General features: G+C 65.4%; 27 protein-coding genes and 1 riboswitch. Of the genes, 6 read left to right on the top strand and 21 right to left on the bottom strand.

The features are described 5' to 3' along the window. Positions 1–757: 757 nt before the first annotated feature. A riboswitch (cobalamin riboswitch) is annotated at positions 758–987 on the top strand. A gap of 146 nt (positions 988–1,133) precedes the next feature. The 4 genes from metE (at position 1,134) to ACFU4Z_RS26295 (ending at position 5,424) form a co-directional block, all read left to right on the top strand. Then, positions 1,134–3,401, top strand: a complete 2,268-nt coding sequence (metE, locus tag ACFU4Z_RS26310) for a 5-methyltetrahydropteroyltriglutamate--homocysteine S-methyltransferase (RefSeq protein WP_379067542.1) — start codon at positions 1,134–1,136, stop codon at positions 3,399–3,401. 565 nt (positions 3,402–3,966) lie between these two features. After that, complete coding sequence (locus ACFU4Z_RS26305) at positions 3,967–4,254, top strand: hypothetical protein (protein ID WP_379067540.1); 288 nt, start codon at positions 3,967–3,969, stop codon at positions 4,252–4,254. 71 nt (positions 4,255–4,325) lie between these two features. Continuing rightward, positions 4,326–4,682 (top strand): hypothetical protein, encoded by a 357-nt coding sequence (locus tag ACFU4Z_RS26300; protein WP_379067538.1) that lies wholly within the window; start codon positions 4,326–4,328, stop codon positions 4,680–4,682. A 190-nt stretch (positions 4,683–4,872) separates the two neighbouring features. Next, a complete protein-coding gene (locus ACFU4Z_RS26295; protein ID WP_379067536.1) occupies positions 4,873–5,424 on the top strand; it encodes a hypothetical protein in 552 nt (183 codons plus the stop codon). A gap of 16 nt (positions 5,425–5,440) precedes the next feature. Here the strand turns inward: ACFU4Z_RS26295 and ACFU4Z_RS26290 are convergent, their stop codons facing one another. From ACFU4Z_RS26290 to ACFU4Z_RS26275, 4 genes are all read right to left on the bottom strand, one after another. Next, on the bottom strand, positions 5,441–7,984 hold the full coding sequence (locus tag ACFU4Z_RS26290; protein ID WP_379067534.1) for an ATP-binding protein: 2,544 nt from the start codon (positions 7,982–7,984) through the stop codon (positions 5,441–5,443). 42 nt (positions 7,985–8,026) lie between these two features. Next, on the bottom strand, positions 8,027–9,493 hold the full coding sequence (locus ACFU4Z_RS26285; protein ID WP_379067532.1) for a LuxR C-terminal-related transcriptional regulator: 1,467 nt from the start codon (positions 9,491–9,493) through the stop codon (positions 8,027–8,029). Between the two features lie 58 nt (positions 9,494–9,551). Next, on the bottom strand, positions 9,552–10,142 hold the full coding sequence (locus tag ACFU4Z_RS26280; RefSeq protein ID WP_379067530.1) for a dihydrofolate reductase family protein: 591 nt from the start codon (positions 10,140–10,142) through the stop codon (positions 9,552–9,554). A 365-nt stretch (positions 10,143–10,507) separates the two neighbouring features. Further along, positions 10,508–11,254, bottom strand: coding sequence for a MerR family transcriptional regulator (locus ACFU4Z_RS26275; RefSeq protein WP_379067528.1), 747 nt, complete (start codon positions 11,252–11,254; stop codon positions 10,508–10,510). Positions 11,255–11,422: 168 nt separating this feature from the next. Between ACFU4Z_RS26275 and ACFU4Z_RS26270 the strand changes: the two genes are divergently transcribed. Further along, on the top strand, positions 11,423–11,791 hold the full coding sequence (locus ACFU4Z_RS26270; protein ID WP_379067526.1) for a DUF1707 domain-containing protein: 369 nt from the start codon (positions 11,423–11,425) through the stop codon (positions 11,789–11,791). On the opposite strand, the gene ACFU4Z_RS26265 is transcribed toward ACFU4Z_RS26270, so the two are convergent. Both ACFU4Z_RS26265 and ACFU4Z_RS26260 read right to left on the bottom strand, forming a co-directional pair. Next, positions 11,788–14,091, bottom strand: a complete 2,304-nt coding sequence (locus tag ACFU4Z_RS26265; protein ID WP_379067524.1) for a tetratricopeptide repeat protein — start codon at positions 14,089–14,091, stop codon at positions 11,788–11,790. The genes ACFU4Z_RS26270 and ACFU4Z_RS26265 overlap by 4 nt on opposite strands. Before the next feature lie 270 nt (positions 14,092–14,361). After that, a complete protein-coding gene (locus ACFU4Z_RS26260; RefSeq protein WP_379067522.1) occupies positions 14,362–15,897 on the bottom strand; it encodes an amino acid permease in 1,536 nt (511 codons plus the stop codon). A gap of 210 nt (positions 15,898–16,107) precedes the next feature. On the opposite strand from ACFU4Z_RS26260, the gene ACFU4Z_RS26255 reads away from it, so the two are divergent. Continuing rightward, entirely contained in the window at positions 16,108–17,196 is a 1,089-nt protein-coding gene (locus tag ACFU4Z_RS26255; RefSeq protein ID WP_379067520.1) for an SPFH domain-containing protein, read from the top strand. A gap of 40 nt (positions 17,197–17,236) precedes the next feature. Here the strand turns inward: ACFU4Z_RS26255 and ACFU4Z_RS26250 are convergent, their stop codons facing one another. The 15 genes from ACFU4Z_RS26250 to eccB all read right to left on the bottom strand — a co-directional run bounded on the left by ACFU4Z_RS26250 (position 17,237) and on the right by eccB (position 39,907). After that, positions 17,237–22,174 (bottom strand): NAD-glutamate dehydrogenase, encoded by a 4,938-nt coding sequence (locus ACFU4Z_RS26250; RefSeq protein ID WP_379067839.1) that lies wholly within the window; start codon positions 22,172–22,174, stop codon positions 17,237–17,239. A gap of 171 nt (positions 22,175–22,345) precedes the next feature. Further along, positions 22,346–23,044 (bottom strand): hypothetical protein, encoded by a 699-nt coding sequence (locus tag ACFU4Z_RS26245; RefSeq protein WP_379067518.1) that lies wholly within the window; start codon positions 23,042–23,044, stop codon positions 22,346–22,348. A gap of 5 nt (positions 23,045–23,049) precedes the next feature. Beyond that, positions 23,050–24,114 (bottom strand): discoidin domain-containing protein, encoded by a 1,065-nt coding sequence (locus ACFU4Z_RS26240; RefSeq protein WP_379067516.1) that lies wholly within the window; start codon positions 24,112–24,114, stop codon positions 23,050–23,052. Positions 24,115–24,192: 78 nt separating this feature from the next. Then, positions 24,193–24,546 (bottom strand): helix-turn-helix transcriptional regulator, encoded by a 354-nt coding sequence (locus ACFU4Z_RS26235; RefSeq protein WP_364902661.1) that lies wholly within the window; start codon positions 24,544–24,546, stop codon positions 24,193–24,195. 12 nt (positions 24,547–24,558) lie between these two features. After that, positions 24,559–26,271: a type VII secretion protein EccE gene (gene eccE, locus ACFU4Z_RS26230; protein WP_379067513.1), complete on the bottom strand. Its 1,713-nt coding sequence runs from the start codon at positions 26,269–26,271 to the stop codon at positions 24,559–24,561. Further along, positions 26,268–27,623: a type VII secretion-associated serine protease mycosin gene (gene mycP, locus ACFU4Z_RS26225; RefSeq protein ID WP_379067511.1), complete on the bottom strand. Its 1,356-nt coding sequence runs from the start codon at positions 27,621–27,623 to the stop codon at positions 26,268–26,270. Before mycP ends, eccE begins: the two co-directional genes overlap by 4 nt. Next, positions 27,623–29,146, bottom strand: a complete 1,524-nt coding sequence (gene eccD, locus ACFU4Z_RS26220) for a type VII secretion integral membrane protein EccD (protein WP_379067509.1) — start codon at positions 29,144–29,146, stop codon at positions 27,623–27,625. The genes mycP and eccD overlap by 1 nt, the downstream gene beginning before the upstream one ends. Continuing rightward, on the bottom strand, positions 29,143–30,249 hold the full coding sequence (locus ACFU4Z_RS26215) for a MinD/ParA family protein (RefSeq protein ID WP_379067507.1): 1,107 nt from the start codon (positions 30,247–30,249) through the stop codon (positions 29,143–29,145). Before ACFU4Z_RS26215 ends, eccD begins: the two co-directional genes overlap by 4 nt. A gap of 500 nt (positions 30,250–30,749) precedes the next feature. Further along, positions 30,750–31,583 carry an ESX secretion-associated protein EspG gene (locus ACFU4Z_RS26210; RefSeq protein ID WP_379067505.1) on the bottom strand — a complete coding sequence of 278 codons (834 nt, stop codon included), beginning with the start codon at positions 31,581–31,583 and terminating at the stop codon, positions 30,750–30,752. Between the two features lie 83 nt (positions 31,584–31,666). Then, complete coding sequence (locus tag ACFU4Z_RS26205) at positions 31,667–31,975, bottom strand: hypothetical protein (protein WP_379067503.1); 309 nt, start codon at positions 31,973–31,975, stop codon at positions 31,667–31,669. Between the two features lie 48 nt (positions 31,976–32,023). Beyond that, positions 32,024–32,395, bottom strand: a complete 372-nt coding sequence (locus ACFU4Z_RS26200) for a WXG100 family type VII secretion target (RefSeq protein ID WP_379067501.1) — start codon at positions 32,393–32,395, stop codon at positions 32,024–32,026. A gap of 42 nt (positions 32,396–32,437) precedes the next feature. Further along, positions 32,438–33,856 (bottom strand): PPE family protein, encoded by a 1,419-nt coding sequence (locus tag ACFU4Z_RS26195; protein ID WP_379067499.1) that lies wholly within the window; start codon positions 33,854–33,856, stop codon positions 32,438–32,440. A gap of 69 nt (positions 33,857–33,925) precedes the next feature. Then, complete coding sequence (locus ACFU4Z_RS26190; RefSeq protein WP_379067497.1) at positions 33,926–34,252, bottom strand: hypothetical protein; 327 nt, start codon at positions 34,250–34,252, stop codon at positions 33,926–33,928. A 106-nt stretch (positions 34,253–34,358) separates the two neighbouring features. Then, positions 34,359–38,375 (bottom strand): type VII secretion protein EccCa, encoded by a 4,017-nt coding sequence (eccCa, locus tag ACFU4Z_RS26185; protein WP_379067495.1) that lies wholly within the window; start codon positions 38,373–38,375, stop codon positions 34,359–34,361. Next, positions 38,372–39,907, bottom strand: coding sequence for a type VII secretion protein EccB (gene eccB, locus ACFU4Z_RS26180; RefSeq protein ID WP_379067836.1), 1,536 nt, complete (start codon positions 39,905–39,907; stop codon positions 38,372–38,374). Before eccB ends, eccCa begins: the two co-directional genes overlap by 4 nt. Between the last annotated feature and the right edge of the window lie 503 nt (positions 39,908–40,410).

Genomic DNA, 40,410 nt, shown 5'->3' with positions numbered 1-40,410 from the left:
AGACTTGCGCCTTCGGCGCGTGCGCTTCGACGGCTCGGAAGCGAGACGGGCCGCGAACTCTAGTGCTGGGTCTCGCTTCGCTCGGAAGGCGTCATCGTGCCCAGTGGGGGCGTGGGTAGCTGAGCTTGCGACTTCGGTCGATGCGTTTCGGCTGTTGGGGAGGCGGGGCGGGCCGCGAACTCTAGGGCTCGGTCTCGCTGCGCCCGGAAGGCGTCATCGTGCCCAGTGGGGGCGTCGGTAGCTGAGCTTGCGACTTCGGTCGATGCGTTTCGGCTGTTGGGGAGGCGGGGCGGGCCGCGAACTCTAGGGCTCGGTCTCGCTGCGCTCGGAAGGTGTCATCGTGCCGAGTGGGGGCGTTGGGGGGATTGTCGCGACATGGTGGATTCACCTGGGCTGATGAGGACGCGAGGCCAGGGGCGCGAACTCCAGTACTCGGTCATGCTCCACCTGAAAGGCGTCATCGCGCCAAGTGGGAGCTTCGGGGGGATGCTCACGACTTCGGCGGGATGCACATCGGCTGATGTGGACGCGGGACCGGGGCCGCGAACTCCACCCGAAAGGCGTCATCGCGTCGACGGGCGCGGCGGTAGCGGGGCTTACGACCCTGGCGGATGCGTTGCCCCGTGCTGGGCGGGTTTCCGCGCAGTCTGTGCTGCGCGATGGCGGGGGGTGGGGGCTGCCCTATGCTGGTTGGTGCAGCTGGTTCGCTGGTGCGCAGACGAGATGGAGCCCCGACGTCGCGTGCCGGAGTCGAAGCTCGCGGATTCGAATGCCGGGTGCGCGGGTGAAGAGGGAACCCGGTGAGAATCCGGGACTGTCCCGCAGCGGTATGCAGGAACGACCGCCGTCACAGGCACTGAGTTCACGGGCGATCTGCCCCGCGACTTGGGAAGCGACGGCCAGTAGGTGAGCCCCGGCGCAGGCCGGGGTCGGCCAGAAGGCCCGTGCCCGCAAGTCCGAAGACCTGCCAGCCGTGCCGGATACGCCGTATCCGGCGGCCACCGCCTCGTGGATTGGGCGCGCGGACCACCAGTGCGACGTGTCGGGCTCTCCTGTCGGTTTTCCGGCATGTCACTTGGTTTTCCGTGTGCTCGTAGGGCGTCTGGCTCTCAACTCAGCACTGGAGAAACATCGTGACTGTTTCACATCACACACCGTTCACCGCAACGGTTCTCGGCCTGCCGCGGGTGGGGCCGCACCGTGAGCTCAAGCGCGCCACCGAGTCCTATTGGGCCGGGCGCATCGACGCCGAGCAGCTGCACACCGTCGCCCGCGATCTGCGGCGCACCCAGCTCACCGCACTACAGGCGGCCGGGCTCGACTCGATTCCTGTCGGGACATTCTCTTACTACGACCAGGTGCTCGACACCGCCGCGCTGCTCGGCGCCCTGCCACCGCGGGTGGCAGGCATCGCCGATCCGCTGGACCGCTATTTCGCCGCCGCACGCGGCACCGACACGGTCGAGCCGCTCGAGATGACCAAGTGGTTCGACACCAACTACCACTACCTGGTGCCGGAAATCGGTGCGGACACCACATTCGCACTGCATCCCGAGCAGCTGCTCGAGCAGCTGCGCGAGGCGCTCGCTCTGGGAACACCGGCGCGGCCGGTCGTCGTCGGCCCGATCACCTTCCTGAAGCTGGCCAAGACGACCGGCGGCGCCGCGCTGGATCGACTCGGCGAGCTTGTTCCCCTCTACCGTGAGCTGCTGCGGCTGCTGGCCGCGGCGGGAGCCGAGTGGGTGCAGCTCGACGAGCCCATCACAGTCACCGATCTGACCGCCGACGAAATCGAGCTGGTGCGAACCACCTACGCGGAGCTGTCGGCGGCGCGGGACCGTCCGGCGATCCTGGTGGCCACCTACTTCGGTAAGCCGGGCGCCGCGCTCAGCGCACTGGCAGACACCGAGATCGAGGGCATCGCACTCGATTTCACCGTGCCGACCGATCTCTCGGAGGTGGTCGCGGTACCGGCGCTGGCGGACAAGCTGCTCGTCGCCGGTGTGGTCGACGGCCGCAATGTCTGGCGTACCGACCTTGATCGGGCGCTGGCCACTCTCGGCACCCTGCTGGGATCCGCGGCGACGGTGGCGGTGTCCAGCTCCTGCTCACTGCTGCATGTTCCCTACACCCTCGACACCGAGACCGGCCTGGACGAGCAGCTGCGGTCGTGGCTGGCCTTCGGTGCGGAAAAGGTCGCCGAGGTGCGAGTGCTCGCCACCGCGCTGAACGAAGGCCCACAGGCCATCGCCGCCGAATTGGACACCGTCCGTGCGGCCTTGCAGGCACGGCGAGCCGATCCCCGGCTCGACAATCCGCAGGTGCGTGCCAGGCTGACCGCGCTCGGCCCCGAGGCCGTCCGGCGTGCGCCCGCCGAGCAACGTCGGGTACTGCAGGCCGAACGGTTGCAGTTGCCGTCGCTGCCGACCACCACGATCGGCTCCTACCCGCAGACCTCCGCGATCCGGCTGGCACGAGCGGCGCTGCGCACCGGCGAGATCGATCAGGCGGAGTATGTCCGCAGGATGCAGGCGGAGATCGCGGATGTCGTTGCACTGCAAGAGAAGCTGGGGTTGGACGTGCTCGTGCACGGTGAGCCCGAACGCAACGACATGGTGCAGTACTTCGCCGAACAGTTGGACGGCTTCGCCGCCACCGAAGCGGGCTGGGTGCAGTCCTACGGCACCCGCTGCGTGCGGCCGCCGATCCTGTATGGCGATGTGGCACGCCGTGCTGCGATGACCGTCGACTGGATCACCTACGCCCAATCGCTCACCGACAAGCCGGTCAAGGGCATGCTCACCGGCCCGGTGACGATCCTGGCCTGGTCTTTCGTGCGCGATGACCAACCGCTCGCCGATTCGGCACGCCAAGTGGCGCTGGCGATCCGGGACGAGACGGTGGACCTGCAGGCCGCAGGCATCCGCATCGTCCAGGTCGACGAACCCGCGCTGCGGGAGCTGCTGCCACTGCGGGCCGCCGATCAGCAGGCGTACCTCGACTGGTCGGTGCAGGCTTTCCGGTTGGCGACCTCGGGCGTTTCGGATGCGACCCAGATCCACACCCATCTCTGCTACTCGGAGTTCGGTGAGGTCATCGATGCGATCGCCGGCCTCGACGCCGACGTGACATCGATCGAGGCGGCCCGTTCCCACATGGAGGTACTCGACGATCTCAACGCCGCGGGCTTCGACCTCGGTGTCGGCCCCGGCGTCTACGACATCCACTCGCCGCGGGTGCCGAGCGTCGACGAGATCACCGCCGGTTTGCGCGCGGCACTGAAAGCTGTTCCGGCCGAACGGCTCTGGGTCAATCCGGACTGCGGATTGAAGACCAGGGGACCAGTCGAGGTCGAAGCATCGCTGCGCAATATGGTCGCCGCCGCGGCCGCCGTCCGCTGATCTATACGGCGTATCGGATGCGTTCGCAATAATGCGTTCGCACTCCACTCCTTACTCCCTCCGGAACTCCGGAGGGAGTAAGGACCCCGAATAAGAAATAGCTTTACCGAATTACCCGTGGCCTCAGCCCGATTCGGGCCCCGGCCACGGCCGCCGCCGACGCGCCGAGTAGCGCTCACATACCTCTCCGGCCCGCAGTAACGGCCGCAACCGCGACTTTGCGCCGATCCCACGCCGCCACGCGGTATGACATCCCGGGCAACGCTCCATGTGCATCCCCTCCTCGCACGATCGAAACACCTCGAATCCCCTGTGCTGTCTTCGACGCGCGCGCACCCGATCGGGTTCCCCTCTTCACGACAGGTTTCGGATCGCCGCGGCCGGACAGCCGCCGACCCCTCCTCGAAACGTCTGCGAAACCTGTTCGTAACTGCGATTTCCCGACAGAAACCTCTAGACATCTATCGGACCGTCGATTAATGTGACGTTATATAGCGGCACGATAGACAGTGAGTCGCTAGCCGGGGATTCCCGGGCGATCCAGAGATCGTGAAGGACGCAAACGATGACCAGGACCAACCCACAGCGACGGGCCACAAAGACCCTGCTTCGCCTGCTGATCGTGAGCGCAACGGTGGTGACCCCTGCGGTGCTGATGCCCGCGCAGGTTCTAGCCCAGCCCGGCCCGGCCGTTTCGACGGTGCGGACCGAATCCCCCAGCCACCACGGACGTGACAAATCGGGGCGCGAATTACAGCGCCACCGCAGGCGCGACGAGGAGCACCAACGTCGCCAGAACTGCGGAACGCAATTCATTCCCGGCCCGCTCTTCTGCGGAATCTTCACTAACTGACCAGCGAAACGCCAGTTAGCACCCAGACCTCACCAGCTTAATTGCAGCTCGAAATTGAATGGAGAAATCCAATGACCACCAATATCAACACCCGCCGCCTGCTGACCTGCGCCGCCATCGTCGGCGCGATCACCACCGCAGGTGCGGGTATGGCATCCGCAGTTCCCGGTGACCATTCCGGTGGCGGGTCGCGCGCCGGTTCCTACAGCTCCGGCGATTCGACCGGCGCGCATCACATCGACCCCATGGGTTACCACCACGTCGAAAACAATCCGCTGCGGGAGATCGAGCAAGAGGACGCCCGTACCGAATACCACCAGCGTCAGAATCAGAACCAGGTCGGCAATAACGCCCGCACCTACCAGGTTCAGGGTTCCGAAAACGGTGGCTGGAAGGTCTGCAAGCCCCAGGCGCGGTACTGCAAATAAGCCGATGCCATTGACCGCCGCCACGGAGTCGAACTCCGGCGGCGGTCAACGCTGCGGCGTCGACTATCACTATCTCCACACCCCCCCAGCGAACGTGCCGCTACTCAGCGGCACATTGCATGACGCATGAACTACCCGGATAGCCCGAGCGACGTCGGCTGATGGGACAGACGACGAAAGAGAGAAGCCGATGTTCACAAAGAGCGGACGTGAGAAGGCCACGCCGGTGTGTACTGACCGGGGCCCTTCGAAGGCCAAGACACTGGCTGTGCTCGCCATCACCGCGGTGACGGCAGGCGGCCTCGGTATCGGCGCGGGAACCGCCGCGGCCGAGCCCGCAGTGCCGTGCCGGTGGGCGGGCGACACCTACTCCCAGGGCAAGACGGTGAATGCGGGAGGCTGGAGCTTCACCTGCCGATCGGATAGCTTCGGCGGCCCCAATTGGGTTCGCGGGCATGCGGTCAACGGGCACAGCACCGTCCACAACCCCGGCGCGTACACGAACCCCGCCGGTCTGTTCAGTCCGGGCGCGCGCCAGCCGGGAACCTCGTACAACGACTACTGCGTCGGCAGTCAACTGATCGAAGGCGCCGAGGACGTGTACCAGGTCGTCGCGGACCGAAACGGCTTCGTGTACTGGAAGGCCGCGGAGTCGATCGACATGTGGAGCTTCGACGGGGGAACCGGGCCGCAGCGGTCCTGGCGGTCCGCGAGCCTCTGCTATGACGGCAACCTGGCCTAGATCCCCAGCGCCGCGTTCAGGGACGTGCCGGGGACCTCGCGGGCCGCTGCTCGGATTCGAGCCGGATCCGCTCGCTGAGGTCACCCGGCACGTGCCACATGATGTCCGCGCGGGTGGCCGCCATCAGTTTGCGACGGATGGCCACGACCTGGGCATCGACTGTTCGAATGGAACTACCGCGACGCGCGGCGATCGCGCTGTTGGCCCAGCCCGCAGCCGCGAGAACCGCGACGTCGCGTTCCGCGGGCGAGAGCTCCTGCCAGCGTGAGGCAGGCGCACGCGCCGCGGGGACATCGGTGGGCAGTTCTTCGATGGTGAACCTGCCGAGCATGAACCGTTGCAACTCATCGTGGTCCGGCCGCATACGCGCGCCACGGCGGGCGGCCGCGGTGTAATCCGTCGTGCCGAGAATCGAGGTCGCCACCGCGACCGCCTGTTCGGTGCCGCGAGCCACCAGCGTCACCCGCTCGGAGGCAATACCCATCGATCGGTGCAATGTGGCGATACCGCCTTGGAGATAGGCGATTTCGGTCGCCGCGGCACGCAGCTCGGCGCGACTGCCATCTCGTGCGCCGATCCTGGCGGACAAAATGTAGGTCAGCGCCATCATGCTGAAGTGGATGATCCAGCCGGCCGTCCATCGGTCACCCGAGATCAGTAGACGTTCCAGCGCCCCGCGGCCGATTTCCAGCGCATCGCGCGGATCGCCGTGCCTCGATACCGCGATCAACCAGGCCACCTCCCCCCAAGAAATGGCCCATTGGGAATCGCTGGCGATGGCCCGATCGAGATGCTCCCGCGCGGCGCTGAGCGCTTGCTCGGCATCACCCAGGTTCGCGCAGGACAGCGCGGCGAACAGTTCGCTGCGCTGCACCCCGCCCGCGTCGTCGACCTCGGCGAACTTCCTACTCGCCCGGGTCAATACATCAATGGCTCGCGGGTCGAGGTGCATGAGCAGCAGCTCTATGCCCCAGGTGAACTCCACGGGGGCAGGCAAGCCGATATCTTGCAGCGCGGTCTGGCGCCAGTTCTGTTGCAGTGCCGGATCGGAGAGGCATTCGATGGCGCACTCGTCCAGCAGTTGCGCGGTATAGGCATGTCTCCCCTGCCAGATCGCCACCCAGCCGACCAGCGCGGTCGCGGTGATCCGCAGCTGGGTCGGCGGCGGATCGACCTGCCTGATGGCTTCGAGGGCTTGTTCGGTGATGCCCCCGATGGCGCGGTTGGCACCGGTGATGAACGGAATGCGCAGCGCCATGAGAATGGCGGCGGTCTCCAGTCCGATGACGGCTTCCGTGGGTTCGACGAGACTGGTTTCGATGCCGAGCAGGATGTTGCACCACGCAGTACGCGCCCAGTCGAGCCAGTCCTTTTCGTGCGGGCCGTACCACGTGGCCTGGCCCGCGGCGACTTTGTCCCGGTAGTAGCGCCGATGGCGGGCAAGCAGCCGAGCTTCGTCCATGCCGTCACCACGCTGGGACAGTCGGTCCCGCACGAAAACTCCGACGCTTTCCAGGAGATAGTACCGGACCGTGGTCGGCTCGATGCGGACCGAGACCAACGACCGCTCCGCCAGGCGCTCGAGCAAGGGCTCGATCTCGGCCGCCGGTAAGGATTTGTCGCCGCACACCGCGACGATGGCCTCGGATTCCGCTCCGCTGCCGAGCAGTTCGGCCCCGTCGCTGTCGCACCCGGTCACGAACACCGACATACGGTCGAGCAAGAGTTGTTCGCCCGCGGTGCACAGTCCATATGACCAGGCGATCACATCCCGCACGCTGCGGTGACGTTCCTCGGTCCCCAGCCGGGCGCCGGTGGACCATTGCATGCGCCGGTCGTCGGTATCGCCGGTGAGTTCACGCAGCACAATGATGGGCGGCCGATGGAGCAGGCGAGCCGCCGCCAGCCGGATGAACAGCGGATTGTTGTCCACATGCCAGCAGATCTGCTTGGCGACGGCGAGTTCCTCCGGATTGCCGGAGATCGGCCGACCGGTGAGCTCCGCGCGCCGCCGGAACAGCTCGAGTGCATGACCGGACGACATCGGGGGAACCGTCACGATGTGTTCGTCGATCCACCCCACCGGTTCCCGGCTGGTCGCGATGATGGTCAGGCTCGGCACCGCTTCCAGCAGACCGACGATCAACGGGCCGACCCCCGCGAGCACATGCTCGCAGTTGTCCAGCACCAATATCGTCCGATGACTGCCCGCGATGTGACCACCGGTGAATGTCTCCACCAGGCCGTCCCAGGCCGACCTTGCGGCGATGTCCGCCGTCACCACCGACTGCACCACTTCTTCGGCCACGACGCCCGCGTCGGCGCCCGCCGCCAGCCGGGACAGCCGCGTCCAATAGACCGTGTGGTCGGGCGTCGGCCGAAATCGGCGCAGCGCTTCGGTCGCCAACGTGGTCTTGCCGATTCCACCTGGTCCGGCCAGGGTGATGAGTCGCGCGGTCGCGGCGGCCAGCAGAGTGCCGATCCGCTGCAATTCAGTGTGCCTGCCGACGAACTCATGCGCCGCGGCGGGAACTTCATCGCCGGGTCTCACTGCAGACATCCTTGCTCACCTATCGATTTCGAGGCCACATGTAGCAGTAGCCTATCGATAACGAGCAACTCTACTGGTGCGACGTGGCCTGCGTTCGGATTCGTGCCGAACGCGCTCTGCGAGTTCCTCGGGAATATAGCGGGCGATCTCGTTGCGCGAGGCGATCATCAGCTTCTGCCTGATGGTCGCGACCTGGGCGTCGACGGTCCGAACCGAGCTGTGGCGACGGACGGCAATCGCGCTGTTGGGCCAGCCGGCCGCGGCGAACACCGCCACATCACGCTCTGCCTGGGATAACTCGCTCCACAACGAGGGGTTTCGCGCCGGCACCGGCACCGGCAGCGGCCGCGAAACCTCAACGGCGCTTCGGATCTCCTGACCGACCGAGTCGATCCACGATTTGTCCGCCGGACTGTGCCACACGACATGCCCGGCAGCGACCTTGTCACGGAAGTAGCGGCGGTGCCGCGCGGACAGCAGTTCCGCCGCCGCGCGATCGCGGTGATGTAGCCGATCGCGCGCGAAGACTTGCACGCTTTCCACCAGATACCAGCTCATCGCGGTCGGGGTGAGGTGCACCGACAGCAGTGAACGTTCCGTCAGACGTTCGAGCAGGTGCTCGATCTCGCCCGCGGGGAGGATGTCGTCCGCGCACACCGCGATCACGGCGTCGAGTTCGATGCCCCGGTGCGGCGATTCGCCGTCGTCGGTCTCATGGCCCGCCGCGAAGACCGATAGCCGCTCGAGCAGTAATTGTTCCCGCACGCCACACAGCGCGAATGACCAGGCGAGAACGTCGTACACCCCGCGGTGGCGGGCTTCGGTGCCCGCCCGTGCGCCGTGCGTCCACCGTAGTCGCTTGTCGTCGGCGCCGCCGCTGAGTTCGCGCAGCACCATCGCGGGCGGCTGATGCCGCAGCCGCGCCGCGGACAACCGGATGAACAGCGGATTGTGATCGACGCGGCGGCAGATCCGCGCGGCGACGGCGAGCTGCTGGGAATCATCCGGAATCACCCACCCGACGAGTTCGGCTCGTTGTCTGAACAATTCGAGTGACTGCACCGGCGATAGCGGCGGCACCGTCACGATGTACTCGTCGACCCAGCCGATCGGTTCCCTGCTGGTGGCCAGGATCGTCAGGCCCGGCGCCGCGGCGAGCAGATCAGCGATCAGCGGGCCGACCGCGCCGAGCAGATGTTCACAGTTGTCCAGCACCAAGACCGCTCGGTCCGCGGAGTAGTCGCTGCCGCCGCCGAAGGTGCACACCGCCGACTGCACGACGTCCTGCGCCGTAGCGCGGCAATCGCCTTCCAATTCGGCGAGGCTGGCCCAGTACACCAGGTGGCTCCTGGCGCGGTGCACGCGGCGCACGAACTCCCCCGCCAACCGCGTCTTGCCGATGCCACCCGGTCCTACCAGCGTGATCAGCCGCGCCCCCCCGGCCAGCAAGCCACCTAGTCGGTCCAATTCCACATGGCGGCCGACGAATTCGCTGGTGGGTGCCTGTACCAGGGACATAGGACGAAAGTTAGCCGAATCAACGCGAACGCGCTGGAAATTTCAGGTTACCGGGGTGCTACGCCGACCGACATATCGCCGTATGAGCAGGCTGGTGGTAGTGCATCTGCACAACGGCGCTGTCGAAAGTCATCACATCGACCAGCTGCAGATCCGCCATCGCGGCAGGCGCCGGGAACAGTGGCACGCCGCCACCCAGGACGAGCGGGTGGACGAACAGCCGGTACTCATCGATCAATTCGTGCCGCATGAAGGCCGAAGCCGTCTCGGCGCCGCCGAACAGAACCATGTTGCAGTCCTGCTGGTCTCGTAGTGCGCAGATCTCGTCGACCATGCCGTCGCGCACGACTCGGGTGTTCCAGTCCGCGCTGCGCAGGCTGCGCGAGATGACGAGCTTCGGCGTCTGTTTCCAGCAGCGCGCGAAGTCGACATAGAACTCGGATATCGCCGGATCCCCGTCGGCCGTCGGCCAGAACGATGCCATGATCTCGTACGTCTTGCGTCCGTAGATGAACAGATCGGCCGCGCGAAGCTCATCGAGAAACGATTCGCACAACTCCTCGTCCACCATCGGCCAGTGGATCTCCTGATCCGGCCCCTCCGCAAAGCCGTCGAGCGACATCTGCATCCACAGTGTCACGCTTCCCATACCCAACCCATCTGCTGCCCTCGTGCCGAAGTCAGATTCTGGTGGGAAATGAGGGCAGCGCGCATCGGTAGATTAACTCACGACATACCTAAGTAGGTCGTGAGTGATCACACGACCGGGCGCGCTGGACGGCCACCGACCTGCTCGGTCGGCCCATCAGGGCGTGGCACAAAACCTCGAGGGCGATGAGGGTCCGGGGTGTTTCGCGTAGCCGAATGACATTCCGGCCCAGCGATTCTCGCTCCGCGGACGGCTCCGATGCCGTCGCTGCCTGCCAGCAAACATACCGCTGTTTAACGGCACGTTACAGGTCAGTATCTTCAGCCGTGGGAATAGTGGGCATCGAAGTGGGAATTTCGACCCGGTCAGGCCTGCGACAGCGCCTCGGAGATTTCGGCGTCCTGGTCGAGATGCCGTGCCACGAACAGCGTCACGAGCTCCGCGGTCGCCTCGCCGGACATGCTCTTGGTCGCGGCGAGGCGCTCAGAGAGCTCCGCCCGGTCGGCCGAATCCTTATCGGACTGCTGGAACTTCGCAAAGGTCGTGCGACGGAACAGGTCGACGAAACGCCGGGCGATCCGGTCGGTATCGGCCCGCAGCTTCTCGAGTTCGTCGAGCACCTCGGCGGCGGGAACGCCCGCCACGCCGAGCTTCTCGACGATCCGAACCAGCCTGCGGTCCGCCAGTCGGTAGTTTTCGGCGTCTACGGGCTCATAGAGGCCCGCTGTGACCACGCGAGCGAGCCCGTTGGGCACCTCGTGGAAGCGCTCGGCGAGCTCCGTCGCCGCGATGGTTTCGCCCGCCTCCGGAACCTCCTCGGCAACCTCCGACTTCGCCGCGCCGGGTTCGATGACGCCGAGGATGTCGCCCAGGTCGTCACCACGGTCCCAGGCGTCGAGCAATTCCCTGATGCCGTTGAGTTTGATCCCGCGATCCAGCAGCCGGCTGATCGTGCGGACGCGATTGAGATGCTCCGGTCCATAGAACCCGGTTCGCCCTTTGACCTGGGGCGGGGGCAGGACACCACGCTCGTGGTAGACCCGCAGACTCCGCACGGTCGTGCCGGCCTCGCGCGCCAGCTCGTCGATCGTGTATTCAACAGCGGCAGCCATGGTTCAAGGAAACCACACCGACTCCGCATCAACGGCCGCCACACGGGCCGTTGTGGCCGCTTACATAGCCGCCAGCGACGAATCAGCAAACGCTATTTCGGTCACAGTCTTCCCGTCCATGGAAAACGACGCCCGCGCAACATTTCCACCTGCGCATATCCTTCCGGAATGGACGACTCTGCGGGCTCTCGCGTCAGTGTCGCGGACCGTGAACGCGCGCTACTGGAACTGTCACACCATCTCGGCTCGGGCAGGCTGGACCTTGCCGAGTTCGACGAACGCAGCGCAGCGGTGACTGCGGCCACCACCAAGATTCAGCTTGCCGAGCTGTTCGCCGACCTCCCCGGCAACCTGCCGTCCGCCGCGCCGACCCCGGAGCCGCACCCGATGCGCAGGCTCGTCGCGACCGTCGCGACGATCGCCGTCCTCGCCCTGGCCCTGGCCCTCGCCACCGGCACCTGGTGGCCGCTGCTCGTGACCTTCGGCGCGCCCGCGGTGCTGGCGCTCGCCGTCCGAACAGGCGCGTTGCGGCCCTAGAAGCGGGTCTGCGGCCTGACATGGTTGGCCAGATCGACGAGCCGGTACCGATGCAGACGGTGCGGTGCGATACGCGCCAATGCTCGCAGGCTCGATTCCAGCCCGCCCTGCAGTCCCAGCTCGGTAACCGGGAAGCCGAGAATCCTCGAATCGGGCCCGGCCGGTCGCCCGCCTCCCCGTAGCCACTCCAGGGCCGCCCCGACGACGATCACCTGTAGCTGCAGCGCCCGCGGCTCATCCGGCGCCGCGTCCAGGCGGGTCGCCGCCTCGGTGAGATCGGCCTCGGTGATGTCGGCGACCGGCCGCGACACCAGCAGCAGACAACCGGTCATGCGCGCGACACTGTGATAGCGCGAGGCCTCGGGTACCTGATCGAGGACAGCAACGGCTTCGAGCAGCGCACCATCGGCCGCAAGCCTGCGAGCCAGGCCGAATGCCGCGCTGACCATTCCGTGGTTGGTCTTCCAGACCGTCGCGTAATAGTCCGACGCGAGCCGGTGCCAGCGCTTGGCCTCGGCGGGCGTATCCAGGTGCTGCAGTGCGAGTTCCGCGGTGGCGGCGAGAGCGAGGGCGGGTGCGAGCTCACCGGGCAGCATGCTGTGCACGAGGTCGAAGTACTCGAAGGCGCGCGCATGCTGGCCCTCCAGCAGCGCGGCGGCCGCGGAGTACCAGTCGAGGCGCCAGTCGGCGTTGTAGCGCGGGCGCAGGTCGGCGAGCCGATCGCTGGCCAGCCGCACATCGCCGAGGTCGAGGTGGGCACGGATCGCGGTCAGTGTGCCTTCCAGCTCGAAGGACTCCGGTTCCGGGATCGTCCCGGAAACGATGCGGTCGGCCGCACGGCGCAGCGCGTCCAGCGCCTGTCTCGGATCACCGTGCAACAGCGTGGACAGCAGCTCGGCGCTCGGGTCCTCGTTGTCCATCATCGGAACAGGCAGGGCGGCAACGACACTCGGCGCGTCGAGGGCAGGCAGTCGGTGCCTGCCGTCGGTCATGCCGTCGGTCTGGCCGATGAGCGTTTCGATGCCGAAATCGCCACGCATGGAGCCGAATTCGATCGACGCCTGCGGATGTTCGAGGCCGGTCTCCCCCGCGAGCACCATCCGGAGCACGCCGGCGAGCTGGCTGTACATCGAATAGGCAGAAGGAAAACGACGCTGCGGATCCAGATCGGTTGCGCGCTGCAGCAGCCGGTAGAGCGCTGGGTTTCGGCGCAGCAGCGGCTGATCCTCCGGCGTCGGCAGGCCGGGCAGGTAATGACCTTCTTTGTCCTTGGGCAGTTCGAGTATCAGCGCGGCCAGCGTTCGCCCGACCGTGTAGATGTCGGAGGCGACAGTGGGGCCGGTGTCGGTGATCTCGGGCGCCTGGTATCCGGGAGTTCCGTAGATGCTCCCGTAGGACTCCATCGCGGCGACCGCGCCGAGGTCGATCAGTTTGACCTCGTCCTCGCTGACCATGATGTTGTCGGGCTTGAGGTCGTTGTAGGCCAGCCCGAACGAGTGCAGATAGTCGAGCGCGGGCAGGATCTCCATCATGAAGGCGATGGCATCCGGCACCGAAATGCGTTCCGGGGCACGCAGATCGAGCATCTTCTTCAGCGAACGGCCACCGACGTATTCCATGACGATGTAGCCGTCGGCGACGTCACGCGTCGACCGGTGCTTGACGAAGTTGTGGATCTTGACGATGCCGGGATAGGCCACCTCGGAAAGGAATTGGCGTTCGGCGAGGGCGACGACATGCGCCTCGAAGTCGAGCGGGTTCTGCAGGCCCTTCAGCACCACCCATCGATCGCTCACATTGCGGTCGATGGCGAGGTAGATCCAGCCGAGGCCACCGTGTGCGAGGCTGCCCTGCACCTCGTACTGGCCCGCCACCATCTCCCCAGGCTGCAGAGCCGGTCGGAAGTTGAAGGGCGAGCCGCAGCGGTCGCATTCGCCGACCACCGCGCCCGGTCCGGCCTCGGTGGACCGGCCGACCGGCTGTTGGCACTTCCAGCAGAACCTTTTGTGCTCGGGCACTTCCGGACGCTCGAGCACCGAGGTCCGCGGATCGAGCGGGCTCACCTGCGGCATCGCGACCAGCCCGTCGCCGAGCCGTCGGACGCTCGGCCGCGATCTGGCGCTGCGACCCGAAGCGGGTTCGTCGAGCGCGGCGAGCAAAGCGCGCTCGGAATCGGTGGTGCGCTCGGCACCGGTCGTGCGGAGCGAGGTCGACGCTGCCGCAACAGTGCCGGGGGCAGTGGCATTCGAGGTCGCGCCGGGCACCGGACGGTTCGCGGGCTTCGACCAGGGGTGCGGCAACCGTGCAGGCACCTCGGTTTTGGACGGTCGCCGAGATGCCCATGGGTGCGGCATCCGCCGTGGCACTTCGGTGCCACGCATACGCCGATTCGCCCATGGGTGCGGTATCGGACGGTCGGAGGCGTTGGGGTGCTCCGGCATGCGAACCTCTCAAACCCACCGTGCAAACGGGGTTTCATTCTGGTCCGCCACCTGTCGACGCGCGCAAGCATTGTTCTCAGCATTGGGAATAAGTCCGCCCCGGGCGTGTCGCCCGGGGCGGATACTGACTCACTCTTCGTCTGGCTTTTCGAGAACTACCACGGCGTCGTTGGCCGAACGGGCGGCAGGCCGCTCCGCGAGCACCGGGAACTGACCGGTGTAACCCTCCCGGATCGCCGCGATGCGCAACACCTGCTTGCGGGCGAGGAACCAGCCGCCGACCATCGCGGGCACCACGATGACCGCCATGGCGATCACCGCGCCACGCTGCAACTCGTCATCACTGAACGCCATCAGCACGACCACGGTCACCAGGAACACCAGCGTCGCGTAGCTGGTGTAGGGCGCACCCATCAGCCGGAACTTGGGCCGCTCCACCTTGCCCTCATTCGCCCAGCGGTACAGCTTGAGCTGGCAGACGATGATCGCCGTCCACGCCACAATGGTGCCCAGCGCCGACATGTTCAGCACGATCTCGAACGCCTTCTCGGGCACCACCGCGTTCAAGCCGACACCGAACAACGCGATAGCACCGGTCGCCAGGATGCCGACATAGGGCACACCGCCGCTGGACATCCGCGACGCGATGGCGGGCGCACTGCCGTTCATCGACATCGACCGCAGGATGCGGCCGGTCGAGTACAGGCCGGCGTTCAGGCTGGAGAACGCCGCGGTCAACACGACCATATTCATGACCGAACCCGCGCCGTCGACACCGATCCGGGAGAAGAAGGTGACGAAGGGGCTCTCGCCGGACTTGAAGGCGGTGTAGGGCAGCAGCAGCCCGAGCAACACGAGCGAACCGACGTAGAACAGCGCGATGCGTGCGATGACGGAGTTGATCGCCCGCGGCATGATCTTCTCCGGGTTCTCCGCCTCACCGGCCGCCGTGCCGACCAACTCGACCGCGGCGTAGGCGAACACGACACCCGTGGTGACCAGAACCAGCGGCAGGATGCCGCTCGGGAACAGTCCGCCGTTCTCGGAGATCACGTTGAAGCCGGTGGGCTGATCCTGAATCTTGAACCGGCCACCGAGGAAGATGGTGCCGACGATCAGGAAGGCGACCAGTGCGACGACCTTGATCATCGCGGCCCAGAACTCCAGCTCACCGAACCACTTGACCGACACCATGTTGATGCTGACCACCAACGCGAGCGCGACCAGCGCGATCAGCCACTGCGGAATCGCCTCGAAGGCTCCCCAGAAGTGGACATAAGTGGCGATGGCCGTGATGTCTACGATCCCGGTCATGCACCAGTGGAAGAAGTACATCCACCCAACGGCGAAAGCCAGCTTCTCGCCGTAGAACTCACGAGCGTAGGAAACGAACGACCCCGAGGAGGGGCGATGCAGCACCAGCTCGCCGAGCGCGCGCAGGATGAAGAACACGAACACGCCACAGACCGCGTACACCAGAAACAGCCCGGGTCCCGCGTGGGCCAGCCTGCCTCCCGCGCCGAGGAACAGACCGGTGCCGATGGCGCCACCGATCGCAATCATCTGCAGCTGACGCGGGCGCAGAGACTTGTGATATCCCGCGTCCTCGTCATGGAGCGAGTCGGCCGGTGCGGCCTGCTCCGAGGGAGGTCGAACTGTGGTCATGGTGACGGCCTTTCAAGTGACGGCGATCATATCTGCGATCAATGTACCGTTAAGTAGCGGCACGTTCAATAGCGGACACCCGACGTAACATGATGGCAATCAGGAACATTCGTGGGTCATGGCCGTTAAGCAGGGAAAATCGGCATCGGCAGGATTGAGCGAGCCGCTATATATCGGTACGCTCTGTAGGAAAATCGGCTAGGAGCGGACATGGCGTGGTTCGAAAGGGAGTTCATTGCGGTCCCCGAGGACCGCAAGAACCAGATGGTCTACAAGTGGCCGGATCTCAACATCCGCCGCTACAGCCGGGTGATCGTCAACGCGGACGAGATGGCGCTGTTCGTCAAGTCCGGACAGGTGGTCACCGCCATGGGGCCCGGTCGCCACCGCGTCGACGCGGATGAGCTGCCGGTGCTCGGCGCCCTCGTCGATCGCGCCACGGGCGGGAACTTCTATCGCGCCGAGCTGTATTTCGTGTCCACCAGGGAGACCTCCGGCATCAAGTTCGGCGGGCGACTGGCCGACATCTTCGACCCGGTCAGCGAGCAGGTGGTGACCCTGCGCGCCTTCGGCGAGTTCGCGCTCTCGGTGCGCGATCCCCGCGAAATGCTCTCCACGCTGACCGGCACCACCGATCTCGCGGACCCGACCAGAGTGCAAAGCTGGAGTGGCGACCTGCTGCTGAAGTCCATGAAAGTTGCCGTCACCCAGGGTATTTCAGCGGGAAGCTGGCAGGTGCTCGGGTTGTCGGCGCAGCTGCAGCCGATCGAATCCGCCGTGATGAAGCAGACCAATATCGCGCTCTACGAATACGGCCTGCGGATTCCGAGGATGGGCAATTTCGACATCTCCCTCGATCCGGAAGACGCCGAACGCATCAAGCGACTGGCCAAAGACGTCAAGTACATTCAGCTGGCCGGCGACTTCCAGCGTTATGCCGCAGGTGAACTCGCACTCGGCGCAAGCCAAGGATTCGCGCACGGTGGGCACGGCGGTCACGGTATGGACGGCGGATTCCTCGGAGCCGCACTGGGTTTGGGCGCCATCCAGCAGCAGACGGGCGGCGGCCACCCGAGTCCGTGGCAGCGGCCGCAATCCCCCGCCGAGTTGCCTGCCGCCGACGCGCAGCCGGTGTGCGCACATTGCCACGCCACCAATCCGGCGGGTGCTCGCTTCTGCACGAACTGCGGCAATCCTTTGACCCCGCCGGCCCCGCGGCATTGCGCCAACTGCGGCGCGGAAACCGCGCCCGCGGCGAAGTTCTGCGGAAGCTGCGGAACGCAAGTGTCCGGAGGCTGACGCTCTCGCGTCGAACCTCCGGACACCCGCGGTCGATATATCAGCCGATGACGGTCGGTGCGATCGTGGTGGTCTCGCCACCGCTCACCATGCTGCGCACCTGCCGCGCCGCCACCGACAGCGTCGCAAGGTCGTAGCTGCCGACGTCGAAGATCTGTCCGAGCGACGCACTGGCCCTTGCCAAACGAGACCGGTTGGTGGATTCCCAGTAGGCGATCTTCTCTGCGGCGCTCTCGTCCGGTTCGGTGGCGCTCAAGACATCCAGCGTCAATGACCGCAGCGAATCGTACAGATCGTCGCGAACCGCGAGCCGGGCCAGCGTACGCCACCGGTCACCGCGTTCGAGGTTGCCGACCGCGGTCAGCAGCCGTTCGATCTCGAAGTGCTCGTTGAGCGCGGAGTGCAGCACCCCGACCTCCACCGAGTCACGCTCGGTGATGTCGGCGATGTCGATCACATCGAGCAGCGGGAACAGATGGATGAGCCCGAATGCCTCCTCGGCCAGGTCCTGCGGTGCACCGCGCTCGATCGAGCCGTGCGAGCGCGCGATGAGATCGTCGGCGAGGTAACCGGTCAGCCAGGCAGGCGCCTTGCTGGTGAGGGCGCGGACACCGTCACGGTAGCGGGCGATATCGGCGCCGATCGCGATCGGCTGCGGCCGGTTGGCCAGCAGCCACCTGGAAGCCCGGTCCAGGGTCCGCTTGGTCTCGAGCTCGAGCTCGTTGCGCACCGCGGTGGCCATCGGGGTCGTCCGGATCCGCTGCCACAGCGCGTGCAGATCGAAGATCTCGACGGCAGCGGTGAAGGCCCGCACCGCGTCATCGGTTGTCGCACCTGCCTCCTCGGCGAGGCGGAAGGCGTAGGTGATGCCGCCGTAGTCGACCACATCGTTGATCACCACGGTCGCGACGATCTCCCGACGCAGCGGATGGCGGCGGATGGCAGCGGCGAACCGCTCGCGAAGCGGTGACGGGAAGTAGTTCGGCAGCACCGAGGCGAACGCCGGACTGTCGGGCAGGTCGCCCGCGAGCAGATCGGCCTTCAGCGAAAGCTTGACGTGTGCCATGAGATTCGCCAATTCCGGCGAGGTCAGCCCACGGCCCTCCGCAGCGCGCTGCTCCAATTCCGCATCCGTCGGCAGCGCTTCGAGCCTGCGGTCCAGACCGCGGCGCGCCTCGAGATCGGCGAGCAACCGCCGGTGCACACCCGACATGGCCACCGCGTCGGCACGCGACATGCCCATACGGAAGTTCTGCGAAATATTGTCGCGCAGAACCAGTTCCGAGACCTCATCGGTCATGGAGGCGAGCAGTGGATTGCGCTCGGCGACCGCGAGCTCTCCGCTGGAGACCACCGCGTCCAGCAGCACCTTGATGTTGACCTCGTGGTCGGAGCAGTCCACACCCGCTGAGTTGTCCATCGCGTCGGTGTTCATCCTGCCGCCGCCACGGCTGTACTCGATGCGGCCGAGTGCGGTCGCGCCGAGGTTACCGCCCTCACCGATCACCTTGACCCGCAGTGCGTTCGCGCTGACACGGACCGCGTCGTTGGACTTGTCGCCCACCTCGGCATCGGTCTCGGAGGCAGCCTTGATGTAGGTGCCGATACCGCCGTTCCACAGCAGATCGACCGGTGCGAGCAGAATGGCCTTGATGATCTCCGGCGGCGACAGCTTGGTCACTTCGGGCCCGAGGCCGAGCGCCACGCGCACCTCCGGGGTGACCGGCACCGCCTTCGCCGACCGGTCGTATACGCCGCCGCCCTTGCTGATCAACGACCCGTCGTAATCCGCCCACGAGGAGCGTGGCAGCGCGAACATGCGCTGCCGCTCCCGGAACGACCGTGCCGCATCGGGGTTCGGGTCAAGGAAGATGTGCCGGTGGTCGAACGCCGCGACCAAGCGGATGTGCTTGGAGAGCAACATGCCGTTGCCGAACACGTCGCCGCTCATATCACCGACGCCGACGACGGTGAACTCCTGGGTCTGGGTGTCGATGTTCAGCTCGGCGAAGTGGCGCTTCACGCTCTCCCACGCGCCCTTGGCGGTGATGCCCATCGCCTTGTGGTCGTAACCCGCCGAGCCACCGGAGGCGAAGGCGTCGCCCAACCAGAAACCGTATTGCTGGGCAACGCCATTGGCGATATCGGAGAACGTCGCGGTGCCCTTGTCCGCGGCGACCACCAGGTAGGTGTCGTCGGCGTCGCGACGCACCACCCGGGCGGGCGGCAGCACAGCGCCGGTCGTGTGGTCGACATTATCGGTGACATCGAGCAGGCCCGAGATGAAGGTGCGGTAGCACGACACGCCCTCGGCGAGCATCGCCTGCCGGTCCGCGCCGGGATCACCAGTGGCGGCGGGCGGCTGCTTGACCACGAAACCGCCCTTGGCCCCGACCGGGACGATGACGGCGTTCTTCACCGCCTGCGCCTTCACCAGACCGAGGATCTCGGTGCGGAAATCCTCCAGACGGTCCGACCAGCGCAAGCCGCCGCGCGCCACCGCGCCGAAGCGCAAGTGCACGCCCTCGACCCGCGGCGAGTACACGAAGATCTCGAATTGCGGCCTCGGCTTGGGCAACTCGGCGATGGCGTGGGGGTTCAGCTTGAAGGACAGATACTCCAGCGAGTCGCCCGCGCCATCGCGACGGTAGTAGTTGGTGCGCAGCGTCGCCTTGATCAGCCCGAGCACAGCGCGCAGAATCCGGTCGGTGTCCAGGCTGACGACCGCGTCGATCTCGGCCTGCACCCGCTCCGCGATCCCCTCGGCGAGGACCTCGGCCTCCGGGCCGGTGCCCTCGGGATCGAAGTAGGCGCCGAACAATTCGGTGCAGGAGCGCGCGGTGGCCGGATGAGTCAGCAGCACGCGCGTGATATTGCCGAGGGTGTAGGCGAAACCGGCCTGCTGCAGGTACTTCGCGTAGGCCCGCAGCATCGCGATCTGACGCCAGTGCAGGCCGGCGCGCAGCACCAGCTCGTTGAGTCCGTCGACTTCGGCCTTGCCGAACCACATGGCGGCGACAGCTTCCGGAAAGCGCTTGCGCACACTGGTTTCCGGCAGTGACTCGATGTCGGCGGTCGCGGCGAGATCGGCCTCGATGTCGGCGTCGAGCGAACCGCGCAGCAGTGCGGCAGGCACCCGAAGCCCGAAGTCATAGATCCAGCGCTGCGCGCCGTCCCACAGGGTGATGCGGTAGGGCTGCTCGTCGACGACTTCCACGCCGAGACTGTGCACGACCGGAAGCACCCGGCTCAGGGACACTCCCTCGCCCGCGACGTAGAGCGTGAAACGCCACTCCCCCGAAGGAGCTTCGGGATTCCGGTAGAGATTGGTGTCGATGTCGCCGTCGCTCAGCCGCTCGAGCCGCTGCACATCCGCGAGCGCGCGGGCGGGCTGGTATTCCTGCTGGTAGCTCGCCGGGAACGCGGACGCGTAATCCTGCGCGACGGTGGGTGATATGTCTGCCACCCCGGCAGCCTCGGCCACCAGGCGATCGGACCAGGTCCGGGTCGTCGCGAACAGCAGCTCCTGCACCCGCTCGCGATTGGTATCGGAGATGTCGGCCGGTTCCGCCTCAGGCTTGCGATGCACCGTGAAGTACACGACGGCCAATTCCGATTCGGTGGCGCGGGCCGAGTAGGCGAGCTGCTCGGCGTCGAACTCCGCCCGCAGCAGCTCACCCATCTGCACCCGGACCTCGGTCGAGTAGCGATCGCGCGGCATATAGACCAGGCAGTAGACCGTGCCGCTGCGGTTGTCGCGACGCAGGAACAGCCGAACCTGCCGCCGCACACCGAGATTCATGACACCGGAGACGGTTTCGAACAGCCTGCGCGCGTCGGTGGAGAACAGCTCGACCCGGGGGAAGGACTGCATCATCTCGAGCATTGCCTGGCCGGAGAAGGAATTCAGCGCGAAGCCGGACCATTCGATGACCTGGAGCACACGCCGCGAGATGACCGGAATGTCGAGGATGTTCTCGTGCAGGCCCGTCACGGTGAACGTGCCGACGAAGACGTGCTCGCCCTTCACCATGGCTACGGTGGCCCCGGCCGGTCCCGCGCTGGTCGCGTCCCCGGTGCCGTAGTCGGCGACGCTGACGTAGTAGAGGTCGCGAGAACCGGGCAGCAGCGAATCCACCGAACCGTTGGCAAGGCGCAGCACCGGCCGCTTGGCACCCAGCACAGGGGCGCTGACGTCGGCGACCGATCCGTTGTGCAGCACGCCGAGGCCGGTTCCGGGAATCTGCCACGGCTCCATGGGCGCGTCGGGGCGCGGCGCGGAACGGCGGAAACGGTAGTAGCCGTAGCCGAGCGCGGTGAAGTGGCCGTCGGCCATCCAGCGCAAAAGGTCTGCGGCCTCGGGGATTTCGGGATCACCCGCCCATTGCGCGGCATTCTCGAGCCCGTCGGCCACGGTGTTCATCGCCCCGACGATGGTCGGCGTATCGTCCGCGACGCGACGCAGATCGTTGAGCAGCGGGTCGAGCGCCTGCTCGATCCGGTTGACCTGCTCGTCGGCGAGGCCGTGTCCGAACTGCACGTGGATCCATGATTCCGCGACGGCCGCAGGCCCCGGATCCGCCTCACCGTCGCGAGCCACGATGGTCAGCAGCTTGCCGTCGGCATCGCGGGTCACATCGAAGACCGGGTGGATGACCTCGGTGACCGTGGCACCGAGCCGACGCAGTGCGGCGGTGACCGAATCGACCAGCAGCGGCATATCGTCATTGACGATTTGGACCGCAGCGCCGAGCCCACTACTGTCGTCGGGCCGGTACACCTTGGTCGTCGCCGATCCGGGAGTGCGAACCGCCGCCAACTCCAGATGCTGCCGGAAGATCCGCTCGGCCCGATCGGTGATCGCCGACGCCGACGCCGACGCCCCGGGTTGGATCCAGCGGAAGTAGGCCGCCTCCAGATCGGTCGGATCGTTGCGGAACCGCCCCGAAGTTATCGTCTGCTGCGTGGTTGCCACCATCGAACCGCTGCCTTCCCGAGAACTGACCTCGTAACGTACGGTTTCCATACGTTACCTGAACAACGTACCGTTGTATAGCGGTACATTCAACGATGCGACAAGGATGTACGTCGCGTGTACTGCAGATTTGTCCGGATCAGGACAGGAGTGCCGAGCCGGGGTGGTGCACCGTCAACGGGTTAGACCAGCCCGCGTCAGGAAGGTCTGAGCGGCTGCCTTACCGGTGAACGTCCCGGTTTCGAGGCTCAGGCCCGATCGAGTGTCGGCGTACCACACAGTTGCCGAGGGGCCGACCGCGGCGAAAACCTGACCGTCCGACACGACGGTTCCTCCCGCGGTCCGCCATCGGCGAATGATGTCGTTCAAATGCTGCGGCGAGGACGACTGCGCGTAGAAGGTCAACTCTTTGCTACCGGCAATTCCGCCCGCCAGCAACGGACTACCGGCCACGATCACGCACTTGTCGACCTGCTGTGCGGCATCGAAATGCTCGCACGACGAGCCGGAACGCATCGACTCCGGCAACGCGCTGACGCCGGTGCCGGTGCCCGCCGGCGGTGGCGCCAACGGCATCGAAGGCAACGAGAACGAACACGAGCGGGCCACAATCACGCCGACAAAGACAAAGACCGCGATGAGTATCCCGAGAGCTCGCCACTGCCAGCGTGGATACCCAGCGACGACCTTGACCGCCGCCTCCGCTGTCTCCACTGTCTTCTCGGCGGTCTTCTCCACCACGTGAGCAGTGGATTCGACGGCAGCGGCCACCTTGTGCGCAGCCGCGCGCAGCGGGGCACCACAGTGCATACAGCGGGCGAGCGCACCGCCGATATTGTGGTGCGAACAGTACTGGCAGATCAGCTCGGACATAGCGGTCAATGTCCGGTGACCACGACCGAGGAGATCGCGGTGATGTTGATGGCGGGTTCGCCCTTCGATTCCAGCACCGTCAACACGATCTTGGAGGCGCTCACCGGTGGCTCGATCTTCGTGACCACCAAGGTGCGCTGATCCAGCGTCGGTTGGGTGTATGTGGTTGCCTTGCCATCGTCGAACAGATACGAAACCCGGCTGGCAGTACGATATTTCGCCCACTGGTCCGTACCGTCCGGACCGACATAGTCCCAGCCGGGGACGATGCCGATCGAGTCGATCTGATAGGTCTTGCCGAGTTCGATGGTCAGGACCTGACCGTCGACCTTGAACGCGCGCACACACGACCACGCTTTGCCCACTTGTCCGGCGAAGGCATCCATCGCCGATGTGCTGCCCGGTGGGCACTTCGACTGCGCGGACTTCACCTGGATGGTCGCGCCCGCCGCAGGAACCGGAGTTCCCGTCGTGGACGGCGCGGCGGACGTCGGGGGCGGGGTGATGACAAGAACGCGATCCTGCGGCGAATCGTTCCCACCGGTGGTGATCAGCACCAGCACGAGCAGCACGGCGACGACAGCGCCGACCGCCAAGGCCACCTTCGGTTTACGCAGCTCGGCAAGGGCCCCGCGGGCGTACCCCTCAACCGGTCCGAACCGGCGCGAGGGGGACGAACTCGGGCGCTCGCTGGACGAAGATTTCGGAGGGTCGGCAGACTCGACTGGACCGCTCGATACCGCCGCGCTCGGCTCGGAGTAGTCGGGCGCATAGTCCATCGACGACATGGAATCCGCGGACTGACCGTTCAGCAACGCCAGGATTCGTTCGCTGGCCTTCGGGCCGTCGGCGGAGCGCGGCCGCTGGACCGGCGCCGACAATTCCGATGCGAACTCGGGCTCACCGAAATCCGGTGCGCCCGACTCGGATCGGCTGGAATCCGGCCCGTCGAGGCCGGGCACAGCGCCGAGATCGACCTCGGAATACCCGAACTCCGGATCTGAGAGCAAGGTGGCCAGAACCGCACCTCGATGACGGAGAAAAATATCTCCCGGATCCTGGTCGGGCATGGACCGGATCGTATCCGGCCCGATGCCCCGCTCAGCTCGGCGCTATTCCCACCGGGGAGAACAGTTGGTCGAGCAGAATTAGCGCTTCTTGTCCTCGGTCACGAAATACTCAGGAGGCACGTCGAAAACCCGGGCCAACGCGATAACCAGGTCCAGCCGCGGAATCGCATCACCATGGATGAGCCGGTAAAGACCGGACTGCGAGACCGGCACATCCGGGTAGGCCAATTCGAGGTGCTGCGCAAGCGAATACAGCGTCAACGAGCGCGTCGATCCGTCCTCGGTCGAGACCACGGATTCCGCGATCAGACCGGATAGTCGACTCGAAAAAATTGATGCTGCGGCCTGTCTTGGAGAGAGTGCATCGCCACCGTCCTGATGAGACAGGTCGCCGCCATCGGAAGGAGAATCCGCTACCACGGTGATAGACATTACCGACCCCTGTCAGCTAACGCGACGGCCGCCGGGTTGCTGCGACGAAACCGCAACGCCAGAACCTGTGGCCGTTTGGCCGTCGTCGGAATCGAAATAGCGTGTTTCGCCTCTCGGCTCGATCAAATCCACCCGCACAGTGCGCATCGGGATACTGACATCTACGGCGGTCGCACTGACCTGACTGATCGTCAGGTCCACCACTCGTCGACGCGGAGCGCCCGGGTCAGAAATGGTGACCGTCGTCGGCGCGTTCGACGCCCGCGCAGGCAGGTGATCGAAGACGGCGATCGTCGCCGGCGAGTCGGCATCGTCATCCGAGGCAGGTCCCCCTGGCCCCTGCTGCGCGACCAGGCGAAACGAACCGGAATCCCCGACCGCGGTCACCAATTGTTGCCAGCTCTGTGGTCGCGCCGAGTGGATCTCCACATCCGCGCCGACCACCATGGCACGCAAGACGATCTGCTGCGCGACCGGCAGCAAGGCGTGTACGTCGATGGTGCGGCGACGTGGGTTGTAGCGAGCCGGATCGAACAGCGGAAGGGCGAGAGTATTGCGCGGTTGCCCGCTGAGGGATCCGAGAATCTGGCCGTTGGGACCGATGGCGACGACCAGCTCGTCGGCGAGTTCCGCGGGCGCTATATCGGACCCCGCCTCGTCGCCGCGGATCGTGCGGATCGACGTCGAGGTCGGCAGCGAGGCCATCAGCGCAACCGACTGGCTACCGGTGAGCAACCGCAGGTAATCGGGTGGCTCGGTCGTGACGGCAGGACCGATGAACCGAACCAACGCACGCGGACCCGACCCGGCATCGGTCAAACTGACGACCAGAGTCGTACGGCCGCGGTTCCACGTCCAGCAATCGTCCAACCCGACACCGTCAAGGCGGGTCCAGTCGATGAGGAAGCTCGTCACACAGCGACCAGGCGCCGACGATTCCAGATGCCTCCAGGTCTCACGGAGGTCCGAGAGCTCGACCCCGCCGTGCAGCAGTCGCGTCGCGTCGCGAACCGCCGACGCGGGCAGCACTTGGGCCTCGATGCCGCGTTCGCGCAGTCGACCCGCGATCCGGTGCGCCGCGGTGGCCAGAGCTTTCGGACCCGTCACAGCACACGGACCGCGGCGAGCGAGCGCGCTCAGATTGCGTTCCTGGTCCAGCCGGACCACCAACCACGTCAACCTGTCGCCGACCACCGGATGGGAGCCGATCAGCTGGTCGTACAGCATGCTGTAACTACCGTTGGGGCGGACGCGCTGTCCGGTCGTCACGATGTCGATGTCGACGGCGATGCCGTACTGATCGAGCATCGGCACCAGCATGTCGACCGACATCGTGTCCTCGGTATAGAGGCTGCGTTCCGAAATGACCGTTGGCAGATCGAGATTCGGGGCAATCTGGATCATGGCGACCAGCGTCGTACCCGACTCGTGGATGCCGCACAGCCCGGCCGCAGCCTCGACGTCCCGAATCTCCGCCAGCTGCGCACGTTCGCGCGCCCTTGCGGTGCGTTTGGTCCGGTACTCGGCCCACTCCAACAGCCACCGCGCCCCGGTGCGGCCGTTGACCCGCACCGTCACCGTCACCAGGAGGACGGTGACGACCACGGCGCCGACCCATAACGGTGTGCGGGCATATAGCGTGACCAGAAAGGGACTGCCGACGATCACGATCGCCGCGAATGGACCTCGTTCTACACCGGCGGCCCGAATACTCGGAAAGCTCACCGCCGCCTCCGGCTCACCGAACTCGCGTAGGTCCCGCCGACACCGAGCAGCACCGCCGCAAGAATGACGACCGTCGCCGTGACGGCGGGCTTCGTATCCTTGGCTCGTGGCGGGGCGGGTATCGACAGCGGTCTCGACATGAACAACCCGGCGGGCACCTTCGGCGCGGTGCGGTAGCCGAGGGCGACCATCGGGTCGATGATGCCCGCACCGATCACGTTGTCGATGCCGCGAGCTGGTCCGTGCGCGCTTGCCTGCAGGCGCGCGCTGATCTCACCGGGAGTCTCGTTGGGGAATCGCGATCGCAGCAGGGCGGCCACGCCACTGACGTAGGCCGCGGCGAACGACGACCCGCCGACCGGCACGAGTTTGTTGGGTTCGCCGATGCCGTTGATCAGCCCGTTGGCACCGGGACCGAGCGACTCGATACCCGTACCGGGTGCGCCGACCGACACCCACGGTCCGCTCATGGAATCACTCATCGGCGCACCTGTCGCGGTGGTGAAGCCGACGGTCAATACCTCGGGCGCGAACCAGCCCGGCGTGGAGATGGTCTGCACGTACTTCCAATTGCGCAGATCTTCGGGGCGGGTCCAGTCCATATCCGGATTGTTTCCGCAGCCGAGTGTGCTCGAGCCTCCCGCGCCCGCGACGATCAATGACCCTCGGATGCGAACGGCGTACCCGATGGCGGCCGACAGCGTCGATTGGTCCGGCTGCGACTGCACCGGCACACAGATCGGCAACGACACCGTGATCACCCCGGCGCCCAAGTTCGCCGCGTGCACGATGGCCCGTGCGAGCGCGCGAATATGGTGGGCTGTCGCCTCGGTCTGATCGCGACTCACCCGGTCGAAGGTGAACGCCCCGGACCGATTGCGGATGGAGAGAATCCGCGCATCGGGTGCGACACCGGTGAATCCGTCGGCGACATCGGGTTGGGCACCGATGATTCCAGCGATCAAAGTCCCATGGGCGTCGCAGTCGAAGAGACCGTCGCCGCCAGCTTCGATGTAGTCGCCCCCGCCAACCAGGTTCGGCAGGCGAGGATGCGGGCTCACGCCGGTGTCGATGACGGCAACGGTGACTCCCGCACCCCGGCTCAGTGCCCTGGCCCGCGGCAGATCCAACGCCAACTCGGCGGGCGGCGTACGCGTCAGATCGCTATCGCGCAGTACACCGGTCGACTGGCACCCCTGGTTCTGCTTCATCGGAACCTCCGGGCCCGGCGGCTCGTCGGGCGGCGTTAGCCCGACGACCACCTCTGGTGGCGCGAGTGCTGCCACCGGCGCGGCGGTAATGCCGAGTACTGCCGCGGCCAGAACCACGACAGCGGCCTTGCCAAGTTTCATCAGATCGCTCGCATCGCGGTGTACACACCCATGATCCAGAAAGCGATGACCGGGATGACGAGGATGAGCAGGTATTCCACCAGGTCAATGACCCTGCGGGTGACCGGCGACAGACGCTTGCCTGGCAACTTGAGCGCCGCAACACAGCCGGCGCATGCCGCCAGGGTGACAACCGATCCGACTACCAGGCGGGCACCGGGGGTCTCATACGCGCCGACCAAGACGAAGCCGACGCCGGCCACGGTGACGGCAGCCGCGGCGATCAGCGCGATAGCCTGCGTCCGGTCGGGATACCACCGCGCTCGCATGGCGAGCACGCCCGCCACGGCGGCGGCGATCACGATCTCCCGGATGCCGCCCGGACTCGCCGCGGCGGTGATGACGGTACCGATCGACAAGAGAGTCGACACTGCGGAGATCAATCCGCGCAGGCTGGTCACTGCCAAGCGGGCACGACCTTCGATACCGGCCTCGGCGCTGCGGCGCTGCTGTTCGCTGCTCTCGGCGTGCTCGTCGCCCTCGCGAGCGGTCTCGGCGTCGAAGAGATCGGTGAGCGTCGCCGGCGCCACTTCGTTACCGGGGTCGGGCAGGTCCGGCGGTCGAATTCGAGCAATTACCACGGCAATTCGCGGCGCCGCCGTGAGCAGTATGAGTGCGACGAACACCGTGCCCGCCGCCACCTGGCGGACCTCGAGGTCCAGGTATGTCAGTGGAAGGGTCGCGGCGGTCATACAGATACCGAGGACCGTAACCGCCATCAGGGTCGCGATCCCCAACCCGGTAAGCCGCATCATGGTGGCGGCCGCGACGGCGGCCATCACCGATCCGGCTGCAAGATTCGCCGCGGCGAACGGACCCGGCTGGCCGTAGGCGGCCGGTACCAACATGGCGGTACCCGCGAACAACAACGGCGTCGCCGACAACGAAAGGCCGAGAGTAATTCGGGGCGCGGCATCGCGTCTGCGCGCGGCCATGGCCGCCACCCAGCAGACCACGCCGAGCACAAGAGCGGGCAGCGCACACCACCAGACCGAGCCCGTCTCGGTCCATGACAACGACAACATCGTCGCGACAGCGGTCGAGCCGACGGCAAGCACTGCCAAGCCGACGACGGCGGCCGTGTCCGCATCGAATTCGGCGAACTCGCGCTGATTGATCAGTGCCAGCGCATCGGTGATGTCCTCGACGACCGGTGTGAACTGCTCCGCCGATTCGACCGCCGACAACATCAGCACGGCGCCATCGCTGATGTCGTGATCACCAAGACTGCGCCACCGTGGAATCGGCGGCTCCCCCGGCCGAGCCAGACTCCACAGCCCTTGCGGCGGAGTGAAGTCGACGCGCTCGTCGTCGATGGCCGAGGCGAGCACGCCGAGCAGATCGTCGATGAATGTCTCGATCGTGAACTTGGTCGGCACCACCACATCGACCTGGTAGGTGGAAACCATGACCGCGATCCTGGCGCGCGCAACCTCGGCGGTCGGCTGCGCGCCTGCGGGTGCCGGTGCGACAGCCGTGCTCATCGACGCCCTCCACGATCCACGGTGTCACCGGAGATGTAGCCGGGGAAGCTATCCGAAAGCCAGGCCGCGAGTTCCTCGAACGCCAACACCGTGTCCTTCTCGAGCAACCGAAGGTCTATTTCCCCGCCCTCGGCCAGGTGCTCGTCATAAGGCATCACACAGGTCGGCCGCTGCGCGGTCGCGAAGAGTTTCTCGATCGCGGCGACGTCGACGGTCGGTTTCGCAGGCTGATGGTGCACGATCGAGACGATAGATCTCGCGATCAAGTGCTGCAGCCCATGTGCGCCCAACCAGTTGAGTGTGGCCACCGCGCCGGTCACCCCACCGACGGTCGCCGGAGTGACGACGACGACCGCATCACTGGTCTGCAGAACGGTCGCGGTCGCGGAATCGAGCACACCCGTTCCGCAGTCGACGAGCAGCAAGTTGTAGTGCTTGCGCAAAACTTCGACTGCGGTGGCGTACTCGCGGCCCGACAGAGCCTCGGTGGCCTCGGTGGTCCACGGCGAGGCGATGACAGCCAGATCATCGTTGTTGATCGAGGTGAACGACTGCACGGCGGAAAACGCATCGAGGTTCGGCGCCTGCGCGAGGTCGCGCAAGGTCAAACCATAGGGATGGCGGCTCGTGCGGGTGGCGAGATCACCGAAATCCGGGTTCGCGTCGATCGCGACTACGCGATCGGGTCGCAGGCTGGCGAAGGTCGAGCCGAGTGTCGCAGCAATAGTCGTCCGGCCGACGCCGCCCTTCACGCTCACCACTGCGATCTGGTACGTCGTGGTCAGCTGACGCCGAATGCGCGAACGGCGATCTTCCGCGCGCTGTTCGGCAGGGGAAAGTCCCAGCTTGAATCCGACTTTGTTCAATGCGCCACGCACGCCGCTGTTGGCGCGCAACTGTGCGCGCCGAGCGGCGGCGATGTCGCTGAGCAGGTCGATCGAGCTCAGCGTCGCGGGCAGCACCTCGATCCGCGGGGACGGTTCATAGACCGAGTGGTCGATGCGCTCAGGGACCCACGGCGTCGCGGGGGCGGACTGCTGCCAGACTGCGCTATCGCCCGCGGCGGGAAAAGTATTGGTCGGCAAGGCTTCCGAGCGCACCACGGCCTGAGAGGGTGGCGGCGCCGCCGAGTAGTTTGGTGCCGACGTACTCACCTGTGCTTGCTGCATCTCAGCTTGCGTTGAAGTCTGAGGCTGGTTCGCCTGAGTTTGCGGCGCGACGTGAGTTTGCGGCGCGACCTGAGACTGCGGGGCGACCTGAGACTGCGGCGCGACCTGAGGCTGCTGAAGTGTCTGCGGCGGCGCTTGCGAAGCGCTTGTACCAGAGGACGGAGTACTCGCACCCTGAACCACAGCACGGTCATTCGCTGTCGCGGGCTCTCTCGGAGCGCCAGCCGCAGGGCCACCTACAGTGCGGTACATGCCCGCGTCGGTGTTTGCAGCTGCTGGGGGTGCGGGCGCGACTGTCGTGTCCGAAGGCTCACCGGTCGGCGCGAAAAAGGCGTCGTAACCACCCCGAGCCCGGGCGGACTCGGTCGAATGACCGTTGGTACTCGGTGCTCGGTTCATTTCCGTCGTCCTCTCGACAACCCACAGTGCGACGTTCAACCAATTCGACTGGTATCGAACCAACTTCGGCCGGGCAACAGTTCTATCAGAGCGCCGACACCGGTGTGCACGGCCGCATCGTCGCCCGGAGCGTACGTCGACCACATCTGCCCGTCCATCGCCTTGCTCGGTGTGACGATCAGTCGCCCCGATAGCGTGTCGAGCACGCTCACACACACCTCCGTCCGTGCCGAGCCTCCGTCCTGATGTTCGATCATCACGATCTCGGCACGCCGCTGCACCTCGTCGAGTACTCGGCTGAGCACACTGGCGGTCTGCGGATGCGCACCAAGGTCCAGCAGCGCCCTGCGGCGTTCGTCCTGATCGCCGGGAACCTCGGCGAACTCGTCCATCGTTGCGGTCAGCGGCTGAAAGCGCAGTATCTGGTTGTAGCCGAGTGCCGCTTGCAGCGCAGCGCTCACGCTCTCCAGGTCCCGCCCTTCCTGGAATACCGACTGGATGACGATATTGTCATCGCAACGCACCGCGAGCACATGGGTATCGCCGCGGCGCACCAACGAGAACCGAAGCATGCCCTTCGACCCATCGTCACCCAGACCGGTATCCAGAATCCGTGCGACCAATTCCATATCTGGTCGGTATAGACACTGCAACCAATGCTCGACCGTCGGGTGCACGCGATCGCCCTCGATGATGCCCACCTCGGTGAGCTCCTTGGCGACGACAGCGCGCACCCGATCCCGATCCGCGACGCGGTAGATGTTCGGCTTGATTACCAACACCTGCGGGTAGGAGTCGATGCCGACCATGTCTTGCAACAACAATGCGGCATCGACGTTGAGGTCGATCGCTACCGGATCTGTATCCACACCTTCACCAAATGTCGAGCGGTACAGGACAAACCCACCGCTCCAAGGCTTGGACGCGGTGACGAACAGACACCACGCCGATTTCAGCGCCCCCCGATGCCCTGGAACCTGTTTCCTTGCTTGATATCCACTTCCTGCATACTGCTGCCGTCTGCGGCGGTCGCAAAAACCTTGTCGTTCAAATCTTTGCACGCGCCGTCGAAGAGATTGATCTTGTCAAGGAAATCTCTCTGTGTCGCATCGTAGTCCCGCGCGGCCGCACCTGCGAGCTCTGCGATGAGTACCCCGTGGAGTGTCCTCAAATGTTCGGTGTTCGTTTGCATTGCCTTGACCAGGGTTCCCATGTCCCCGGTAATTGTCGTGACCTTATTCCAATGGAATTCAATCGACATTGTAGTATCGCCTTTCTTGGATATTGCTGAAGATGGAGTGCTGAACAATCACAACGAATTGAGGTTCATCTTGCTCACCATAGGCATGGCCTGGTCATACGAAGCCATGGTGCCACCGCCGTCGGCAGACAGCTTCGAGTATCCAGCCGCCGTTTCCATATCCATGGAATCGAATTGGACACCAGCGAGATTGAGCTCGTCGATGATCCGCTGAAGGGTCGCGTGGAGGGTCTGGCCCTTGTTGTAGGCATTGGTGAACGATTCGTAAATCGCTTTGCCGGTAGCGCCCTTGACCGCAGCAGCCAGCTCGTCCTGGGCGTTCTGCATGCCGCTCAGGCTGGCTTTCAGCTCATCGTTGACCTTCTGACCGTTCTTGCTCGTCTCGATCATCTTGTCGGGTTTGATGTCCGTCAGGTCCATTGTGGTTCCTCTCCATCGACTGGGATTCCGCCGCGGTGTCTATCACCGGGGACGATCAACGAGCAGCTGGGCCGAATCATCTTCGGCATGCTCGATAACACCGACCAGAACCGCCTCTGCGGCGATAGGGTCGTCTTGACGATCGGCTTCGTCGTATTCGATGACGCCGATGACAGGGGCTTGTTCCAGAACCGGAACGTCCTGAGGTTCGCCCGGCACGAAAACTTTCGACTTCTTGTCGCGGTCCTCGTCGCGGCGGCGGCGGCGCATATTCGCCTTGGGTGCGGTCGCACCGCGAGGCGCTGTACTTCGCGATGCGGGCGCGGTGCCCGCACTGTTCGGAGTCGCGCCGAACGCCGTGCCCGGTCCGAGCGACCAGTTCGTCGGCATTCGAAATCCGGTCGAAGCGCCCGGCATGGAACCCATTCCGCCGCCGAACATTCCGAGTGCGACGAAACTGCCCACACCGCCGTTCAAACCCGCCAGGGTCGGCGAGTACGGTGAGGTGCCGTAGAAGCCGTGATCCGAGGGGGACAGGCCCTCACCCGAGGGATCCGCCAGTGTGTCGGACATATTCGACATTGCGTTGTTCAGGTCGGAGGCTGCCTGGTCGGGCTCTGGCAATTGCTGGCTCGGCTGATCCGGCGTGGTTTGGCCGGGGTCGTTTCCGGTGTCACCGTTGCCGTTGCCGTTGCCGTCGCCGCTGCCGTCACCGCTGCCGTCACCGTTACCGTTCCCGTCTCCGTTGCCGTTCCCGTTGCCATTCCCGTTGCCATTCCCGGTGTCTGTGCCATTCGGGCCTTTATCGTCATAGGCGGGAACGATATTCTTCTTGATACCAGGATCCCGGAAGATATTTGGGAGACCGGGATCCGTTCCGGGAGGAGCAATGGTCGGAGCGACGGTCGGCGACGGTATCCCTGAAGCCAGGGAAATCGCTTCTGTCGCATATGCGCCCATGACTAAGACAGCTTCGACCCACAAAAGGTCGTACGTCAGCTCGGCGAGCAGGAGGGGTGCCGTGTTCTGGCCCATGGTATTGGTGCCGGCCAAAAAGAGCTTGGTCCCCTGCACAGCCATGATCTCCGGGAGCTTCGGCATGGCAGAGAACGCGGCCGCGTACGCCGCCGCAGTGCCGGCTGCCAAATCCGCAGTCGTCTCGGCGACTGCGGATTGCTTCCGCAGCCAGGCCGCATGGTTACGGAATGCCGCCTGGGCTCGATCCGACGAAGGCCCCTCCCAGGACACCGACAACGCGGTTGTCGAACCATCCGAACTGTCCGCCGCTGCTTCCAAGGCCGCCGCCATGGCCCGATAACCGTTGGCAGTGTTGAGCATCGGCGCCGCGCCGGGCCCGAACGTAAGTCGGGCGGAGTTGATCTCGGGCGGCAGCGCGGCGAAGGCAGCGGCGCTCGGAAGCATGGCCAGCGCCGCTATGGCACTCTCCAGTGCGGCCAGCACCGCATTCAGGGCCGCCTCCATCAAGAAATCGGATGGTGAAGTCATGATCAGCTCCCCGCCATCGCCCTCTTACACAGGGAAATTCGTACTCTGGCAGGTGATCTCGCCGCCGTTACCGACGTCCGTGGTTGTGTAGGCGACACTCACCTCGACGTGCACCGCGCCCCCGCCGTCCAACTTGCCGACCGCATCGTTCGTGGTGCCGATGATCGGGACCGCTGCACCGCAGAAGACAGCGGCCACGCACCCGCTCACGTCGTCGAACGCGGCGGGAATGGGCTGAGTCATCGGCGTCACGGTGTTGACGATGGCGGCGAGTCCCGATCCACCAGCGATGTACTGAGTGCCGATGCCGGGAAGGTTTTCTGTAGTGCAACGGAGAAGAGGACTAGTCATTGAATTCTCCTAACGACTGGTTCCGACTCTTATCGAGCGGTACAGAAAGAACGCTAAGCCATTCCCAATCTTGGGAACGTCACTGGAGGGTGACCCTGACCACGGGTCAATCCTCGGGCGAAGACCACGCGGATTGCACGAGTTCCTTCCTCGATATCAGCGGTTCGACGAGGATGCCGCGGCCGACGGGCTGCTTCGTCGCCTTCACATCACCGATAAGCGTGCCGTCCAGTCTCGAACCGTCCATGATGAGACCGGAGGAGTTCAGATTCTTGACCTGGCCGAGCACGCTGTCGTACATGGCGGTATCCGCCTGCGCGATATTGCGAGCGATGATGAGGTGCAGCCCGGTGTCCCTACTGTCGACGATGATGTTCTTGATGCGGTCGAGCGGATTCGCCGAACCACGTTGCGCGACCATGTGATAGTCGTCGACGACCACGAACACCTCCGGACCCGTCCACCAGGAACGCTCCTTGAGCTGCTGCGTGGTAACACCATCCGGTGGACGGCGACCACTCATCTTCTCGGCGAACGCGGGCAAGCCATCCAGTAGGTCACGTTCGCTGGTCAGATACCCGATCAACTGATCGTCGGGAATGGCTTCCAGGTGCTGTCGGCGATAGTCGACCAGCAGCACGCGTGCTTGGTCCGGGTTGAACCGCCGACGGATCGACTGCAGCAGCGCGGCAACTACGGTCGACTTGCCCGACCCTGACGAACCCAGTATGACAAAGTGGTTCGATACACCGAAATCGACTCTGGCAGGCTGCAAATCGGTTTCCCGGATCCCGAACGGCAGGACGAGGCGCTGGGCCAGCGTCGTCGCCGCGGGCACCGATTCGAACACCTCGTCCATGGTGACCTGGGCCGGCAACAACTTGACCACCGGCGCCCTGCGACCCGGGTAGGCCTGGTGCAACTGCTCGATCGCGGCGACCAGACCCGCGCCCGCCGTCTCGGGGTCCCCCACCCCGTCGACCCGGGGCAGGGCAGTCAGCATGTGCAGAGCTTCTGCTGAGATAGCGCGGCCCGGTCGATCCGGCGGAATAGAGTTGACGACATGGCGGTGCGCGCCGAACACGGTGTCGGTGAGATCGCCGAGCCGCATCTCCAGCCGCGTCTGCAGCAGATCCTTGATCGCGGGCCGAATCGCCGCCCAGCGTGAACTGCTGATCACCAAGTGGATGCCGAAGTTGAGTCCCTGCAGCGCGATCGATTCCATCAACGACAGGTACTCGTCGAAGAACGGACCACTGACCGCGAACCCGATGTCCCAGCCGTCTACGACAAGGAAGACATCGCCGTGTTCATCTCCGCGAGCGGTCAGATCGGCGGATTCTCTCGGCACGGACCGGCGCCGCCGGAACTCTCGCATGCTGTCGATACCGAGGTCGCTGAACAGCGCTTGCCTGTTGGCAATGAGGTTGGTGATCAGCGCGAAGGTTCGCCGGATCCGGTCGACATCTCGGGATGTGGCAAGCGAGCCGACGTGCGGCACATTGCGAATACCGGCGAGGCCGCTGGAGAAGTCGAGACAGTAGAACTGGACCTGCTCCGGCGTGTGGGTAAGCGCGGCCGACATGATCAGGGCCTGAATCGCGTTCGACTTGCCCGACTGCGGACCGCCGACGACGGCCATGTGACCGCCTGCGCCGGACAGATCGATTGTCCAGACGTCCTGCCGCTGCTGACGTGGCTTGTCCACGATGGCAATCGACAGCTGTAGCGATCCCGGAGTCACCGCGCGCAGGAGTTGGTCCAGGGTCGGCGGCACGGTCAGCGGCGGCAGCCACATCGCGTGCGCCGGTCGGCCGTGGCCGGCGAACTGCTGCAGGACCGTCTCCATCACGGTCACCACATCGCCTTCGTTCTCCACCTCTGGCGCGGCCGCTTCGGGCTCGGGGGCAGCCACCGGCCGCACTTCGACGATATGCGTCGCGGTGAACCGCTGCGGCGGCCGATACCCGCCGCCTGCCCGCCGCACCCGTTGCGCCGTGGCCGTGGTGGCCTGCACCGGCGCCACATAGGGCGATCCGACATAGGCGGCCTGGAATCGTTGCAGATCACCCGAACCGACACGCAGGTAGCCCGCGCCCGGTTTCTTCGGAAGGTGATAGGCGTCCGCGGTGCCGATGGCGTCACGCGAATCGCTGGTCTGGTTGGTACGCAATGCAATTCGGTAAGAAAGATGGGCCTCCAGCTCACCCATCCGGTTGGCGGGCACCTTCTGCGAGGCCAGCAGTAGGTGGATACGCAGCGACCGCCCGAGGCGGCCGATGGCGACGAACAGCTTGGAGAAGCTCGGATGGTGTTCGAGCAGTTCGGCGAACTCGTCGAGGATGATCAGCAGCGTCGGCATCGGTGCGAGGTCTGCGCCCTGCTCGCGGGCCCGCTCGTAGTCCGCGACACTGGCGAAGTTGCCACCGTCGCGCAGAATCCTTTGCCGCCTTGCCATTTCGCCGTTGATCACGTCTTCCATACGGGTGACGAGATCGGCCTCTTCCTCCATGTTGGTGACGACGGCCGTCACATGGTGCAGCCGGTCGAAACCCAGGAAGGTCGCGCCACCCTTGAAGTCGACGAGCAGCAGGTTCAAAGTGTCGGGCGAATGCGTCGCGACCGCCGAAAGCACCAGCGTGCGAAGGAATTCCGACTTACCTGAGCCGGTAGCGCCGATGCACATGCCGTGCGGGCCCATACCGTCCTCGGCCGATTCTTTGATGTCGAGATATACGACACCGCCCGCGGGGTCGTAGCCGAACGGAATGTTCAACCGCGCCCGGTCGTTGTCACGTCGCAGGGGCCACTGTCGTTCGATCCGGACGGCGCCGGGATCGACGAGTCCGACCATTTCCTCCCACGACGTGCCGCCGCTGGCTTGCTCGGCGGCTACCGCCTCCACCACTGTCGAAAGCCGGTGCGGAGAGACGCTGCGCGCCAGCGCCGTCATCGCGGGCGCCGATAGTGCATCAGCAAGCCCGACGCGTCGCAACCCGCGCGCGCCCACTTCGTGCAGTGACCGATCCTCGCCGAGGGTGAATTTCAGCGCCCGCGGCAGGCTTTGCTCAGCGGGTCCGAGGCGTAGCCAGGTGCAGCCGTCGATACCCGAGATATCGCGGTCACTCGCGGGGCCGGGCACGTCGACGATCAGCAGATAATGTTTGCGATCCAGCGTGGGTTGCGAGTTTGCGGAGAAGGGGCCCCGATTGAGGCCCGCCAAGACCTTCGTCCGCAGCTCCGCGACGTTCCGGTAGATCATGCGGCTCGACCCGATCGCGTCGGTCTCATCCGGATGCTGCGTGTGCGGCAGCCATTTGAGCCATGCCCATTCCGGCGCGTCGGGCTCCGACAACGCCGCCGCGATCGCCACCTGATCCGGACCGTGCAGCACCACGACTTCGGCGATCATCGCGCGCACCAGATCGGCGACCATTACTTCGTCACCATCGATGCCGACCTGCGGCGCCGAGAGCAGATTGATCGCCACAGGCATGCCGCCGACGGTGGAGTACGCCTTCGCGAATCGGGTCACCTCGACAACGCCGACCGGATCCAGATCGGAAGTCGGAGCGGCCTCCGGCACGATCACGCGCACCTGGTTGGCGATTCGGCCGCGGCCGATGCGCACTCGCAGAAATTGCGGACTGGCGACCTGCACCTCCCACATCCGCTTCCCGCCTACCAGCCGGGAGATCTCCTGTGGACCGGGGTGTGTATAACGCAGGAATTCGTACAACTCCGCTTCCGCCGCGTGCACAGTCTTGCGGTTGTCGGTGATGCTGCGCAGATAGTCCTTGCGTTCCTCATTGAGACTTGCGGCGCCACCACCACCGTTGCCACCCGCCATACCGCCACCCATCATGCCGCCCATCGACACCAGCATCATGATCGGAAAAAGCATGGACATCGGCGACATGGCCGCGCCACCGCCGCGGAACATCATCACCATCATGCCGCCCATGGCCGCAACCATGACGACCGGCATGATCATCTTGAGCCGCGAAGGCGGTACCGGTTTGGGCAGCTCGGTCGGCGGCTGCAGACGCAATTCGGTGACGGCGGGCGCTTTCGGGCCGCGCACCATCCTGGCGGGCCGCACGAATCGGCGGGTAGTTGTCACGACGGGCCGCCCATTCCTGCGACGATCTGGTTCGGTGTGATGCTGTCGTGCGCGAGTTTGGCATTCTCCGGCGACAAGGTGGGCCCGACCGCGAACAACGAGACGATGGGCCACGGTGCGGGAACCGGTGTGCGCAACGCCAGCGCGGTCAGTGTCTTATCCTGCCCGGTTCCCGCTTCTTTGGCGTCGACGCCGTATCGAACGCCGTTGTCGGAAATCCAGTACAGCGATTCACGCAGCGGCGACGCTGCCTCCACGCCGGTCACCTGCACGAAACGACCGGTATCACGCGGCATGTACGCCGCGTCGGCGGTACGCCCTCTTGACGGAACCGCGGTGACGAGATCGACGGCCCTGCCCTGCTCTTCCTTCGTCAGGGGCAACTGTCTGCCGACCAGGAGTTCAGTGGCGGCATTCGGGTCGGTGCCGGTGCGCGACCAGTGCAAGCAGGTCACCTCGGACTTCAAGGGATCCACCACACGAATCGGACGCGACGGATAGGTCGCCGTTCCCGGCCACGAGCCGGGGCGCAGGTTCGAGGCGATCAAATCCGGCCCTACCGTCTTCGTCGCAGGCGCGCCCTGTGAGTCGGCGTTGCGGATCATCGCCGCCAAGACCGAACTCACTCGCACCACGCCCGATTGCGACACCAGATAGTAGGACGCCTCTTGACCGGGGGCGGTCACTGTCAGCACTGAGCCGACCGGTGTGGTGAAACCTGAGCTGAGCATCACCGCCTCGCCCGCACCGGGCACTTCCGGCACACGAAGCGGCGGAACCTCCGGGATGGCATTGATCAGACCCCTGGACGCCGCCATCACCGGGGCGCTCGCGTCGATCCCCAAGGCCAGCACGACGGCGGTACTTCGCAGATCTATGGCCGCCCGCACGACACCTTTCTCAGGGTCGGCGTACACCAGCCAGACTGTGGTGTCGTCGCGCATCAGCCGAGCCTCGCCCTCGGCCAGCAGACGGTTGGCGTCACCGTCGACTGTGAGGGGTCCGCCGATCACTGTGGTGCGCACCGAGGATTCGCGCGTTGTCGGCAGTCCGGTCGCTCGGTCGATCGGTGCGGACGCCCCTGTCTTGGCGGTATTGCACACCGTCCACGAAGAATCCCGTTCGGCGCTGTCGGCGATCAGGCCGGGTGCGCCGGGAATGCCGACCAATGGCCCACGTGGGTACTTCGCAAGCTCGTCTCGTGAGACCGGCACCGGCTTGTCGGGACTGCCGGTGATGAGCCGTGCAGAGGTCAAGTTCAACGCCGGATACAGCCTTGGGCCGAGATGCACGAACAGCGCGCCGGTCTCTTTGTCGGAAATGATCTTCGCCTCCGACACCTTTTTGGCGGGTTTGAAGAATGCCATGACCGCCGAACCTGCGATAACGACACAGACGATGGCGATGCCGAGTGATAACGCAGTGGAGCGCCCGCGTTGCGGGTCATCGATCATCGAGGCATCCCGACGCACCAGAGCGTGCTCGATTCGCCGTAACAAGAACCGCCAACCAGAGATCTGGTGTTTGGTCACTACCCGAAAGCGCGCCACCGGTTTTGGTTCCTTCCGCCGACCTGCGGACAAACGTTAGTCGTGGGTGCCGACCCCACCGTCACGTGACTTCCCATCATTGGGAACACCAAGTCTCTCCCGAGGAAGACGTGGGGTCGGTCATATCCCCGAAAGTTTCCGATGCCGCAGGCGATTTCACGTACATAGCGTCCTGCCAGGGGTTTCGGACCTCGCCCTGTGATTCGTCTGCGCCACAGGATCACCGGCCCCGATCGCTGGGTTCACCGAGATCGGCTTGGTCCCGACCCACCGCCCTTGGCCGAATATGGCCTCATCGTTCCCTTGTAGAGGCACATCCGACCGATCGCGTGAGGATCCTCGAGAGATCGCCGGGTAGGGTGCAACTGCGCCGAAGACAGATCGTGGGGCGCCCCCCCCCATGCGGGGCCCCAACGAATGGACAACCAAACCAGCGGCGAACACCACCGCACACCGGGGGCAAACACACACCCCCGCGGGGGTGT

It is taken from the genome of Nocardia sp. NPDC057440, from assembly GCF_042802915.1.
Classification (GTDB): Bacteria; Actinomycetota; Actinomycetes; order Mycobacteriales; family Mycobacteriaceae; genus Nocardia.
The sequence above is the reverse complement of the archived record's forward strand: the minus strand, read 5'-3'. Positions and strand labels throughout refer to the sequence as shown.

What these genes read in the sequence shown, in the direction of transcription:
- ACFU4Z_RS26270 (WP_379067526.1), top strand. Translation starts at nt 11,423, where the DNA reads ATGGACGACTCTGCGGGCTCTCGCGTCAGTGTCGCGGACCGTGAACGC.
- ACFU4Z_RS26235 (WP_364902661.1), bottom strand. Translation starts at nt 24,546, where the DNA reads ATGTCTATCACCGTGGTAGCGGATTCTCCTTCCGATGGCGGCGACCTG.
- ACFU4Z_RS26275 (WP_379067528.1), bottom strand. Translation starts at nt 11,254, where the DNA reads ATGGCTGCCGCTGTTGAATACACGATCGACGAGCTGGCGCGCGAGGCC.
- ACFU4Z_RS26240 (WP_379067516.1), bottom strand. Translation starts at nt 24,114, where the DNA reads ATGCCCGACCAGGATCCGGGAGATATTTTTCTCCGTCATCGAGGTGCG.
- ACFU4Z_RS26290 (WP_379067534.1), bottom strand. Translation starts at nt 7,984, where the DNA reads ATGTCTGCAGTGAGACCCGGCGATGAAGTTCCCGCCGCGGCGCATGAG.
- ACFU4Z_RS26285 (WP_379067532.1), bottom strand. Translation starts at nt 9,493, where the DNA reads ATGTCCCTGGTACAGGCACCCACCAGCGAATTCGTCGGCCGCCATGTG.
- ACFU4Z_RS26255 (WP_379067520.1), top strand. Translation starts at nt 16,108, where the DNA reads ATGGCGTGGTTCGAAAGGGAGTTCATTGCGGTCCCCGAGGACCGCAAG.
- ACFU4Z_RS26305 (WP_379067540.1), top strand. Translation starts at nt 3,967, where the DNA reads ATGACCAGGACCAACCCACAGCGACGGGCCACAAAGACCCTGCTTCGC.
- ACFU4Z_RS26200 (WP_379067501.1), bottom strand. Translation starts at nt 32,395, where the DNA reads ATGGACCTGACGGACATCAAACCCGACAAGATGATCGAGACGAGCAAG.
- ACFU4Z_RS26280 (WP_379067530.1), bottom strand. Translation starts at nt 10,142, where the DNA reads ATGGGAAGCGTGACACTGTGGATGCAGATGTCGCTCGACGGCTTTGCG.
- ACFU4Z_RS26260 (WP_379067522.1), bottom strand. Translation starts at nt 15,897, where the DNA reads ATGACCACAGTTCGACCTCCCTCGGAGCAGGCCGCACCGGCCGACTCG.
- ACFU4Z_RS26295 (WP_379067536.1), top strand. Translation starts at nt 4,873, where the DNA reads ATGTTCACAAAGAGCGGACGTGAGAAGGCCACGCCGGTGTGTACTGAC.
- ACFU4Z_RS26300 (WP_379067538.1), top strand. Translation starts at nt 4,326, where the DNA reads ATGACCACCAATATCAACACCCGCCGCCTGCTGACCTGCGCCGCCATC.
- mycP (WP_379067511.1), bottom strand. Translation starts at nt 27,623, where the DNA reads ATGAAACTTGGCAAGGCCGCTGTCGTGGTTCTGGCCGCGGCAGTACTC.
- ACFU4Z_RS26245 (WP_379067518.1), bottom strand. Translation starts at nt 23,044, where the DNA reads ATGTCCGAGCTGATCTGCCAGTACTGTTCGCACCACAATATCGGCGGT.
- ACFU4Z_RS26250 (WP_379067839.1), bottom strand. Translation starts at nt 22,174, where the DNA reads ATGGTGGCAACCACGCAGCAGACGATAACTTCGGGGCGGTTCCGCAAC.
- ACFU4Z_RS26205 (WP_379067503.1), bottom strand. Translation starts at nt 31,975, where the DNA reads ATGTCGATTGAATTCCATTGGAATAAGGTCACGACAATTACCGGGGAC.
- eccD (WP_379067509.1), bottom strand. Translation starts at nt 29,146, where the DNA reads ATGAGCACGGCTGTCGCACCGGCACCCGCAGGCGCGCAGCCGACCGCC.
- ACFU4Z_RS26190 (WP_379067497.1), bottom strand. Translation starts at nt 34,252, where the DNA reads ATGACTAGTCCTCTTCTCCGTTGCACTACAGAAAACCTTCCCGGCATC.